This is a genomic window from Streptomyces sp. NPDC033966 (assembly GCF_055575955.1).
In genome coordinates this window covers 1-57,671 of sequence record NZ_JBVIRQ010000016.1, presented here as the reverse complement: position 1 = coordinate 57,671, position 57,671 = coordinate 1, and the positions used below count along the sequence as shown (strand labels likewise).

The following is a 57,671-nucleotide window of genomic DNA, read 5'->3' as shown; positions in this document are numbered from 1 at the left end:
CAGAACGAGCCCTTCTGGCCCGATCCGCTGCCGCCCTTCTCCGGCGACGCCACCGGCTTCGGGCTCTCGGACGCCGGGCACCCGCTGCTCGGTGCGGCCGTGAGCCTCGCGGGCGGCGAAGGCCTGCTGTTCACCGGCCGGATCGCCCCCGACACCCAGTCCTGGCTCGCCGACCACGCGGTGTCCGGCACGCCCATCCTCCCCGGCACCGCCTTCGTCGAACTGGCCGTCCGCGCCGCCGACGAAGCCGGGTTCACGCTGCTGGACGAGCTCACCCTCGAAGCACCGCTGGTCCTCCCGGCCCGCGGCGGTGTCCACCTCCAGGTGCTGGTGGGCCCCGACGGCGCCGCCGGCACCCGTCCGGTCACCATCCACTCCCGCGCCGAGGACGCCCCCGCCGACCTGCCCTGGACCCGCCACGCCAGCGGTGTCCTCGCCCGGGACGTCCGCACCCCCGGCCGCGACCTGACCGCCTGGCCGCCCGCCGCCGCCGAACCCGTCGACCTCGACGGCTTCTACGCCGCCGCGGCCGAGACCGGCTACCAGTTCGGCCCCGCCTTCCAGGGCCTGCGCGCCGCGTGGCGCCAGGAGTCCACCGGGGACGTCTTCGCCGAGGTCGCGCTGCCCGACAGCCACCAGGGCGAAGCGGCCCGCTACCTCCTGCACCCCGCCCTGCTCGACGCCGCGCTGCACGCCATGCGGCTCGGCGAGTTCATCGAGCTGACCGGTCAGGCCCGGCTGCCCTTCGCCTGGAGCGGCGTCGCCCTCCACGCGGCCGGCGCCGGCACCCTGCGGGTCCGCGTCAGCGCGGCGGGCACCGACACCGTCGCGGTGGACGTCTGCGACGCGGCCGGCGCACCGGTCGCCACCGTCGAGGCGCTCGTCCTGCGTCCCGTCGACACGGCCACCCTCCGCCAGGGCGGCGACGGCGGCACCGACGGGCTGTTCCGCCTCGACTGGACGGAACTGCCCACCTCCGCCGACGCCTCCGCCGCCGGGAACTGGGCCGTCATCGGCTCCGCCGCACCCGGCATCGCCGCCGCCCTGGAGGGCGCGGGCGCCGCCGTCGACCGGTACGAGGACCTCGCGGCCCTCGCCGCCGCCGACGGCACGGCCCTGCCGCAGACCGTGGTCCTGCCGTACGGAGACCCGGCCGCCGGCCCGGCCCCGGACGGTGCGCTCGACGCGGTCCACGCCGACGCGGCCGCCCTGCTCGCCACCGTGCAGGAGTGGGTGGCCGGGGAACGCTTCGCCGGATCCCGGCTGGTCGTCCTCACCCACGGCGCGGTCGCCACCCGTACCGGAGAGGACGCCACCGGCCTCGCGCACTCGCCCGCCTGGGGGCTGATCCGCTCCGCCCAGGCCGAGAACCCCGGCCGGCTCCTGATCGCCGACCTCGACACCACCGAGGAGTCGGCCGCCGCCCTGCGGGGCGCGGTCGCCGCGGCCCTCGTCCACGACGAGCCGCAGACCGCACTGCGCGCCGGCACCGCCCTGGCGCCGCGCCTGGTCCGGGCCGGCTCGGGCACGGCCCTGCCGGTACCGGACGGCGCCGCCGCCTGGGCCCTGGACACCACCGCCGCCGGAACCCTCGACCACCTGGCCCTGCTGCCCCGTCCGGAGGCGGCGGGACCGCTGCCCGAGGGGGCGGTGCGCATCGCCGTGCACGCCGCCGGGCTCAACTTCCGCGACGTCCTGGTCTCCCTCGGGATGTACCCGGGCGGCGGGTTCATGGGCTGCGAGGCGGCCGGTGTGGTCGTCGAGACCGGCCCGGGCGTCACCCACCTCGCCCCCGGCGACCGGGTGATGGGCATGGTGCCGTACGCCTTCGGCCCCCTCGCGGTCGCCGACGCCCAGATGGTGGCCCGCGTCCCCGGGGGCTGGTCCTTCGAGAAGGCCGCCTCGGTGCCCGCCGCGTTCCTCACCGCGTACTACGCGCTGGTGGACCTGGCGGGCCTGAAGGCGGGGGAGCGGGTGCTCGTGCACGCCGCCGCCGGCGGTGTGGGTTCGGCGGCGGTGCAGATCGCCCGCCACCTGGGTGCCGAGGTGTTCGGCACGGCCAGCGAGGGCAAGTGGGACGCGCTGCGCGCGGCCGGTCTCGACGACGCCCACATCGCCTCCTCCCGCGACGCCTCCTTCGAGGAGCGCTTCTCCGCCGCCACCGGCGGCGAGGGCATGGACGTGGTCCTGGACTGCCTGGCCGGGGAACTGGTCGACGCCTCGCTGCGGCTGCTGCCGCGCGGCGGCCGCTTCGTCGAGCTCGGCGCCACCGACGTCCGCGACGCCGGACGGGTCGCCCTGGACCACCCGGGCGTCCACTACCGCCGCTTCGACCTGGCCGAGGCCGGACCGCAGCGCACCGCCGCGATGCTCACCGAACTGGCGGGCCTGTTCGAGACGGACGGGCTGCGGCCGCTGCCCACCCGCACCTGGGACATCCGGCGTGCGCCGGAGGCCTTCCGCTTCATGAGCCAGGCCAAGCACACCGGCAAGATCGTCCTGACGGTCCCGCAGGGCTGGGACCCGGCCGGCACCGTCCTGATCACCGGCGGTACCGGCACCCTGGGCGCGCTCGTCGCCAAGCACCTGGTCACCACGCACGGCGTACGGCACCTGCTGCTGGCGGGCCGGCGCGGCCCGGAGGCTCCCGGTGCGGCCGAACTCATCGCGGAGATAGCCGAGTTGGGCGGCACGGCCGAGGCCGTGGCCTGCGACGCCGCCGACCGCGACGCGCTGGCCGCCCTCCTCGCCGCCATCCCCGCCGACCGGCCGCTGACCGGCGTGGTGCACGCGGCCGGGGTCGTCGACGACGGCGTCTTCGCCTCGCTCACCCCGGCGCGCATGGAGCGCGCCATGCGGCCCAAGGCGGACGCCGCGTGGAACCTCCACGAGCTCACCCGCGACCTGGACCTGCGCCGGTTCGTGCTCTACTCCTCGGCCGCGGGCGTGACCGGGAACTCCGGCCAGGCCAACTACGCCGCCGCCAACACCTACCTGGACGCGCTCGCCCACCACCGCCGGGCCCAGGGCCTGCCCGCCACCTCCCTCGCCTGGGGCATGTGGCACCAGACCAGCGAGCTCACGGCCGGCCTCGACGAGACCGACCTGGCCCGGTTCAGCCGCGGCGGCGTCACCCCGCTCACCGCGGAGCAGGGCCTCGCCCTGTTCGACGCGGCCGTGGACCAGGACGAGGCACTGAGCGTGCCCGTCCGGCTCGACCCGGCTGCGCTGCGCGACTCCGCCGGCGGGGCCGCACTGCCCGCGCTGTACCGCTCCCTCGTCCGCACCCCGGTGCGGCGGGCCGCGGGAACCGCGGCCACGGCGGAACCGGACGGCTCCGCGCTCACCCGCAAGCTCGCCGGGCTCACCGCCGAGCGCCGCCGCAACGTACTGCTGGACCTCGTACGGACCAACGTGGCGGCCGTCCTCGGCCACGCCAGCCCCGGATCCATCGAGGCCGACCGGGCCTTCAAGGAGCTCGGCTTCGACTCGCTGACCGCCGTCGAGCTGCGCAACCGGCTCGGCGCGGCCACCGGACTGAGGCTGCCCGCGACCATCGTCTTCGACCACCCCACCCCGGTCGAACTCGCGGACCACCTCCGGGACGAACTCGCCCCGGAGACCGCGGCGACGGACACCGCGGCGGGCGCGACGGGTACCGACGCACCGGTCGACGAGGCACACCTGCGGCGGGCCCTGGCCACCCTCCCGCTGGCCCGGCTGAGCGAAGCGGGCGTCCTCGACACGCTGCTGCGGCTGGCGGGCAGCCCGGCGGCCGAACCGCCCACGTCCGATCAGACCGGGGCACGGGAGGACTCGATCGCCACGATGGACCTCGACGATCTCGTGTCCCTGGCCCTGGACGGCGACAACCACTGATACGCGAAGACGAGATCCGGAGATCACACCCATGAGCACCCCCTCGGAAAAGGTCGTCGAAGCGCTGCGGGCGTCGCTGACGGAGACGGAACGGCTGCGCCGCCAGAACCAGCACCTGGTGGACGCCGCGCACGAGCCCATCGCCGTCGTCGCCATGAGCTGCCGCTTCCCCGGCGGCATCGAATCCCCCGAAGACCTCTGGGAGTTCGTCGCCAAGGAGGGGGACGCCGTCTCCGGCTTCCCCGACAACCGCGGCTGGGACCTCGGCGACACGGGAACGGTGCGCGAAGCCGCGTTCGTCCCCGACGTCGACGAGTTCGACGCCGCGTTCTTCGGGATCTCGCCGCGCGAGGCCCTCGCCATGGACCCGCAGCAGCGGCTGCTGCTGGAGGCCTCGTGGGAGGCGCTGGAGCGGGCCGGGATCGACCCGGTCCGGCTCAAGGGCACCCAGACCGGCGTCTACATCGGCGCCTCCCAGCCCTCGTACGCCCAGAGCCTCGGCGACGAGGCCGAGGGCGCCGAGGGGCACCTCGTCACCGGCTCCGTGGCCAGTGTGATCTCCGGCCGGCTCTCCTACACGTACGGCTTCGAGGGCCCCGCGGTCACCATCGACACCGCGTGCTCCTCCTCCCTGGTCGCCGTGCACCTCGCGGCCCAGGCGCTGCGCCAGGGCGAGTGCTCGCTCGCCCTGGCCGGCGGGGTCACCGTGATGGCGTCCCCCGGCCTGTTCGTGGGCTTCAGCGCCCAGGGCGTCATGGCGTTCAGCGGCCGCTGCAAGGCGTTCGCGGCCGGCGCCGACGGGACCTCCTTCTCCGAGGGCGTCGGCCTGGTCCTGCTGGAGAAGCTCTCCGACGCGCGCCGCAACGGCCACGAGGTACTCGCCGTCATCCGGGGCTCCGCCATCAACCAGGACGGCGCCTCCAACGGCCTCACCGCCCCCAGCGGCAAGGCCCAGCAGCGCGTCATCCGGGCCGCGCTCGCCAACGCCCGGCTCACCCCCGACCAGGTCGACGCGGTCGAGGCGCACGGTACGGGCACCACCCTCGGAGACCCCATCGAGGCCAACGCCCTGCTCGCCACCTACGGGCGCGGCCGCCCGGAGGGCCGGCCGCTGTGGCTGGGCTCGATCAAGTCCAACATCGGGCACACCCAGGCGGCGGCCGGCGTCGGCGGCATCATCAAGACCGTCATGTCGCTGCGCCACGGGGTGCTCCCCAAGACCCTGCACGTGGACGCGCCCTCCCCGCACATCGACTGGGCCGCCGGCGACGTCGAACTCCTGCTGGAGTCCCGGTCCTGGCCCGAGACCGACCACCCGCGCCGGGCCGCCGTGTCCTCCTTCGGCCTCAGCGGCACCAACGCGCACGCCATCCTGGAAGCCGCCCCCGAGGCCCCCGCCGCCCCCGCCGCTCCCGAGCCGCAGGGGGAACCGGCCGCCGCCCCGGGCGTGGGCACCGGCGGACCGCTCCCGTGGGTGCTGTCCGGCAAGGGGGCGGCGGCGCTGACCGCGCAGACCGCCCGCCTGCGCCAGTTCGTCCGGTCCGACCCCGCGCTGCGGCCCGAGGACGTGGCCCTCTCCCTGGCCGCGACCCGGTCGGCGTTCGACCACCGGGCCGTGGCCTTCGGCTCCTCCCGCGAGGAACTGCTCGCCGGCCTCGACTCGCCCGTCGCGGCGGGTGTGGCGGACGCGGGCGGCAAGACGGTGTTCGTCTTCCCCGGTCAGGGCTCCCAGTGGGCCGGGATGGGTGTCGAGCTGCTGGATTCCTCGCCGGTGTTCGCGGCGCGGTTCGCGGAGGTCGCGGCGGCGGTGGAGGCGCATGTCGGCTGGTCGGTGGAGGGGGTGCTGCGCGGGGACGGGGATCTGACCCGGATCGAGGTGCTGCAGCCGGTCCTGTTCGCCGTGATGGTCTCGCTGGCGGAGTTGTGGCGTGCGGCGGGTGTGGTGCCCGACGCTGTGGTGGGTCACTCGCAGGGTGAGATCGCCGCCGCGGTCGTGTCGGGTGCGCTGTCGCTGGAGGACGGCGCGAAGGTCGTCGTGCTCCGTTCGCAGCTGTTCGCCGACGAGCTCGTCGGCAACGGCGCCGTCGCCTCCGTCTCCCTGTCGCGCGCCGAGGCCGAGTCGCGGATCGCCCCGTACGGGGACGCGCTGTCGATCGCCGGGATCAACGGCCCGAGCTCGGTGACCGTGGCCGGTGAGGTCGCCCCGCTGGAGGAGCTCGTCGCGGCCCTGGAGGCCGAGGGCGTGCGCGCGAAGATCGTGCCGTCGACGGTGGCCTCCCACTGCGCCCAGGTGGAGCCGCTGAAGGAGCGGATCCTGGACCTGCTGGGCTTCGTGGAGCCCCGGACGGGTTCGGTTCCGCTGTACTCCACCGTCACCGGGGAGGTCCTGGAGGGTCCCGAGCTGACGGCCGCGTACTGGTACGAGAACTGCCGGCGGCCCGTCTCCTTCGAACCCGTCGTCCGCTCCCTGCTGGCGGACGGTTTCCGGGCGTTCGTTGAGTCGAGCGCGCACCCGGTGCTCACGTACGGGCTGGTGGAGACGGCCGAAGCCGCGGGCGCCGAGATCCTCGCGACGGGCACCCTGCGCCGTGGCGAGGGCGGCCTGGCCCGGTTCACCACCTCGCTCGCCACCGCCTGGACCCGCGGCGTCGACGTCGACTGGACCTCCGTCCTCGGCGGCCGGGACGCCGTCCCCGTCGCCCTGCCGACGTACGCCTTCCAGCGCCAGAGCTACTGGCTCAAGCCCGCCCCCGTCCGGCCCGAGACGCCCACCACCGGCCCCGCCACCGCCGACGAGACCGAGGCCCGGTTCTGGGCGGCCGTCGAGGCCGAGGACCTGGAGGCCCTGGCCGGCACCCTCGCCCTCGAAGAGCGCCGGGCCCTCGGTGAGCTGCTGCCCGCCCTCGCCACCTGGCGGCGCGGACAGCAGGCCCGCTCCACCCTCGACTCCTGGCGCTACAAGGCCGCCTGGACCCCGCTGACCGCGGACCCCGCCACGTCCGCCCCGGCCGGCACCTGGCTGCTCGTCACCCCGCCCGCCGCCGACGGCGTGGCCGGCACGGTCGCCGCCGGCCTCGCGGCCCACGGCGTCGAGACCGTCGTCCTGGAGACCGACCCCGCCACCGCCGACCGCTCCGCCCTCACCGCCCGGCTCGGCGAGGCCACCGCCGCCCTGCCCGGCCTCGGCGGCGTCCTCTCCCTCCTCGGCCTCGACGAGGCGGCCGGCGCCACGGGCACCCACGTCCTCGTCCAGGCCCTGGCCGACGCCGGGATCACCGCCCGGCACTGGGCCGCCACGCAGGGAGCCGTGGCCGCAGGCCGCGCCGACACCCCCGCCGTACCGGCACAGGCCCGCGTCTGGGGCCTCGGCCGGGTCGTCGCCCTCGAACAGCCCGGCAGCTGGGGCGGCCTCGTCGACCTGCCGGCGACCCTGGACCAGCGCGCCCTCGGCCGGCTCGCCAAGGTCCTGGCCGGCGGCTACGGCGACGAGGACCAGGTCGCCGTCCGCACCAGCGGCGTCCTCGGCCGCCGCCTGGTGCGCGCCCCGCTCGGCGACCGCGAGCCGGTCCGCCGCTGGCAGCCGTCCGGGACCGTCCTGGTCACCGGCGGCACCGGAGGCGTCGGCGCACAGGTCGCCCGCCGTCTCGCCGCCACCGGCGCCGCCCACCTCGTCCTCACCAGCCGGCGCGGCGCCGACGCCCCCGGGGCGGCGGAACTCGCCGCCGAACTCCGGGCCCTGGGCGCCGACGTCACCATCCCGGCCTGCGACGTGTCCGACCGCGACCGGCTCAAGGCGGTCCTCGACGCGATCCCGGCCGACCAGCCCCTGACCGCCGTCGTCCACGCCGTCGGCGTACCGCAGTACACCCTCGGCGCCGAGACCACCGCCGCGGAGTTCGAACAGCTGTCGGCCGCCAAGGTGGCCGGGGCCGACCACCTAGAAGCCCTCCTCGACGGCACCGCCCTCGACGCCTTCGTCCTCTTCTCCTCCAACTCCGGCGTGTGGGGCGCCGCCCGGCACACCGCCTACGCCTCCGCCAACGCCTACCTCGACGCGCTCGCCGAACGGCGCAGGGCCCGCGGCCTGACCGCGACCTCCGTCGCCTGGGGCGCCTGGGGCGGCGGCGGCATGATGGAACTGGAGGGGGCGCAGGAGTACATGCAGCGCCGCGGCGTCCTCGAGATGGATCCGCAGGCCGCCCTGAACGCCATGGTCCAGGCCGTCGAACACGACGAGGCCTTCGTCGCCGTCGCCGACGTCGACTGGTCCCGCTTCGCGCCCGGCTTCACCTCCGAACGCCCCAGCGCCCTGCTCACCGACCTCGTGCCGCAGGCCGCGCCCACCGCGCCCCAGCCCGTGGACGAGTCCTCCTCCGACCTGGTCCGGGGTCTGCGCGCGGCTTCCCCGGGCGAGCGCGCCACGCTGCTGACCGACCTCGTCCGGGCCCAGGCGGCCGCCGTGCTCGGCCACGCCTCGGGCGAGGCCGTCGAGGCGGGCCGGGCCTTCAAGGAGCTCGGCTTCGACTCGCTCACCGTCGTCGAACTGCGCAACCGGCTCACCGCCGCGACCGGACTGACCCTGCCTGCGACCCTGGTCTACGACCACCCGAACCCGGTCGCCCTCGCCCGTTTCCTCGGCGCCGAACTCCTGGGCACCGGCGAGCAGGAGACCGCCGCGCCCGCCACCGGCCACGGCGCCGCCGAGGACGACGACCCGGTCGTCATCGTCGGCATGAGCTGCCGCCTCCCCGGCGGCATAGAGACCCCCGAACAGCTGTGGCAGGCCGTCTCCGAGGGCGAGGACCTCGTCGGGGACCTGCCGCGCGACCGCGGCTGGCGGATCGCCGACCTCTCCGAGGGCGCAGGCGCAGGCGCGGCCGACGGCGGCGGCGAGGACGGCTTCCAGGCCGTCAAGACCCTCAGCCAGGCCGGACTGCTGCGCGGCATCGGCGAGTTCGACGCCTCCTTCTTCGGCATCTCCGAGGCCGAGGCCCTCGTCATGGACCCCCAGCAGCGGATCCTGCTCGAAACCGCCTGGGAGGCGTTCGAGCGCGCCGGGGTCGACCCCCGCGGCCTCACCGACGAGCAGATCGGCCTCTACATCGGCGTCGGATACCAGGGCTTCCTGCCGACGGAGCGGATCCCCGAGGAGAGCGAACCGCACTTCGGCAGCGGCATCGCCCCGGCCATCGCCTCCGGGCGGGTCGCCTACGCCCTCGACATCCACGGCCCGACCCTCACCGTCGACACCGGCTGCTCCTCGTCCGGCGTCGCCCTGCACCTCGCCGTGCAGTCGGTCCGGCGCGGCGAGTGCGCGATGTCCCTCGCGGGCGGCGTCACCGTCCTGTCCGCCCCGGTCGCCTGGCACCACATGGGCGGCGCCGCCGCCGACGGCCGCTGCAAGCCGTTCTCCGAGGACGCCGACGGCACCGGCTGGGGCGAGGGCGCCGGCATGGTGCTCGTCGAACGCCTCTCCCGGGCGAGGCGCCTGGGCCACCCGGTCCTGGCCGTCGTACGGGGCTCCGCCGTCAACCACCACGGCGCCGGCAACGGCCTCACCGCCCCCAGCGGCATCTCCCAGCAGCGCCTCATCCGGCAGGCCCTGGCCGACGCCGGCCTGAGCGCCCGGGACGTGGACGCGGTCGAGGGCCACGGCACCGGAACCCCGCTCGGCGACGCCATCGAGGCGGAAGCCCTGCTGGCGACGTACGGCCAGGACCGCCCGGCCGGCCGGCCGCTGCTGCTGTCGACCGTCAAGTCCAACATCGGCCACCCGCAGTCCGCCTCCGGGGTCACCGGCGTCATCAAGACGGTGCTGTCCCTGAGGCACGGGCTGCTCCCGCAGACCCTGAACGTCAAGGAGCCCACGAGCCGCGTCGACTGGTCGGCGGGCGCCGTCCGCCTGGTCACCGAGCCCACCCCGTGGCCGGAGACCGGCCGCCCGCGCCGGGCCGGCGTCTCCTCGCTCGGCGCCAGCGGCACCCAGGCCCACCTGATCCTCGAAGCGCCGCCCGCCCCGGAGCCGGCCCCCGCCGCCCCGGCCCGTACCGCCCCGGGCACCGTCGCGGTCCCGCTGTCCGGCCGCACCCCGCAGGCGCTCCGGGCCCAGGCGGCGCGCATCGGCGCCGCACTCGCCGAGGACCCCGCCCTCGACCCCGCCGACGTCGGCTTCACCCTGGCCACCGGCCGGGCCGCCTTCGAACACCGCGCGGTGCTGCTCGCCGCGGGCCGCGAGGAGCTCCTGGCCGCGCTGGCCGCCGTCGAGCGGGGCGAGGAGCACCCCCGGGCCGTCACGGAAGGCACCGCGCGGATCGCGTTCACCGGGGCCGTACGCGGCCTCGCGGACGCCCTGTACGCGGCCCGGCCCGTCTTCGCCGACGCCTGGGACGCCGTACGCGCACACCTCGACGTCCGGCTCGCGGCGCCCTTCCCGGCCGTGGCCGAGGCCTTCGCCGAGGAGGTGGCCCTGTTCCGGCTGTACGAGAGCTGGGGCCTGGCCCCGCAGGCGCTGCTGGTGTCCGGCCCCGGCCGGCTCGCCGCCGCGCACGTGGCGGGCGCGCTCACCCTGGAGCAGGCCGTGGAGGCGCTGGCCGTCCTCGCGGACGGCGGACGGCCCCGGGTGACGGGGGCCGCACGGCCGGAAATCGCCCTCCTGGACGCCGATTCCGGCGAGCCGCTCGGCGAGGACTGGACCGAGGGCCTCGCCGAGGCCCTGGCCGCCGCCCCGGCCCCCGCCCCCTCCCCGGACGCGGTGGCCGGTGAGCCGCTGGCCCTGGCCGCGGCCTTCCACAGCGCCGGCGAGCCCGTCGACTGGGCCGCGGTGTTCGAGGGCGGCGGAGCCCGCGGCGTGGACCTGCCGACCTACCCCTTCCAGCGCGAACGGTTCTGGATCTTCGGCTGAGGAGCCCGCGCGCACCCCTGAAACGGTCCACCCCCGGCCCTGACGACCGGGGGTGGACGCGTGTCCGGACCCGCCCGCCCGGTGTCTTAAGCGCGGCTTTAAGCCACGCGCCTACCGTCACGCCCGCGTACGTACATCGATCACGACCGTGGAGGACCCCCTCATGCTGGACGAGCAGAAGCGCAAGGAAATCGTCGCGGAGTACTTCCGCAAGGTGAACGAGGGCGACATCGACGCCATCCTCACCCACTTCACCGAGGACGCCCGGATCGAGGACCCGGTCGGCCGTGAGCCCCGTGTCGGCCGCGCCGCCCAGCGCGAGTACTTCCACAGCAACATCGCCGCCGAGGTCACCGTCGCCCCCGGCCACGCCTCCGTCGGCCAGGACGGCAAGCAGGTCGCCGTTCCGGTCGCCGCGACGATGACCAACATCCTCGACCCGAACCGCACCCGCACCAACATCAACGCGGTGGACGTCTTCACCATCAACGCCGACGGCCTGATCGAGGACATGCGCGTCTTCTGGGGCATGAGCGACATCGGCGTCTGAGCCCCCCCACCGTGCCGCCGGAGCCCCGGCGCACCCGACAGGCGATCACGACCGAGGAGAGGTACGGAGATGAGCACCCCCGACGAGCACGGCGACCTGTGGATCCGGCGCTTCCACCCCGCGCCGGAGGCGCACCACCGGCTGGTGCTGCTGCCGCACGCCGGTGGCAGCGCGTCCTTCTTCTTCCCCTTCTCCAAGGAGCTGGCCGGGCACGCCGAGGTACTGGCCGTGCAGTACCCCGGCCGCCAGGACCGCCGGGCCGAACCGCCCCTGGACGACGTGGCCGCGCTGGTGGAGGAGATCCACCGGGCGCTGCTGCCCTGGACGGACAAGCCGCTGGTGCTGTTCGGGCACAGCATGGGCGCGGTGCTCTCCTTCGAGCTCGCGCGCAGGTTCGAGCGCGAGGGCGTTCCGCTGGCCGGCCTGATCGCGTCCGGCCGGCGCTCGCCGACCGTCCGGCGCGAGGAGAACGTCCACACCCGCGGCGACGACGCGCTGATCGCCGAGATCCGGGCCCTCAGCGGCACCGACGCGGGCCTGCTGGCCGACGAGGAACTGCTGCGGATGGTCCTGCCGGCGATCCGCAGCGACTACAAGGCCATCGAGACCTACCGCTACCGCCCCGACGGGCCGGGACCGGCCCTGAAGTGCCCGGTCAGCGTCCTCACGGGCGAGTCGGACCCGCGCGTGAGCGTCCCCGAGGCGATGGAGTGGCGGGAGCTGACCAGCGGCGGGTTCGGCCTGCGCACCTTCCCCGGCGGCCACTTCTACCTGACCCCGCAGCAGGCCGGTGTGACCCGGGCGGTCATCGAGGACCTCGCGGCCTTCACCGCGGTGCCGGCGGGGCGCTGACGCCCGCGCGCCGTCCGCGGCGTACCCGATCGACCGAACGAACCGAGATGGGTGTCCCCATGCAGACCAAGGTGCAGTTCAGCGCGGCGACGAGAAACCTCCTCGTCGCCCTCTACTCACGGGCCCATGACGCCAAGTCGGGGCGCCCGATCCTGGGCGACCGCCTCGCGGTCCAGGCGGTCGAGTCCATCGAGGACTACGACGAGCTGAAGGTCCAGCTCAAGATGCGCGACGACGACGCGATCTCCCTCGCCATCCGCGGCAAGGAGGTGGACCGCTGGGTGCAGGACTTCCTGAGCCGCAACCCGCGCTCCGTCGTGCTCCACCTCGGCGCCGGCCTCGACGGCCGCGTCTTCCGCATCGACCCCTCCGACGAGGTCGAGTGGTACGACCTGGACCTGCCGGAGGTCGCGCAGATGTACCGCGACCTGTTCCCGGAGCGGGACCACCACCACGTCATCGGCGCCTCGGCCCTCGACCCGGACTGGCTGGACTCGATCCCCGCCGACCGGCCGGTGCTCGTCGTCGCCGAGGGCGTCCTCGTCTACTTCACCGAGGAGCAGGTCCGCGACCTCGTCACCCGGATCACCGGCCGGTTCCCCTCGGGCGAGCTGCTGTTCGACGCCTACACGCCGTTCTCGGTGAAGGCGATGAACAAGCACTGGACGGTCAAGGCGACCGGCCAGCGGTTCATCTGGGGCCTGGAGGACCCGAAGGCCCTGGAGCGGTGGGACCCGCGGATCGAGCACAAGATGGAGTGGACCTTCACCGACTCGCCGTACGTGTCGCACATGCCGTGGATCTCGCGGGTCATGTGCCGGATCATGAACGTGATACCGGTGCTGCGGAAGTACAACCGCGTGATGCGCTACACCTTCTGACGGCCCGTGGGGCGTCCAAGGGGCCCGGGAGCCGATCGGCTCCCGGGCCCCTTCCGCGTGCCCGCCCGCAGGTCCGCGGGGCACAACCGGAACGCGGGCAACCCCTATCCGACACCCGTACGCACCCCTGAATCCGGCCATAGAACGGCCCTTGCATTGCTCCGGAAAGGCGATCGGCGGAATGCTGATCCGGGCCGCAACCTGGCCACGGTGCCGTCGTCTTGGGGGGTCGGACCGACGACGACTCCGATGAACACGACATCGTGAAAGGTGGTGTGCGGTGGCGCTGAGCGAGAACGCAATCGCCGCAACAGGACTGACCAAGAACTTCGGGAAGTTCCGGGCACTCGACGGACTCGACCTGACTGTCCGCGAGGGCGAGGTGCACGGCTTCCTCGGCCCCAACGGGGCCGGCAAGTCCACCACCATCCGGGCCCTGCTGGGCCTGCTGAGGCTGGACGGCGGACAGGCCACCCTGCTCGGGAAGGACCCCTGGGCCGACGCGGTGGAGATCCACCGCAGGCTCGCCTACGTCCCCGGCGACGTGAGCCTGTGGCGCAACCTCTCCGGCGGGGAGGCCATCGACACCCTCGGCGCCCTGCGCGGCGGCATCGACCAGGCCCGCCGGACCGAGCTGATCGAACGCTTCCAGCTCGACCCGACCAAGAAGTGCCGTACCTACTCCAAGGGCAACCGGCAGAAGGTCGCCCTCGTGGCCGCCTTCGCCTCGGACGCCGAACTCCTCATCCTCGACGAGCCCACGAGCGGTCTCGACCCGCTGATGGAGGCCGTCTTCCAGGACAGCGTCATGGAGGTCAAGCGGCAGGGCCGCACCGTCCTGCTCTCCAGCCACATCCTCGGCGAGGTCGAGGCCCTGTGCGACCGCGTCAGCATCATCCGCAAGGGCCACACGGTCGAGACGGGCACCCTCACCGAGCTGCGCCACCTCACCCGTACCGCCCTCTCCGTCGAGTCGGAGCGCGTCGTCACCGGCGTCGAGGCCCTCGCGGGCGTCCACAACGTGCGGGCGGAGGGCAACCACGTCCGCCTCGACGTGGACAACGGCAACCTCGACACCGTCCTCTCGCACGTGGCCTCCTTCGGCGTGCGCGCGCTCACCAGCACCCCGCCCACCCTCGAGGAGCTCTTCCTGCGCCACTACGGCGACCACGTGGAAGAGATCGGCGAGCAGAAGGGCGGGCGGCGCGCCAAGGCGGGAGCGGGCGCGCGATGAGCGAGTACGCGAACACCCAGCCACTGCTCAAGCTCGCGCTGCGCAGGGACCGCATCCAGCTGTCCGTATGGCTCTACGGCACCGCCGCGCTCGCCTACAGCGCGGCGGGCAGCGTCGGCAAGACCTACGCCGACGAGGCCGCCCGGACCGACGCGGTCAAGCTGCTCACCGACAACCCGGCCCTGCTGCTCACCCGCGGCGCGCCCGTCGGCACCAGCGAGGGCGCGCTCGCCATGGTGCAGGTCCTGACGTTCCTGTGCGTCCTGGCCGGCCTGATGAGCACCTTCGCCGTCGTCCGGCACACCCGCCAGAACGAGGAGAGCGGCCGCGCCGAACTCGTCGGGGCGGCCCCCGTGGGACGGCAGGCGGGCCTCGCCGCGGCCCTGCTGCTGGCCCTCCAGGCCAACGTGGGCCTGTTCATCTTCCTCGGCATCGTGCTGCCGCTGGCCGGGCTGCCCATCGGCAGCTCGCTCGTGGCCGCCGCGGCCGTCGCCGCGACCGGACTCGCCTTCGCGGGCGTGGCCGCCGTCACGGCCCAGCTGTCCGGCACCTCACGGGGCGCCAACTCGCTGGCCGGCGCGGTGATCGCCGTCGCCTTCCTGATCCGCGGCATCGCCGACGCCGGCGGAGAGGTACGGGCGTCGGGCACCGTCGTGGAGAGCACCTGGCTGTCCTGGCTGTCGCCCATCGGCTGGGCCCAGCGGACCAGCCCGTTCGGCGAGGACGCCTGGTGGGTCCTCGTGGTCCCGCTGCTGTTCGCGGCCGCCACGACGGCCGTCGCGCTGCGCCTCTCCGCGCGCCGCGACCTCGGCGCCGGCGTGTTCGAGGACCGGCCGGGCCCCGCCTCCGCCGCACCCGGCCTGCTCGGCCCGTACGGGCTGGCCAGGCGCCTGCACCGCGGCTCGCTGATCGGCTGGGCCGTGGGCGTCGCCGTGCTCGGCGCGGTGATCGGCGGCATGGGCAAGTCGGCCGGGGACGCGCTGAAGGACAACGCCGACCTCACCGAGACCCTCGGCAAGATCGGCGGCGGGGGCGGCGCCCCCGTGGACACCTTCTTCGCCTCGATGATGGTCATGGTCGGCGCGATCACGGCGGGCTTCGTCGTGCAGGCCCTGCTGCGGCTGCGGGCCGAGGAGACCTCCGGCCGGCTGGAGTCCCTGCTGGCCACCGCCATCGGGCGGGGCCGCTGGGTGGCCGGCCACGTGGCCGTCGCGGTCGCGGGCTCGCTGATCCTGCTGCTCGTCGCCGGACTGGCCGCGGGCCTCACCTACGGGGCCGCCGCGGGCGACGTCGGCGCGGGCGTGGCCGACCTGACCGGGGCGGCGCTGGTCCAGGCCCCCGCGGTCCTGGTGCTCGCCGGCGTCGTCGTGCTGGTGTTCGGCCTCGCGCCGGCGGCCTCCTCCGGCGCCGCGTGGGGGGCGCTCGCCCTCTGCCTGGTCGTCGGGCAGCTCGGCGCCCTGCTGAAACTGCCCCAGGCCGTGCGCGACATCTCGCCGTTCAGCCACCTGCCGGCACTGCCCGCGGTGGATGCCGAGGCGCTGCCGCTGGTGCTGCTGACCGCCGTGGCGGTGCTGCTCCTGTGGGCGGGCACCGCCCTGTTCGGGCGGCGCGACCTGGCCGCCTGAGACCGGGCCGCGACCCGGAACACACAGAGGCCGTCCGCACCGGTATCCCCGGTGCGGACGGCCTCCGTGTACGGGCGGACCGCTCCGTGTCACTCCTGGCCGGGGTCGAGCAGCGACAGGTCCGACTTCCCCCAGTACACCCACACCGCTTCGATCAGACCGTGCGAGCCGGTCCGGAAGATACTGGTGAGCGCGAATTTGATGCGCTTGCGGAACGGGTCCGCGGGCTTGTCCAGATATCCGTGCTTCGTCAGCGCGGGGCCCAGCGGCAGATAATTCATGTACACCGAGACCGGAATGGCCACGTGCAGGCCGTCCTGCGCGGCCACCGGAACGCCGGCGACATCCACCGTTTTCGCTTCCGCGGCCCGCTGGAAATGCACGCGCAATTCGTCGTGCCCGATCATCGGAACCGAACCGACCGGATCCTCGAAACGCACGTCCTTCGTGTACAGCTCCAGCATGTGGTCCACGTTGCCGCTGCTCATGCGACGGCAGTGCTCCAGCGCCAGCTCCTTGCGAGCCGCCTCGTCCAGCATCTCTTCCTCCCCTAAGCCGCGTCGGCGAGGGAGACGTCGCTCGCCCCCCAGTAGGCCTTCATGTCCTCGATCAGCCCGTCGTCCCCGGCCCGGATCACCATCAGGAAGCGGAACACCATCCGCTGCCGCGCGGGTGCGGCCGGGGCCGGCAGTACGCCGTGCCGCGTCAGGATCGGCCCGAGCGGCAGGTAGTCCATCGTGGCGACCACCGGAACGGCGGCGTGCCGCCCGTCCTGGGCCGCCACCGGCGGTCCCGGCACCTCCACCGTGTTACTGGTCACCGCACCGGTCGCGTGCGCGCGCAGCGCCGCGTGGCCCTGCTGCACCCCGGCGCCCACCGGGTCCTCGAAGCGGACGTCCGGCGAGTACAGCTTCAGCAGCCCCTCGACGTCCCCCGCGTTGACCCGGCGCGTGTGTTCCAGGATCAGGTCTTTCAGCGCCGCCTCTTCCAGCATGGATTCTTCTCCTTTCGGCAGGCCGGACCATCGTCGCGGCGGCCGCGCCGATCCCGCCATAGGCGCCTTGTTTGATAGGGGTTCGTAGGGGGTTCAGGGCATTGTGGGCGAGTGCTAGCGTCGCGGGGATCGGGAATGCCTGCACCGGCTCCCGGGAATTCGAATTCGACGGTGCGCAAGGCGTCTGACGGATGGAAGGGTCACGCACTCATGACCGCAGAAACACGCGCCGTGGTAATCGGTGGCGGCCTGGCCGGAATGCTGGCGTCCACGGTGCTCGCGCGGCACGTGGACCACGTCACCGTGGTGGAACGGGACGTGTACCCCGAGGGGCCGGAACCGCGCAAGGGCGTACCCCAGGCCCGGCACGCCCACCTCCTGTGGTCGGGCGGCGCCCGCGCCATCGAGTCCCTGCTGCCCGGCACCCTCAAGGCCCTGGCCGACGAGGGCGCCCACCGCCTCTACCTGCCGCGCGACATCGTCTGGTTCACCCCGTACGGCTGGCAGACCCGGTTCCCCGGCAGCCAGTTCATGATCACCGCCAGCCGGGCCCTGCTCGACTGGGTGGTCCGCGAGCAGGCGCTGAAGAACCCCCGGATCGAGGTGCGCCGGCAGACCGGCGTCACCGGCCTCACCGGGTCCGCCGCCCGCGTCACCGGCGTCCGCCTGCGCGACGCCGAGGGACACGAGAGCGAGCTCGCCGCGGACTTCGTCGTCGACACCGGCGGACGCCCCTCCCAGACCCTCAAGTGGCTGCCCGAGCTGGGCCTGCCGGAGGTCGAGGAGGACGTCGTCGACACGGGCATCGCATACGCCACCCGCGTCTACCGGGCCCCCGCCGGCGCCGAGACCTTCCCCATGGTGAACGTCGCCGCCGCCCCCGGCACCGGCGAGCCCGGCCGCAACGGCGCCCTCGTCCCCATCGAGGGCGGCCGCTGGCTGGTCACCCTCGCCGGTACCCGCGGTGCCGAACCCCCCACCGGGGACGACGAGTTCATCCCCTTCGCGCGCAGCCTGCGCCACCCGGTCATCGCCGACCTGCTGGAGCACGCCGAACCGCTCGGCCCCGTCCAGGGATCCCGCTCCACCGTCAACCGCCGCCGCTACTACGAACGCCTCGCCACCTGGCCCGACGGCCTGCTCGTACTCGGCGACGCCCTCGCCGCCTTCAACCCCGTCTACGGGCACGGCATGAGCTGCGCGGCCCTCAGCGCCCGCGCCCTGGACACCGCCCTGACCCGCGGCGGCCTCGGCGCCGGCACGGCCGACGCCGCCCGGCACGCCGTCGCCAAGGTCGTCGACGACCCGTGGCTGCTCGCCACCACCCAGGACATCTGCTACCCCGGAACCCGCAACCACGCCAAGGACCCGCGGATCGCCCCGCGCCCGCAGGACGCCCAGCAGTTCGCCGACCTGCTCGGCACCGCCGCCCTGTACGACCCGGTCGTCAACGCGGCCGCCATGCAGGTCACCTCGCTCGCCGCGCCCGTCGCCAGCCTGGAGTCCCCGCACCTGGTCGCCGCCCTGCGCAAGGCGGGAGCCGCCGGCGCGTTCAACGAACTGGACGGCCCTCCCTTCACCCCCGCCGAGCGGGCCGTCCTCAGCACCGAGGACACGGAAGCACCCGCCCTCACCGGCGCGTAGGGGACACCCCTTAGCAGACCGCGCCCGGTCCGCGGCCCGCCGGCCGGGAAAAGGGCGTGATCATTCCCTCCGCACTTCCTGCCGGGCAACTAGTGACGGGCACGAAGCCGGTCGGCTCCAGCGGTTCACAAGGCATCGTTTGCTGCGGTTCGAGGCAAGGCGACGCGGAGGGGGCGGACCATGAGGCTCATGTGCAGGGAAGACGTGTGCGCACAGCTCGAAGACGCGCTGACGGCATGCGCGTCCCGGACGGCGGGCGTCGTGCTCCTGGAAGGGGCGGTGGGCTGCGGAAAGACGGAAATGCTGCTGCACGTGGCCGAAAGGGCCGAGAGGCTCGGCGCCCTGGTGCTCCGGGCCGCCGGCTCCGCCCAGGAGCGCGACGTCCCCTACGGAGTCCTGCGCCAGCTGACCGCCGGACTGCCCGACGGCACCCTCCCGGCCGGAACCCCCGGCCGGGAGCAGCCCGGCGGACGCGAGCTCATCCAGGCGCTGCGCACCGCCGCGGACCGGACTCCGGTCGTCGTGTGCGTGGACGACCTCCACCACACCGACCCCGACTCCCTGGACCGGCTGCTGGACGTCGGCCGCGCCGTACGCGGCGAGCGGCTCCTGCTGGTGCTGGCCGACGCGCCCCACGAGCACGCCGAGAGCCCGCTCGCACGCACCGAGTTCCTGCGCCACCCGGGCTTCACCCGGATCATGCTCGGGCGGCTCGACGAGCCGGGGACCGCGGCCCTGCTGGAAGACCACACCGGCCGCCCCGCGACCGACGCCGACACCGCCTGGCTGCACGGCGCCACCGGCGGCAACCCGCTGCTCCTGCGGGCCCTGCTCAGCGAGCGGCCCCGCCCCGTACGGGGCCCCGCCGACCGGTGGCCGGAACCCGCGCCCGGCGGCCCCTTCACCCAGGCCGCGCTGACCTGCCTGCACCGCGACGGCGCGGACTCCCGCACGCTGGCCGTGGCCCTCGCCGTCCTCGGCGACGACGCCACCCCCGAACTGACCGCCCGGCTCGCCGGAACCGGCCCCACCGCCGCCGCCCGCGCGGCCGCCGCCCTGGAGGCCTCCGGGCTCACCGAGGACGGCCGCCTGCGCCATCCCGCCGTGGCGGCCGCCGTCCTCGACGGAGTCTCCCGGCACGAGCTCGCCCTGCTGCGCACACGCGCCGCCCACGTGCTCCACGAGTCGGGCGCCCGCGCCGGCACCGTCGCCCCGCACCTGCTCGCCGCCGCCGAGGCCGGCGCCGGCCCGGAGGAGGCCCCGCGCGGCGACTGGCCCGTCCAGGTCCTGCGCGAGGCCGCCCTCCAGGTCCTCGTGGACGACGAGCAGTGCGACCACGCCGCCGCCTGCCTGGAACTCGCCCGCACCCTGTGCGCCGACGAGCAGACCGGCTGGGAGATCGGCCTCCAGCTGGCCGCGGTGACCTGGCGCAAGCACCCCGCCGCCGCCGAACGCCACCTGGACGGCCCGCTCGCCGCACTGCGCCGCGGCCTCCTCGGCCCCGCCGCGGCCGGCCGGCTCGCCCGGCTGCTCGTGGCCCAGGGCCGCATCGAGGACGCCGCCGAGGCCCTCGAACGCATGGCGGACCCGCGCGCGGCCGCCCGCACCACCCGCGAGGACCCGCTGCGCGAACTGTTCGCACTGCCCCCCACCACGTCCCCCGCGTCCCCCGCGGCCCCCGCAGGCCCCGCGAGCCCCTCCGCCCCGGCCGCCGGACCCGGCGCACCCGGCGCACCCGGCGACCATCCGGGGGCCCCCGCCCGGACCGGCACCGCCGAACTGCGCTCCTCCGCCGCCCTGTGGACCCACCCCGACAGCGCCGGCGACGAACAGGCCGCCGAACGCCTCCTCAAGGGCACCCCGCTGGCCCACGCCACCTTCGACCCCATCGTCCAGGCCGTCCGCACCCTGGTGCACGCCGACCGCCCCGACCGGGCCGTCGTCTGGTGCCGGCGCCTGCAGACCGAGACCCAGCCCGCCGGATCCCCCGGCTGGCAGTCCGTGTTCGGACTCGTGCACTCCGAGGCGCTGCTGCGCCTGGGCGACCTCACCGGCGCCGAACGCGAGGCCTCCGCCGCCGTGGACGCCGTCGCCGACCGGGGCGGACTCTTCCTCTTCGGCCCCGTCGCCACCCTCGTCACCGCCCTGACCGCGATGGGCCGGTACGACGCCGTGGCCCGCCGCCTCCAGACGCCCGTCCCCGAGGAGCTCTTCTCCAGCGTCTACGCCCTCAACTACCTCAGGGCGCGCGGCCACTACTACCTGGCCACCCACCGCCACCGCGCGGCGCTCGGCGAGTTCCTCGACGCCGGCCGGCTCGCCCAGCGCTGGGGCCTGGACCGGCCGCGCCAGCTCCCCTGGCGCACCGACGCCGCCGAGGCCCTGCTGCGGCTCGGCGAACACCGCCAGGCCGAGCGCTTCGTCGTGGAACAGCTCGCCACCTCGGGCGTCCGCAGCCCCCGCGTCCTCGGGGTCTCCCTGCGGCTGCGCGCGGCCACCTCCGAACTGCGCCAGCGCCCCAAACTGCTCACCCGGGCCGTCGACGAACTCAGCCGCTCCGGCGACCGGCTGGAACTGGCCAAGGCCCTCGCCGACCTCGGCCGCGCCCTGCTGCTGCTCGGCGAGGGCACCCGGGCCGGCATGGTCACCCGCCGGGCCTGGCACCTGGCCGCCGACTGCGGGGCCGCGCCGCTGTGCGCGCAGATCATGCCGGGCCAGACCGGCACCGAGCAGCGCACCGCGCCCGAGCAGCGCACCGAGGAGGCCCCGGAGACCGAGCAGCTCAGCGAGTCCGAGCGGCGGGTCGCCGCGCTCGCCGCGTACGGCTACACCAACCGGGAGATCTCCGCGAAGCTCTACGTCACCGTGAGCACCGTCGAGCAGCACCTCACCCGCGCCTACCGCAAGCTCGGCATCTCACGCCGTCAGGACCTGCCCATGAGCCTGCAGTTCGACAGCCTCGAAAGCGCCTTCCCGGGCGTAGGGGTCGCGTAGGGGCGGGAAGGGGAGGGGGCCGGACCCGGCCCCTGCCTAGCATCGGGCCGCGTGTCCACCATTACTGACCTGACCAAGCGGGTCCTGCTGGGGCGTGCGCTGCGCAGCGAGCAACAGCACGGCCAACTGCTGCCCAAGAGGATCGCCCTGCCGATCTTCGCCAGCGACGCCCTCTCCTCCGTGGCCTACGCGCCGCAGGAGATCATGCTCACCCTGGGCGTGGCGGGCATCGCGGCGTACCAGTACACCCCGTGGATCGCCGGCGTCGTGGTGGTCGTGCTGCTGACCGTCGTCGCCTCCTACCGGCAGAACGTCCGCGCCTACACCAGCGGCGGCGGCGACTTCGAGGTGGCCAACACCAACCTCGGCGAACGCTCCGGCCTGATGGTGGCCGCCGCGCTGCTGTGCGACTACGTGCTGACCGTCGCCGTATCGGTGTCGGCGGCCGTGGAGAACCTCGGCGCGAGCATCCCCTTACTGGCGGACCACCGCGTCGAGGCCGCGATCGCGGTCGTCGTCCTGATCTCCCTGATGAACCTGCGCGGCGTCCGCGAGTCGGGCGCCGCGTTCGCCATACCCACGTACGCCTTCATGCTCGCCGTCCTCGGCATGATCGTCTGGGGTGCGGTACGGCTGCTCGGCGGCGACGAGCTCCGGGCGGAGACCGCGGACCTGACCATCCGGGGAGAGAGTGCCGGCCTCGCCGGATTCGCCCTCGCCTTCCTCGTCCTGCGGGCCTTCTCCTCCGGCTGCACCGCGCTCACCGGCGTGGAGGCCATCAGCAACGGCGTCCCTGCCTTCCGCCGGCCCAAGGGCGAGAACGCCGCGACCACCCTGGTCCTCCTCGGCGTCCTCGGCGTCACCATGTTCGTCGGGGTGACCGCCCTCGCCTACCGGACGGGCGCCAAGTTCGCCGACCCGGCGCACGGCAGCCACCTCGTCGACCCGGTCACCGGCCAGGACGCCGGCATCCCCCACCCGGTGATCGCCCAGGTCGCCAAGACCGTCTTCGAGGGCTTCTCACCGGCGTTCTACTTCGTCACGGTGATGACCGGCATCATCCTCGTCCTCGCCGCGAACACCGCCTTCAACGGCTTCCCGGTGCTCGGCTCCATCCTCGCCCGCAGCCGCTTCATGCCGCGCCAGCTGCACACCCGCGGCGACCGCCTCGCCTTCAGCAACGGCATCGTCATCCTCGCCGCCGCGGCCGGCCTCCTCATCTACGCCTTCGACGCGGCCGTCACCCAGCTCATCCCGCTCTACACGGTCGGCGTGTTCGTGTCCTTCACCATCAGCCAGATCGGCATGGTCCGGCACTGGAACCGGCTGCTGCCCGGTGCCGCCGACGCCCGCGGCCGCTCCGCGATGCGCCGGGCCCGCGCCATCAACGCCGTCGGCGCCTGCATCACCGCCCTGGTGCTGGCCGTCGTCCTCGCGACCAAGTTCGTCAGCGGCGCCTGGCTGGTGTGCCTGGCCATGGCCTGCCTCTACGCGCTGATGCGGGTCATCCGACGCCACTACGACCGGGTCGCGGAGGAACTGGAACCCGACGACCACAGGCCGGTGGCCGCCCTCCCGGGCCGGACGCACGTCCTCGTCCTCGTCTCGCAGCTGCACAAGCCCACCCTCCGGGCCGTGGAGTACGCCCACGCCCTGCGCCCCGACACCCTCCAGGCCGTCTCGGTCTCGGTCGACCCGGACGCGGCCGCCCAGCTGCGCGGGGAATGGGACCGCTCGGGCATGCCCGTACCGCTCGAGCTGCTCGACTCCCCGTACCGGGAGATCACCCGCCCGGTCCTGGAGTACGTCCACCGCTTCCGCACCGACCACCCGCGCGACGTGGTCGCGGTGTTCATCCCCGAGTACGTGGTGGGCCGGTGGTGGGAGAACCTGCTGCACAACCAGAGCGCCCTGCGCCTCAAGGCCCGGCTGCTGTTCCAGCCCGGCGTCATGGTCACCAGCGTCCCCTGGCAGCTGGCCTCCTCCGAACGGGCCGGAGGGCGCCCGGAGCGCGCCGCGCCGGGATCCGTCCGCAAGTCCTCGCCCCGCCACCCCGCCCCCGGACCGGGCACCGGCACCGGCACCGGCCCCGCGGGGCCGCAGGACTGACACCGGGCCGCGGCACCGCCCCGCCCCTCCCGCCGGACGGCCGCCGCTCGCCCCTCCCGCCCCCGGACAGGGGTGGGCAGGGGCCCCGGCAGGGGTGGGGGCCGCGCGTACGCCGCCGTAACGTCGGGCGCGACGACACGTGTGAGCGAGCGATCTTGGGGGAACCGTGGTCCGTCGGCCTTGGGACGTGGAGTGCCCGGACGCACCCGTGAGGCTGTTCTGCCTGCCGTGGGCGGGCGGCAGCGCCGTGACCTACCGCCGCGGCTGGCCCCGCGCGCTGGCACCCGACGTCGACGTGCACGCCGTGGAACTGCCCGGCCGGGGCGCCGAGTTCGGCGAGCCGCTGCTGCGCCGGGCGGAGCCGCTGCTCGACGCCCTGATGACGCGGATCGTCCCGCTCGTCGACCGGCCGTACGCGGTGTTCGGCCACAGCATGGGCTCCATGCTCGGCCTGGAACTCACCCGCCGCCTGGTCGGCGCCGGCCTGCCCGAACCCATCCGCATGTTCATGTCCGGCAGCGGCATGCCGGGCCGCCGCCCCCGCACCGAGGGCAGCCCGCTGCACGAACTGCCCGAGAACGAGTTCCGCGAGTGGCTGCGCAAGACCGGCGGGACCCCCGCCGAGGTCTTCCGCAACCCCGAACTCCTGGACCTCGTCTCGCCGCTGCTGCGCGCCGACTTCGAGCTCTGCGACGCCTACCGCTACCGGCCCGCACCGCCCTTCGGCTGCCCCGTCACCGCGATCGGCGGCGACAGCGACCCCTACGTCCCGGTCGACGCGCTCGCCGAGTGGGCCGAGATCACCACCGGGCCCTTCGACCGCCTGGTGCTGACCGGCGGCCACTTCGCCTTCCAGGAGCACCTGGACAGGGTCCACGCCTTCGTCGCCGCCGCCCTGCGCAGCGCCGTACGCGGCCTCACCCACACCCCGGCCGGGCCGGCCGCATAGGGGTCGCCGGGCCGGGCGCAGGGGTGGCCGGGCCCGGATCAGGGGTGAGGGGAGGGGCCGTGGTGATCCAGTCTTGGAGGGGACCGTACGCGTCGGGAAAGATGATCATCTCCTGATCGCTCGTGCGCATCAGGATTCGATACCAACGGGAAACTGGTGATCATCAGTTGATGCGGGAGTTCGAACGCGCCGCCCAGCAGGCCGGATTCGTCATGGACGACGCCCAGCGGCAGGCCGCCCTCAGGCTCGGCGAGCTCGGCGCCGACATGACGCGCCGACGGGGACTGTTCAGCCGCAACGCCGCACCGGCGCGCGGGGTGTACCTGTGGGGGTCGGTCGGCCGCGGCAAGAGCTGGCTGACCACCACCTTCTACGAGGCCGTGCCGCTGCGGAACAAGCGCCGGCTGCACTTCCACGACTTCTTCCGCGAGTTCCACGCCGCGTACCACCGCCACCGGGGCGACCGCCGGGTCACCGACCGCGCCGTCGCCGAACTCCTCGGCGACTGCCGCTTCCTCGTCTTCGACGAGTTCCACGTCCACGACGCCGGTGACGCGATGCTGATCGGCCGGGTGCTCAGGTCCATCCTCGACCAGAAGATCACCCTGCTCACCACCTCGAACTACCCTCCGTCCGGACTGCTCCCCAACCCGGTCTTCCACGAGATGTTCGAGCCCACGATCAAGATGCTCGAAGAGACCATGGACGTGGTCGAGCTCGGCGGCGGACGCGACTACCGGGCCGAGTACGGATCCGGCGCGGCCCGCTCCGAGTTCGAGCGCGGGGCGTACGTCTGGCCCGGCACCGGCGAACAGCTCGCCGAGCAGGGCCTGGGCCCCGGCCTGCCCGAGGCGGCCGAGCGGCAGCCGGTGGAGGTGGGCGGCGGACGCGCGGTCTCCGCGCTGGCGGTCCGCGGCGACCTGGTCTGGTTCGACTTCCACGACCTGTGCGACCGGCCGTACTCGACCGGCGACTACCTGGCGGTGGCGGACCGCTTCCCCGTCTGGGTGCTCTCCGGCCTGCCCCGCCTGGCCGGGGAGGACCGGGACGCGGCCCAGCGGTTCGCCAACCTCATCGACGTGCTCTGCGACCGGGACGTACGCCTCGTCCTCGTCGGAGAGGCACCGATCGACGACGTACTGCGGGGCGAGAACCTGCCGCTCGACGTCAACCGGACCGCGAGCCGCCTGTCGCTGCTGTCCGCCACGGCCGACTCCGACGCGCACTGAGCGGGGCCCGGTCGGTGCGGAACGCGCGGCTCCCTCCGCAGCTGTTTCCGACATCAGACAACAAAGGGCAATGCCGATGGCGACCGAACAAGAACTCCGCGACTACCTGAAGCGCGCGACCGTCGAACTGCGCTCCGTCAAGCAGCAGCTCCACGACGCCGAGGAAGCGGGCCACGAGCCCATCGCCATCGTGGGGATGGGCTGCCGCTTCCCCGGCGGCGTGACGTCCCCGGAGGACCTGTGGAGGCTGCTCGACGGGGGAGTCGACGCGATCTCCCCCTTCCCGGCCGACCGCGGCTGGGACCTCGGGGCGCTGTACGACCCGGACCCCGAGCGGCCCGGTACGACGTACACCCGCGAGGGCGGGTTCATCGACCGCGTCGCCGAGTTCGACGCCGGGTTCTTCGGCATCAACCAGCGCGAGGCCCTCGCGATGGACCCCCAGCAGCGCCTGCTGATGGAGACCGCCTGGGAGGTCGTCGAACGCGCCGGGATCGACGCCGCGTCGCTGCGCGGCAGCCGCACCGGAGTGTTCCTCTCGGTGATGTACCACGACTACGCCAACCTCCTGGAGGGCCGGGAGGACCTGGCCGGCTACGTCATCAACGGCAGCGCCGGCAGCATCGCCTCCGGCCGCATCGCCTACAGCTTCGGCTTCGAGGGCCCCGCCCTCACCGTGGACACGGCCTGCTCGTCCTCGCTGGTGACCCTGCACCTGGCCGCCGAGTCGCTGCGCCGCGGCGAGTGCTCCCTCGCGATGGCCGGCGGTGCGACGGTGATGTCCACGCCGGCCTCCTTCGTGGAGTTCAGCCGCCAGCGCTCCCTCGCCCCCGACGGCCGCTGCAAGCCCTTCTCCGCGCACGCGGACGGCACGGGCTGGTCCGAGGGCGTCGGCATGCTCCTCCTGGAGCGGCTCTCGGACGCCCGGCGCAACGGCCACCCCGTCCTCGCCGTCGTCCGCGGCACCGCCGTCAACCAGGACGGCGCCAGCAACGGCCTCACCGCCCCCAACGGCCCCTCGCAGCAACGGGTCATCGGGCAGGCCCTGGCCAACGCCCGGCTGGCCGCCGACCAGATCGACGCGGTCGAGGCCCACGGCACGGGCACTTCGCTCGGCGACCCCATCGAGGCGCAGTCGCTGCTGGCCGCCTACGGCCAGGACAGGCCCGCGGACCAGCCCCTGTGGCTGGGCTCCCTCAAGTCCAACATCGGCCACACCCAGGCCGCCGCCGGAGCCGGCGGGGTCATCAAGATGGTCATGGCCATGCGCCACGGCGTACTCCCCAAGTCCCTGCACGCCGAAGAGCCGACCCCGCACGTCGACTGGGCCTCCGGCGCGGTGGAGCTGCTCACCGAGGCCCGGCCGTGGCCCGAGACCGGGCGGCCCCGGCGCGCCGCCGTGTCCTCCTTCGGCATCAGCGGCACCAACGCCCACGCCATCCTGGAACAGGCCCCCGACCCGCTCCCGGCGCAGGCCGCCCCGGCGGCCGGAGCCCCGGCCGCCGACGAGGACACCGCCGCACCCCCCGCCCGCCCCGCGGCCTTCTCCCGCGACGCGGACGCCACCGCCCCGCCGCTCGCCTGGACGCTCTCCGGCCGCACCGGCCAGGCCCTGCGCGCGCAGGCCGGGCGGCTGCGGGACCGGATCGGGACGGACCCCGCCGCCGACCCGCACGCCGTGGCCGCCGCCCTCCTGCACACCCGCTCGGACTTCGAGCACCGCGCCGTCCTCCTCGCCGGGGACCGGCCCGGCTTCCTGCGGCAGCTGGACGCGCTGGCCGCCGGCCCGGACACGGGCGGGGACGACGCACGCCCCGACGGGCCGATCACCGGTACGGCCCGGGCGTCCGGCGTCCGGCCGGTCTTCGTCTTCCCCGGCCAGGGCTCGCAGTGGACCGGCATGGCCCTCGGACTCCTCGACGCCTCCCCGGCCTTCGCCGAACGCATCGAAGCGTGCGAGGCAGCGTTCGCCCCGTACGTGGACTGGTCGCTGACCGACGTCCTGCGGGCGGCGGACGGCGCACCCTCCCTGGACCGGGTGGACGTCCTGCAGCCCGCCCTGTTCGCGGTGATGCTCTCCCTCGCCGAACTCTGGCGGGCCTGCGGCGTCGAACCGGCCGCCGTGGTCGGCCACAGTCAGGGCGAGGTCGCCGCGGCCGTCGTCGCCGGCGCGCTGTCCCTGGCCGACGGGGCCCGGATCGTCGCACTGCGCAGCCAGGCCCTGCTGGAGCTGTCGGGGACCAGCGCGATGGCCTCGGTCGCCCTGCCGGCCGAGCGGGTCGCCGCCCTGCTGCCCGCCTGGGACGGACGGCTCTCCCTCGCCGCCGTCAACGGACCGACCTCCGTGGTCGTCGCGGGCGACCGCACGGCCCTGGACGAACTGCTGGAGAAGCTGACGGCCGACGGCGTCTGGGCCCGGCGGGTCCCCGGCGTGGACACCCCGGGGCACTCGGCGCGCATCGAGGAGGTGCGCGAACGGATGCTCGACGCCCTCGCCACCACCGCCCCGGCCGACTCCGCCGTCCCCTACTACTCCACCGTGACCGGCACCCTCCAGGACACCGGGGGACTCGACGCCGGCTACTGGTACCGCAACATGCGCCAGACCGTCCAGCTGGAGCAGGCCGTCCGCGCCCTCGCCGCCGACGGCTACGCCCACTTCCTGGAGATCAGCCCCCACCCGGTGCTGGGCGTGGGTCTCGCCGAGACCCTCGAACAGACCGGCACCGACGCCTTCCTCGGCGAGACGCTGCGCCGGGACGCCGGCGGCACCGGACGCTTCCTCACCTCCCTCGCCACCGCCCACGTCCACGGCATCGGGGTGGACTGGGACGCGGCGTACGCCGGGCGGCTGCCGCACCCCGCCGACCTGCCCACGTACGCCTTCCAGCGCAGCCGGTACTGGCCGCAGGCGCTCGCCCCCGCCGGCGACGCGACCGCGCTGGGCCTCGGCTCCGCCGGACACCCGCTGCTCGGCGCCGCCGTCCCGCTGCCCGACACCGACGGGTTCCTCTTCACCACCCGCCTCTCGACGGCCACCCACCCCTGGCTCGCCGACCACGCGCTGCTGGGCCACGCCCTGCTGCCGGGCACCGCGTTCCTGGAGCTGGCCCTGCACGCCGGCCGGCAGCTCGGCTGCGCACGCGTGGAGGAATTGGTCCTGGAGGCACCGCTGCCGCTGCCCGAGCAGGGCGGCGTCCAGGTACAGCTCACGGTCGGCGCGGCCGACGGGACGGGCCGCCGGCCGGTTGCCGTGTACGCCCGCACCGACGGCGCGGACGCCGACCCGGCCGGGACCGGGCAGCCGTGGACCCGCCACGCCGGCGGGCACCTCGCCCCGGACACCGCCCCCGCGGCCACCGCCTTCGGAGTGTGGCCGCCCGAGGGCGCGACCCCGGTCGACGTGAGCGGCCTCTACGCCGAGTTCGCGGCGGCGGGCTTCGGGTACGGGCCCGCCTTCCAGGGCCTGCGCGCCGCGTGGCGCCGGGGCGACGAGGTCTTCGCCGAGGTCCGCCTGCCCGAGGACCAGCAGGGCGGCGCGGCCGGCTTCGGACTGCACCCCGCCCTGTCGGACTCCGCCCTGCACGCGATCCCGCTCGGCGCGCTGGACGGCGGGGACGGCGGGGACGGCGGGACGGGCGGGATCGGCCAGGGCCGGATGCCGTTCGCCTGGCACGACGTGACCCTGCACGCCACCGGCGCCCGGTCGCTGCGGGTCGCCCTCGCACCCGCCGGGAACGAGGCCGTCTCCCTGGAACTCACCGACCAGACGGGCCTTCCGGTGGCCGGTGTCGGGTCGCTGGTGCTGCGGCCCCTGAACCGGGAGCAGCTCGCCGGGGCCCGCCCCGGGCACGGCGACTCCCTGTTCCGCCTCGACTGGGCCCCGGTCCCCGCGCTCCCGGCGGCCCCCGACGGGTCCTGGGCGGTGCTGGGGCCGGCCACGCCCGGCCCGGCCTCCGGCGCGCCGCGGATCACGGACCTCGCGGAGCTCACCACCCTCCCGGCGCTCGTGCTGGCCTCGCCCGCCGCGGGCGCCGCCGAGGTGCGGCCCGCCACCGCCGCCACCCTCGAACTGCTCCGGTCGTGGCTGGCCGACGCCCGCCTCGGGGACTCCCGGCTGGCCGTGGTCACCCGGGGCGCGGTGGCGACGGGGGAGGGCGACGGGGCCCCGGACCCGGTCCAGGCGGCCGTGTGGGGCCTGGTGCGCTCGGCGCAGTCGGAGCACCCGGAGCGGTTCCTGCTGATCGACCTGGAGCGGCGGGGCACCGGCACCGACGGGGCCGCCGACCAGGAGGACCTGGCCCGGGCCGTGGCGTCCGGCGAGCCCCAGAGCGCGGTCCGCGGCGGCACCGTGCACGCCCTGCGCCTGGCCCGGGCGGACGCGGCCGCGGCCGCGGACGCGTCCGGCGAGCCGCTCTTCGCCCCCGACGGAACCGTCCTGGTCACCGGCGGCACCGGAACCCTGGGCCGCGCCGTGGCCCGCCACCTGGTGACGGAACACGGCGTCCGCCACCTCCTCCTGGTCAGCCGCTCCGGCGGCGCCGGAGACCTGGTGGCGGAACTGGACGCGCTGGGCGCCGCCACGACCGTCGCCGCCTGCGACGTCGCCGACCGCGACGCACTGGCCGCACTGCTGGCCGCGATCCCGGCCGGGCACCCGCTGACCGCCGTCGTCCACACCGCCGGCGTCCTGGACGACGGCGTGGTCGAATCCCTCACCCCGGAACGCTTCGAAGCGGTCCTGCGCCCCAAGGCCGACGCCGCCCGGAACCTCCACGAACTCACCGCGGACCTCGGCCTGTCGGCGTTCGTCCTCTTCTCCTCCGCCGCCAGCCTGTTCGGCGCCCCCGGCCAGGGCAACTACGCGGCCGCCAACGCCTACGTCGACGCCCTCGCCCAGTACCGGCGCTCCCTCGGCCTGCCCGCGCAGTCCCTCGCCTGGGGCCTGTGGGCCGAACGCAGCGGCATGACCGGACACCTCGACGGGGCCGGACTCGCCCGCATCGAACGCGCCGGAGCCCAGGCCCTGACGACCGCCGAGGGCCTCGCCCTCTTCGACGCGGCGCTCACCTCCCCCGAGGCGGTGCTCGTCCCGATGCGGGTGGACCTCGCGGCGGTACGCGCCCAGGCGGCGGCCGGCGAGAGCGTGCCCCCGCTGCTGCGCGCCCTGGTCCCGGCACCGGTGCGCCGGGCCGCCGCGGAGGCGGCGCCCGTGACCTCGCCCGCGCACCGGCTGGCCGGGCTCCCGGAGCACGAGCGCACCCGCTTCCTGTCCGACCTGGTACGCGGCCACGCCGCCACCGTCCTCGGCCACGCGGGGCCGCAGGACGTCGAGGCGGACCGCGGGTTCCTGGAGCTGGGGCTCGACTCGCTGACGGCGGTCCAGCTCCGCAACCGCCTCGGCACCGCCACCGGACTGCGCCTGCCCACCACGCTCGTCTTCGACTACCCGACGCCGGCCGCGCTCGCCGCGTACCTGCGCGGCCTGCTGGTGGTCGAGGAGCCGCGGCCGGCGGTGTTCGGCGAACTGGACCGGCTGGAGGACACCCTCCGGGCGACCGCCTCCCAGGACTCCGAAGAGGTCCGGGCCGAGGTGTCCGCGCGCCTGGCGGACCTGCTGGCGCTCCTCGGGACCGGGGCGCCCGGCGGGAGCGCCGGAGAAGCCGGCGCGGGGACCGCCGCCGCGGCCCTGGGCACCGCCTCCGCCGACGAGATATTCGACTTCATCCAGGCGGAATTCGGCAGGTAGCAGCCGGACGGAACGCAGGAGGGCCTGCGGCAGGCGGATCGATCCGCCTGCCGCAGGCCCGTTCCTTTTCCCTTCCCCCGTTACGGGCGAAGGCGCACCGGAAGCGTCTCCAGGCCCTGCATCATAAAGCTCTTGCGCCAGCGCAATTCGGAATCCGGAACGGCGAGGGAAAGGTTCGGGAAGCGGTCCAGGATATCGCGCAGCGCGATTTCCATTTCCGCCCGGGCGAGCGGCGCGCCGACGCAGTAGTGGATTCCGTGCCCGAATCCCAGGTGGCCGTTGGTGGACCGGGCCACGTCGAGCCGGTGCGGGCAGGCGAACTTCGCCTCGTCCCGGTTGGCCGACCCGAGCAGCACCGACACGTACTCGCCGGCCCCGACGGTCACCCCGCCCAGCTCCAGCGGCTCCGTGGCGTAGCGCAGGGTCGCCCGGTTGCCCGGCCCCTCGTAGCGCAGGAACTCCTCGTTGGCGGCCGGGATGAGGCCGGGGTCCGCGCGGACCGCCGCGAGCTGCTCCGGGTGGCCGAGCAGGGCCCGTACGCCGTGCCCGATCATGTTCACGGTGGTTTCGTAGCCGGCCACCACCAGCAGGAAGACCGTCGAGACGAGTTCGACGTCGGAGAGCTGGTCCTGGTCGTCGCGGGCGGTCACCAGCGCGCTGATGAGGTCGTCGCCCGGGTCGGCGCGCTTGTGCTGGATCATCTGCCCGATGTGCTGCCCGAACTTCGCCATGTTCGCGCCGGCGTTCTCGTTGTCGTTCGACATGATGGCGCCCGTCAGTCCCACCAGGACCGGCAGGTGTTCGGCCGTGATGCCCAGCAGCTCGCCGAGCACCTTGACCGGGAAGACCGCCGTGTAGTGCTCCACCAGGTCGACCACGCCGTCCCCGGATTCGGCGGCCGCCTTCTCAGCCGAGTCGAGCAGCTCCGCGCTGATCCGCTCGATCGTGGGCCGCAGCCGCTCCACGCTGCGCGCCGTCAGGGCCTTGTTGACCAGCTTGCGCAGCCGGGTGTGGCCCGGCGGGTCCATGTTGAGCATGTGCCGGCCCACCGAGCTGTGCTCCAGCCGGGGCGTGCCGCCCTCGCTCATCTCGCGGTCGAAGTAGCCCAGCTCGACCGAGGTGTCGATGTCCTTGGACAGCGCCGGGTGCGTCATGGCGATCCGGGCCTCCTCGTGGCTGACGACCGCCCACACCCGCAGGCCGCTGGGCAGCAGCATCCGGTGCACCGGCCCCTTCGCCCTGAGGTCCGCGAAGGCCGGATAGGGGTTGCTCAGAAACTCTTCGTCCATTACGGGAAGGGACACGAATGCTCCTCGGATTACTGAATAGGGGTTGCCCAACAGGCTGCTTAAGGGGTTGTTTCAGGGGTTCGCAGGGGCCGATAGGGGTCGCCCTGGGTAACACCACTATTGAAGTTGATCTCACTTGTCGGTTCGCATAGTATCGGCCGCCGAGCGGGGGATACAAAGAAATTCATAAAGCTTTCTCCCGCACAGTAAGAGCATTGGTCTGGATCAATGTGGTCGATCGGATGCGGGGGACATGCAATGGGGGAGCACGGTGTGCGGGACGGCCTTCTCAGGCCCATCTCGGAACTCCTCCGGGAGCACGCACGCGAGCGCGCCGCCCGGATCGCCTATTCCGACGGGACGCGCACCGTCACGTACGGGGAGCTCGCGACGACGACCGGCAGGCTCGCCGGTCACCTCGCCGCCCTCGGAGCCGGCCGCGGCCGGCGCGTCCTCGTCCACCTGGGAAACCGGGTCGAGACGGTCGAGAGCTGCCTCGCCGTCACCCGCGCCGCCCTCGTCGCCGTACCGGTCGGCCCCCGCACGGGCGACGCCGAACTGAAGCACGTCCTCGACGACTCGCAGGCCGCCCTCGTCATCACCGACGCGCACCACCTCGCCCAGTACCGCCGCCTGGACGCCGTGGGACACGACGTCCGCTTCGTCGTCGTCACCGCACCGGGCGAGACCCCCGACGCCGGCACCGACGCCACCGCCGTCCACGACTTCGCCCGGCTGTGCGCCACCGAACCGCCCGCGCCCGCCCCCGACGACCTCGGCCTCGACGAGACCGCCTGGATGCTCTACACCTCGGGCACCACCGGCACCCCCAAGGGAGTCCTGTCCACCCAGCGCGCCGGCCTGTGGTCCGTCGCGGCCGGATACCCGTCCGTCCTCGGCATGACCGAGGACGACCGGCTGCTGTGGCCGCTGCCGCTGCACCACAGCTTCGCGTTCAACCTCTGCGTCCTCGGCGTCACCGCCACCGGAGCCTCGGCGCGGATCATGGCCGACTTCACGCCGGCCGAGGTGCTCGCCGAACTGCGCGCGGCACCGTACACCCTGATGGCGGCCGTCCCGACGCTCTGCCACCACCTCCTGGACACCGCCGGCGAGGGCGAACCGGCCCTGACCGGACTGCGGGCGTTCCTGGTGGCCGGCGCGGTCACCGGCGCGGAACTCGGCGCACGCTTCGCCCAGGCCTTCGGGGTCCCCCTGATCGACAGCTACGGCAGCACCGAGACCACCGGCGTCATCACCTGCAACCCGCTCACCGGACCGCGCGTCCCCGGCTCCTGCGGCCGGCCCGTCCCGGGCCTGCGCCTGCGCATCGCCGACCCGGCCACCGGACTCGACGTACCCGCCGGCGACGAGGGCGAGATCCGGGTCGACAGCCCCAGCCTGATGCTCGGCTACCACCGCGCGCCCGAGGCGACCGAAGCGGCCTTCCACGAAGGCTGGTACCGCACCGGAGACCTCGGACGCCTCGACGCCGACGGCTTCCTGACCATCACCGGACGGCTGAAGGAACTCATCATCCGGGGCGGCGAGAACATCCACCCCGCCGAGATCGAGGACGTCATCCGCGCGGGCGAGGACATCGCCGACGCCGCCGTCGTGGCCCGCCCGCACAGCGGCCTCGGCGAGGTCCCGGTCGCCTACGTGGTGCCCAAGGAAGGCCGGGGCCTGTCGCCCGAGGACATCCTGACGCGCTGCCGGGAGCGGCTCGCCTACTACAAGGTGCCCGTCGCGCTCCACCGCACCGGGCACATCCCCCGGACCACCTCCGGCAAGATCGTCCGCCGGCTCGTCGGCAACGGCCCCGAACCCTCCCGGCTGCTCGCCGCCGGCACCACCCACCACGACCGGATCAGCCGCACCCTGCCCGAACCCGCGCCCCTGCCCGCCTCGCTCCCCGCCGACGACACCAGCGCACTGGCCGCCACCCCCGTACTGCTGCTCACCGGACCCGGCGAGGGGGACCGCGCCGAAACCCTGGCCGGCCACCTGACCGGCGCCCACCACTGCACCGACGTCACCCGCGCGACCTGCGACCCGGCCGACGCCGACGCGGTCGACCGGGCCCTCGCGGACTCCGGCGCCCACGCCGTGGTCCTGCTCGCCGACGAGACCCCCGGAGCGGTCTTCGACGCCGTCGCACAGCGCCTGCGCGCGCAGGGCCGTACCGCGGTCTCCCTGAGCGCCGCACCGGAGGTCACCGGGCGCGAGCTCGGGGAAGGCCTCGACGCCGCACTGATCGAGGGCGAACCCGCCGTCCGCGTCCACGCGTTCGGCCACGAGCCGGCCGCCCGCACCGGCGCCACGGCCACCGAGGACCCCGAGCTGACCCGCCGCCTGACCGCGGAACTGCGGGCACTGGGCGAGGCGGGCCGCGAACGGCGGCTGCTGCGCCTCGTCACCGACGCGATCGCCGAAGTCCGCGGCGAAGCCCCCGCCCCCACCGCGCCCGACCCCCGTGAGCAGTCCCGGCCGCTCGGCTTCGACTCCATGGCCTCGGTGCGCCTGTCGGCCCGGCTGGGCGCGGCCACCGGGCTGCGGATGCCGGCCTCGCTGGCCTTCGACCACCCGAGTCCCGTACTGCTGGCCCGGTTCCTGCACGGCGAACTGCTCGGCCCGGCGCCCGAGACCGGCGAGCGGGGCCCGGTGGCGGACGCCGCCGATCCGGTGGTCGTGGTGGGCGCGGCCTGCCGGTTCCCCGGCGGCGTGGGCTCGCCCGAAGAACTCTGGCGCCTGGTTGCCTCGGGCTCCGACGCGGTCGGCCCCTTCCCGCAGGACCGCGGCTGGGACCTGGACGGCCTCTTCGACGCCGACCCCGACGCACCCGGGACCACGTACACCCGCGAGGGCGGCTTCCTCGACGGGGCCGCCGACTTCGACGCCGGCTTCTTCGGGATCTCCCCGCGCGAGGCCCTCGCCATGGACCCCCAGCAGCGGCTGATGCTGGAGACCTCCTGGGAGCTGTTCGAACAGGCGGGCGTCGATCCGGACTCCCTGCGCGGCAGCCGCACCGGCGTCTTCGCCGGGCAGATGTACCACGACTACGCACCGAGGCTCGCCGGGGAGAGCGGCCTGGAGGGCTACCTGAGCACCGGCGGCGCGGGCAGCGTCCTGTCGGGGCGGCTGTCCTACTTCTACGGGTTCCAGGGCCCCGCGCTGACCGTGGACACGGCGTGCTCGTCCTCCCTCGTCGCCCTGCACCTCGCGGCGGAGTCCCTGCGCCGGGGCGAATGCGAACTGGCCCTGGCCGGCGGCGTCGCCCTCATGTCCACCCCGGCCTCCTTCGTCGACTTCAGCCGCCAGCGCGGACTGGCCGCCGACGGCCGCTGCAAGCCGTTCGCGGCCGCCGCGGACGGCACGGCCTGGTCCGAGGGCGTCGGCATGCTCCTCGTGGAGCGGCTCTCCGACGCCCGCCGCAACGGCCACCAGGTCCTCGCGGTCCTCAAGGGCTCCGCGGTCAACCAGGACGGGGCCTCCAACGGCCTCTCCGCCCCCAACGGGCCCTCCCAGCAGCGCGTCATCCGCCAGGCCCTGGCCAACGCCGGCCTGACCGCCGACCAGGTCGACGCGGTCGAGGCGCACGGCACGGGCACGACCCTCGGCGACCCCATCGAGGCCCAGGCCCTCCTGGCCACCTACGGTCAGGACCGGCCGGAGGACCGGCCGCTGTGGCTGGGCTCCGTCAAGTCGAACCTGGGCCACACCCAGGCCGCGGCGGGCATGGCGGGCGTCATCAAGATGATGATGGCGATGCGCCACGGCGTCCTGCCCCGCACCCTGCACGTGGACGCCCCCACCCCGCACGTGGACTGGACGGCCGGCCGCGTCGAGCTGCTCGGCGAGAACGTCGACTGGCCCCCGACCGGCCGCCCGCGCCGGGCCGCGGTGTCCTCGTTCGGCATCAGCGGCACCAACGCCCACGTCATCCTGGAGGAAGCACCGGCCGCCCCCGCCACGGAGGAACCGGCGCGGACGGCCCCGTTGCCCGTGTGGGTGGTGTCGGGGCGTGACGCGGAGGCGGTGCGGGCCCAGGCGGGCCGGCTGCTGGAGCGGGTGTCGGCTGATCCGGAGCTGGACCCGGTGGACGTGGCGTTCTCGCTGGTGACCTCGCGGGCCGCGCTGGGCAGCCGGGCGGCCGTGGTGGCGGGGGACCGTGGGGGCCTGCTGGCCGGGCTGGAGGCCCTGGCCGAGGGCCGCTCGGCGTCCGGCGCGATCGAGGGTGCGGTCTCCGGCGGGAAGTTCGCCTTCCTGTTCTCGGGTCAGGGTGCGCAGCGTGCGGGTATGGGCCGTGAGCTGTACTCGGCTCAGCCGGTGTTCGCGGCGGCCTTCGACGAGGTGTGCGCCCACTTCGACTTCCCGCTGAAGGAGATCGTCTTCGGCGAGGGGGAGCGGGTTCACCGTACGGAGTTCACCCAGCCGGCGCTGTTCGCGGTCGAGGTGGCTCTGTACCGGCTGGCGGAGTCGTTCGGTCTGCGTCCGGACTTCGTGGCGGGGCATTCGATCGGTGAGATCGCGGCCGCGCACGTCGCCGGTGTCTTCTCGCTGGCGGACGCGGCCCGTCTGGTGGCGGCCCGTGGCGCCCTGATGGGTGCCCTGCCGGAGGGCGGGGCGATGGTCTCCGTCCAGGCCGCCGAGCAGGAGGTCCGTGCACTGCTGACCGCCGGTGTCGACATCGCGGCGGTCAACGGCCCCTCGTCCGTGGTCATTTCGGGTGCCGAGGCAGCCGTCCTGGACGTGGCCGCGCAGCTGGCCGGGCAGGGTCGCAAGACCAAGCGCCTGACCGTCTCGCACGCTTTCCACTCGCCGCTGATGGAGCCGATGCTGGAGGCGTTCCGCGAGGTCGCGGAAGCCCTGGCCTACTCCGCACCCGCGATCCCGGTGGTCTCGACCCTCACCGGAACGCTCGCCACGGCGGAGGAACTGGCCTCGCCCGCCTACTGGGTGCGTCACGTCCGCGAGGCCGTCCGCTTCCACGACGCCATGCGCCACCTGGAAGCCGCCGGGGTGGACACGTACCTCGAACTCGGTCCCGACGCCGTCCTGACCGCCATGGGACAGGCCTGCCTCGACGAACCCGCCGCCCTCCTGCCCCTCCTGCGCCGCGACCGCTCCGAGACGTTCACGCTGATGTCCGCCCTCGCGGGAGCGTTCGTCCGCGGCGTCGAGCCCGAGTGGACGCGCGTCCTGTCCGGCCGCCGCGTCGACCTGCCGACCTACCCCTTCCAGCGGCAGCGCTACTGGCCCGCCACCCCCATGGCGACCGCCTCCGGTCACCGCGCCGACGCGGACGACCTGCTCTACCGGGTGACCTGGGAGCGGCTCGAAGACCCCTCCGACCCCTCCGCGACCGCCGCCCCCCTGGGCTCCTGGCTGGTCGTCACCGACGCCGACCGGCCGGCGGGGCACGCCGACGCCGTCCTCGCCGCGCTGGCCGACCGGGGCGCCGACGTCGTACCCCTGCCCCTGACCGCTGCCGAGCACGACCGGACCGTACTCGCCCGGCGGCTGGCCCTCGAAACCCCGGCGGACGGCCTCTCCGGCGTGCTGTCCCTCCTCGACCCCGACGGCGCCGGCGCGACGGCCGCCACCCTCGCCCTGCTCCAGGCCCTCGGTGACACCGGCCAGCCGGCGCCCCTGTGGGTCGCCACGCGCGGCGCGGTCTGCGTGGACGAGCAGGACGCCCCCGTGCGGCCCCGCCAGGCCCAGCTCTGGGGCCTGGGCCGGGTGGCCGCACTGGAGGCCCCCGCGGGCTGGGGCGGCCTGGTCGACCTGCCCGAACAGCTGGACGCCGACGCCCTGCGACGGCTCTGCGCCCTCCTCTCCGCAGGCGCGGACGAGGACGAGACCGCCCTGCGGCCCTCCGGCGCCTACGCCCGGCGGCTGGTGCGGACCGGCTGGTCGGCGCCCGCCCGGGACTGGTCGCCGCGCGGCACCGTCCTGGTCACCGGCGGCACCGGAGCCCTCGGCGGCCACGTCGCCCGCTGGCTCGCCGAGGCGGGCGCCGACCACCTCCTGCTGGTCAGCCGACGCGGCGCGGACGCCCCCGGCGCCGCGGAGCTCGTCGACGGGCTGTCCGCGCTGGGCGCCGAGGTCACCCTGGCGGCCTGCGACGTCTCCGACGAGGACGCCCTCGCCGCGCTGCTCGCGGCCGTTCCGGCCGAGCACCCGCTGACGGCCGTCGTGCACACCGCCGGCGTCCTCGACGACGGCGTGCTCAGCGCCCTCACCCCCGAGCAGCTCACCGGCGTACTGGCGGGGAAGACGGACGCCGCCCTCACCCTGCACCGGCTGACGCGCGACCTCGGCCTCGACGCGTTCGTCCTCTTCTCCTCGCTCGCCGGCGTCATCGGAGCGGCCGGCCAGGCGAACTACGCCGCGGCGAACGCCGCCCTGGACGCCCTCGCACAGCAGCGCCGCCGCGAAGGCCTGCCGGCCACCGCCGTCGCCTGGGGAGCCTGGGAAGGCGACGGCATGGCGGCGGCCGACGCCGTCGTCCGCGAGCGCATGCGCCGCACCGGCTTCCGCCCGATGAGCCCGCGGCGGGCCCTGCGGCTGCTGGACGGCGCGATCCGCCACGGCGAGACCGCCGTACTGGCCGCCGACATCGACTGGGACCGCTACGCGCAGGCCCACGGCCCGGCGGCCCGCCGTCCCGTACTGCGGGCGATCACCGGCGCGGCGGTGCCCGCGCAGCCGACCACCGGGTTCGCCGCCACGCTGGCCGGCCGGAGCCCGGACGAACAGCGCGCGGCCCTCGTCGGGCTGATCCGCGGACACGCCGCCGAACTGCTGATGCACCCGACGCCGGACGCCATCGCCCCCGAGCGGTCCTTCCGGCAGCTGGGCTTCGACTCGCTGGCCTCGGTGGAGCTGGGCAGCCGGCTCGGCACGGTCACCGGACTGCGCCTGCCCGCCTCCCTCGCGTTCGACTACCCCAGCCCGGTGGCACTGGCGGAGTTCCTGCGGGGCGAGCTGGTCGGCACGGAGGCCCGGGACGTCGTGGCGGGCCCGGTGGCGGACGCCGCCGACCCCGTGGTGGTCGTCGGGGTGGCCTGCCGCTTCCCCGGCGGGGTGTCCTCGGCCGACGAGCTGTGGACCCTGCTGGCGGACGGCGTCGACGCGGTGGGCCCGTTCCCGCAGGACCGCGGCTGGGACCTGGCGAGCCTGTTCGACGCGGACCCCGACGCGCCGGGGACCACGTACGCGACGGCGGGCGGCTTCCTGGAGGACGTGGGCGCCTTCGACGCCGGCTTCTTCGGGATCTCCCCGCGCGAGGCCCTCGCCATGGACCCCCAGCAGCGGCTGATGCTGGAGACCTCCTGGGAGCTGTTCGAGCAGGCGGGCGTCGACCCGGACTCCCTGCGCGGCAGCCGCACCGGCGTCTACATCGGATCCAACGGCCAGGACTACACCGCCCTCGTGGCGCGGTCCGCCGAGGACCTGGAGGGCTACCTCGGCACGGGTGGCGCCGGCAGCGTCGTCTCGGGCCGGATCGCGTACAGCTTCGGCTTCGAGGGACCCGCGCTGACGGTGGACACGGCGTGCTCGTCCTCCCTCGTCGCCCTGCACCTCGCGGCGGAGGCGCTGCGGCGCGGGGAGTGCGAGCTGGCGTTGGTCGGCGGTGTGACCGTCATGTCGACCCCCAACGCGTTCGTCGACTTCAGCCGCCAGCGCGGCCTGTCGCCGGACGGGCGCTGCCGGGCCTTCGCGGCGGCCGCGGACGGCACGGGCTGGTCCGAGGGCGCGGGCATGCTCCTCGTGGAGCGGCTGTCGGACGCCCGCCGCAAGGGCCACGAGGTCCTCGCGGTCCTCAAGGGCTCCGCGGTCAACCAGGACGGGGCCTCCAACGGCCTGTCCGCCCCCAACGGGCCCTCCCAGCAGCGCGTCATCCGTCAGGCCCTGGCCAACGCGGGCCTGACGGCCGGCCAGGTCGACGTGGTGGAGGCGCACGGCACGGGCACCCCGCTCGGGGACCCGATCGAGGCGCAGGCGCTGCTGGCCACGTACGGGCAGGACCGCCCGGCGGACCGCCCCCTGTGGCTGGGCTCCCTGAAGTCCAACCTGGGCCACACCCAGGCCGCGGCCGGCGTGGCCGGCGTGATCAAGATGGTGCTCGCGATGCGGCACGGCCTCGTGCCGAAGACGCTGCACGTGGACGCCCCGACCCCGCACGTGGACTGGACGGCGGGCGAGGTCCGGCTGCTGACCGAACCGCTGGCCTGGACCCCGGCGCGGGAACCGCGCCGCGCGGCCGTGTCCTCCTTCGGCATCAGCGGCACCAACGCCCACGTCATCCTGGAAGAAGCCCCGGCCGACCCCGCCCCCGCCCCCGCCGCCGGCCCTTCGGCGGACCGTTCTCCCGCCGCCGTGCCCTGGCTGCTGTCGGGCCGCGACGCGGACGCGGTCCGCGCGCAGGCCCGACAGCTGCTGGCCCGCGTGTCGGCCGACCCCGAGGCCGACCTCACGGCCGTGGGCCGGTCGCTGGCGGTGAGCCGCAAGGCCTTCGAGCACCGTGCCGCCGTGGTCGCACAGGACCGGACCGAGGCCCTGGCCGCCTTGGCCGCCGTGGCGGAGGAGGACACGGACGCGGCCACCCCGGGCCGGTCCGCGTTCCTCTTCACCGGTCAGGGTGCGCAGCGTGCGGGCATGGGGCGTGAGCTGTACGAGGCCCAGCCGGTGTTCGCGGCGGCCTTCGACGAGGTGTGCGCCCACTTCGACTTCCCGCTGAAGGAGATCGTCTTCGGCGAGGGGGAGCGGGTCCACCGCACCGAGTACACCCAGCCGGCCCTGTTCGCGGTCGAGGTGGCCCTGTACCGGCTGCTGGAGTCCTACGGCGTCCGCCCGGACTTCGTGGCCGGCCACTCGATCGGCGAGATCGCGGCGGTCCATGCGGCCGGGGTGCTGTCCCTGGCCGACGCGGCCCGTCTGGTGGCGGCCCGTGGCGCCCTGATGGGTGCCCTGCCGGAGGGCGGGGCGATGGTCTCCGTCCAGGCCGCCGAGCAGGAGGTCCGTGCACTGCTGACCGCCGGTGTCGACATCGCGGCGGTCAACGGCCCGCAGTCCGTGGTGGTCTCGGGCGCCGAGCAGGCCGTCCTGGACGTGGCCGCGCAGCTGGCCGGGCAGGGCCGCAAGACCAAGCGGCTGACCGTCTCGCACGCCTTCCACTCGCCGCTGATGGAGCCGATGCTGGAGGCGTTCCGCGAGGTCGCGGAAGCCCTGGCCTACTCCGCACCCGCGATCCCGGTGGTCTCGACCCTCACCGGGACGCTCGCCACGGCGGAGGAACTGACCTCGCCCGCCTACTGGGTGCGCCACGTCCGCGAGGCCGTCCGCTTCCACGACGCCGTCCGCCACCTCGAATCCGCCGGGGTGCGTACGTACCTCGAACTCGGCCCCGACGCCGTCCTGACCGCGATGGCCCAGCAGTGCGTCACCGAGGACGCCGCCGAAGCGTCGGGCTTCGTCCCCCTGATGCGCCGCCGCACGGACGCGCAGTACACCCTCGCCGCCGCCCTGGGCGCACTGTTCGCCCGGGGCACCGACCTGGACTGGGCGGCGTACTTCGGCCCCGGAACGCGGGCTCCCGGCGTGCCCGGCTACGCCTTCCGGCGGACGCGGTACTGGCCGCGCCCGCGCCCGGCCGGAGCGCACGGCGCCGACGCGCACCCGCTGCTCACGACCGTGCTCTCCCGCGCCGAGTCCGACGAGGTGGTGCTCTCCGGCCGCCTGTCGGCCCGTACGCACCCCTGGCTGGCCGACCACGTGGTCAACGGCACGGTCATCGTGCCCGGGACCGCCTTCGTGGAGATGGCCCTGCGCGCCGGCCACGAGGCCGGCTGCGACACCCTCGACGAGCTGACCGTCCTCTCCCCGCTGCGCCTGCCCGACGCCGCCGTGGTCGAGGTACAGACGCTCCTGGCCCCCGCCGACCCCGACGGGGACCCCGGGCACTGGACCGTGACCGTCCACGCGCGGCCGGCCGACGCCCCCGACGGGGCCTGGACCCGGCACGCGAGCGGGCTCCTCAGCGGCTCCACGCCGTCCTCCGGCCCGTCGGCCGGGCCGCTCGTGTGGCCGCCGGCCGACGCCGAACCGGTGGAGGCGGGCGACACGTACGTCCGCGCCGCCGACATGGGCTTCGACTACGGCCCGGCGTTCCAGGGGCTGAAGGCCGCCTGGCGCCGGGGCGACGAGATATTCGCCGAGGTCGCCCTGCCCGCGGCGGACTCCGACGACGCCGCACGGTTCGCCTTCCACCCCGCGCTCTTCGACGCCGCCCTGCACACCGGCTTCATCGAGTCGCCCGGCGGGTCCGACGACGCCGGACGGCTGCCGTTCACCTGGCAGGGACTGACCCTCCACCGGGCCGGCGCCGCCACCGTCCGGGTGCACCTCACCCGGACCGACGCCGACACCCTGTCGCTGGAGATCACCGACGGGCTCGGCGAACCCGTGGCCTCGGTCGCCTCGCTGACCCTGCGCCGGATGCGCCCGGAGGACCTCGCGGGCGACACCGCCGCCCTCCTGGAGACGCACTGGCAGCCGCTGGACCCCGGCCCGGCCCCCGCCGGACCCTGCGCGCTCCTCGCAGACGGCCGGGCCGCCGTCCCGGCCGTGCCGGCGTCCCTCGGCGGCGTACCGGTCACCGCGTACCCGGATCTGGAAGCGCTGGAGCGGGCGGCCGAGGCCCCCGCGACGGTCCTGCACCTGCTGGAGCCGTCCGAGCCGTCCGACCCGGACGACCCGGCCCGCCACGCCCGCGAGGCGTCCTGGCGGACCGCCCGCCTGCTGCGGCGGTGGACCGGTTCCCCGCTCGCGGAGACGGCCCGGCTCGTCCTGCTGGTCCCGCCGGGCGACCCGGCCGGCACCACGCAGGGAGCCGTCCGCGCGCTGCTGCGCACCGCGCAGGCGGAGCACCCCGGGAAGTTCCTGGTCGTCGAACTCGACGGGCAGCCGCAGTCCTGGAACGCGCTGCCGGGCGTCCTCGGCGCCGACGAGCGGGAGGCCGCCGTCCGCGACGGGCGGCTGTTCGCCCCCCGCCAGGTCCACAGGCCCGAAACCGCACCCGGCGCACCGGCACCCGGCGCACCGGCTCCCGCGTTCGCCGGGACCGTCCTGATCACCGGCGGCACCGGCGGCCTCGGCGCGGTGGTCGCCGAGCACCTCGTACGCCGGCACGGCGCCGACGACCTGCTGCTCCTCAGCCGCAGCGGCGCCGGTGACCCGCGCAACGAGGAACTCGCCTCGGCGCTGCGCGGACTCGGCGCCCGGGTGACGCTCGCCGCGTGCGACGTGGCCGACCGCGAGGCCCTGGCGGCCGTCCTGGCCGGCATCTCCCCGGACCGCCCCCTGAAGGCGGTCGTCCACGCGGCGGGCGTGGTCGACGACGGACTGCTCGGCACGCTGACGGAGGACCAGTTCGAACGGGTCATCCGGGTCAAGGCGGCCGGCGCCGTCGCGCTGCACGAACTGACCAAGGACTCCGCGCTCGACGCGTTCGTCCTGTTCTCCTCCGCGGCAGCCGTCATGGGCAGCCCCGGCCAGGCCAACTACGCCGCCGCCAACGGCTTCCTGGACGCCTTCGCCCACCACCGCCACTCCCTCGGACTGCCCGCGCAGTCCCTCCAGTGGGGCCCCTGGGCCGAGGAACGCGGCATGGCCGGCCGGCTCGGCCCCGAGGCCGTCGCCCGGATGGCGCGCCACGGCACCGTACCGCTGGCCAACGAGGAGGCGCTCGCCCTGTTCGACGCGGCGCTGGCGCTGCCCGGCGTACCCAACCTGGTCGCCGCCCGCCCCGCGGCCGCCCCGGCCCGGGCCGGGACCGCCCGGCCGGCGGCCAGGCCGGCCGGCGCCGAGCGCGGCGCGTTCGCCCGCCGGCTCGCCGGAGCCGACACTGACACCCGCCGCAGGCTCCTCGTCGACCTGGTGCGCGCCCAGACCGGTTCGGTCCTCGGCCACGGCACGTCCGCCCACGTACCGGCGGAACGCTCCTTCCGGGAACTGGGACTGGATTCGCTGGCCGCCATCGAACTGCGCAACCGGCTCGGCGCGGAGACCGGCCTGCGGCTCTCCCCGACGCTGGTCTTCGACCACCCCAGCCCGCTGGCGCTGGCCGAGTTCCTGGACCGGGAGCTGGCCCCCGCCCCCGCCCGGGACCAGCCGGACCCGGCCGTGGTCCGCCGGCTCGACGACCTCGCGGCCGGCCTGCGCACCGCCGCACCCGGCCCGGCCACCGCCCGCTACCTGGAAGACCGGCTGCGCGCCCTGCTCGCCGAGGTCGGGGGGCCGGTGCGGCCGCCGGCCGCGACCGACGTGGACGACGTCACCGACGAGGAGCTGTTCGACATCTTGAACGGAGAGATCGGCATCTGAGCCGGTCCCCGGCAGCGTCACGGCCGGCCCGGCAGCGCGCACCGCGCACCCCCGCCCCCTTCGTCCCCCACCGCACACCCTGAGGAACAGATGGCACACATCGCATTTTTCAGCGTGGCCGCCCACGGGCACGTGTCGCCCACCCTGGGCATCGTCGCCGAGCTGGTCTCGCGCGGTCACCGGGTCACCTACTTCACCACCCGGGCCTTCGAGGAGCAGCTCACCCGGCTCGGCGCGCAGGTGTGCCGCTACGACGTCGCCACCTCGCCCGGACAGTCGCCGCGCGCCTTCGCCGAGAACGACCTGAGCGCCCTGCCCCTGTTCTTCCTGCACGGCAGCGCGGACCGGATCGCCCTGGCGGAGTCCTTCGTCGGCACCGACCGTCCCGACGTCGTCGTGTACGACAACACGGTGCCGTTCGCCGGGCGCGCCCTGGCCCGCAGGTGGGGGGCGCGCGCCGTGCAGTTCTTCCCCTCCCTCGCCTCCAGCCGCTCCTACGCGCTGATGGACGCCATGCTGGCCCGCACCGGCCGCTCCGCCTCCCACGAGGCCAACGGCGCGGAGTTCGACGCCCGCCTCGCCGAGTTCCTCCGTGAGGCCGGCCTGGACGGGGTCCGGGCCGAGGAGTTCATGGACTTCGAGGAGGAACTCAACCTGGCCTTCCTGCCCAGGGAGTTCCAGCCCGAGGCGCACACGTTCGGGGAGCACTACCGCTTCGTCGGGCCCAGCCTGGGCGGCCGCGAGGCCGAGGGCACCTGGCGCCGCGAGGACCCGGACCGCCCGATGGTCTTCGTCTCGCTCGGCACGGTCTTCAACCGGGCCACCTCCTTCTACCGCACCTGTGTGGAGGCGTTCGCCGGCAGCGGCCTGCACCTGGTGCTGTCCATCGGGCAGCAGGCCGACCCGGCGGACCTCGGCACCCTGCCGCCGCACTGCGAGGTGCACCGCAGCGTGCCCCAGCTGTCCGTCCTCGGCCAGGCCGCCGCGTTCGTCACGCACGGCGGCATGGGCAGCACGATGGAGGCCCTGTCCTTCGGCACGCCGATGGTCGTCGTCCCGCAGATGGTCGAGCAGGAGATCATCGCCGACCGCGTCGTCGAGCTGGGCCTGGGCCTGCGCCTCGACCCGGCCGAGGCCACCGCGGAACGCCTGCGGGCGGCCGTGGAAACCGTGAGCGCCGATACCGGCACCGCCGACGCCGCGGCCCGCTTCCGGAAGCTGAGCCGCGACGCGGGCGGCGCCGCCGCCGCGGCCGGGGCGATCGAAGCACACCTGGCGGGCACGGGCACCGCCGCGCAGACGAAGGCGGCCGCGATATGACCGGGCAGAGCGTCCTCATCGTGGGAGCGGGAGCCGTCGGCACCCTGCTGGCCTGCGACCTCCTCCAGCAGTCGGTGCCGGTGCGGATCGTCGACGCCAAGCCCCCGCAGGAGGAGTACGACCCGCACTCCCGCGCCGTGATGATCTGGCCCCGCGTGCTGGAACTCCTGGAGAAGACCGGCATCGCCGACGAGCTCGTCTCCCGCGGGTTCCGGGCCGACGACGTCAGCTTCTTCTCCCGCGGACGCCGGCTGGGCACCGTACCGATGACGAAGCTGGGCGCCGCCCGCCCCTACGGCCTGGGCATCATCCAGAGCGAGCTGGAGGTGCTGCTGCGCCGCCGCCTCGCCGAACTCGGCGGCACCATCGAGTACGGGACCGAACTGACCGCGATCGACACCTCCGGCCCGCTCCCCACCGCCACGCTCCGGCACGCCGACGGCCGGACCGAACAGGCCGTGGCCGACTGGCTGATCGGCGCGGACGGCGCGGGCAGCGTCACCCGCCGGCTCCTCGGCATCCCCTACCCCGGCGTGCCCTTCCCGCTGGGCATCGCGCTCGGGGACTTCCCCGTCACCGGGCCGCGCGTGTCCACCGTCGAGTACCACTACGCCGACAGCGGGCTGCTGCCGCTGGTCCACCTGCCCGACGGCGTCTGCCGGCTCGCCACCATCGTCGCCCCGGGTGAAACCGACTGGTCGGACCGCCCGCTGGCGGACTGGCAGCGGATGGTCGACGAGCGCACCAGCCTGCCGTACCGGCTCGGCGAACCCCTGTGGACCCGCACCTACCACCCGCGTCCGGGTGTCGCCGAACGGTTCCGCGAGGGCCGGGTCGTGCTGGTCGGCGACGCCGCCCACTCGGTGGTCCCGCTCGGCGGACAGGGCCTCAACCTCGGCCTCCAGGACGCCTTCAACCTCGGCTGGAAGCTCGCCGGCGTCGTCCGCGGCGTCTGGGACGAGCGGATCGTCGACACGTACGACACCGAACGCCGCCAGGCCGTCGAGCAGGTCCGTACGGTCATCCGCACCGAGATGGAACTGTCCGGCGCCCCCACCCCACGCGAGCGCCGCCTGCGGGACCTGAAGGTGGCCGCGGCGCACCGCACCGGCCTCCTGCGGCACGTGGCGGCGCCCCTGATGAGCCAGGTCGGCCTCGGCTACGCGGCCACGGACGAACCGCTGTGGCGCTCGACCCTGCACCGCAGGGCCCGCCCCGGAGACCGGCTGCCGTTCTTCCACCGGACCCGGCAGCACGCCGGGGCCCCCGTACTCGACCAGCGGGACCACATCGCGCTGCTCTGGCCCGGCCGCCGGCCGGCCGCCGACTGGCAGACCGTGGCGGAGGGCGCCCGCCGCGTCCTCGCGGACCGCGTCCCCGTCCACGACCTCGCACGGCTGTCGCCGTCCGGGCGCACCGCGATCGGCCCGCTGTTCGGCAGGCAGCCGCTGATCGCCCTGGTCCGTCCCGACGGCCACCTGGCCCACCTCGCCGCCGCACACCGGCCGGCCGAGTCCCTGGGCCACCTGGACCGGCTGGTGTCCCGGCCGCTGACCCCCTCGCGAAGCAGGTGAGCCCCATGCGGACCCTCCTCATCGACAACCACGACTCGTACACCTACAACCTCTTCCAGCTGCTGGCCGAAGTGAACGGTCAGGAGCCCGTCGTCATCGCCAACGACGCGGTCGCCGTCGCCGACCTGGACCTCGACGGCTTCGACAACATCGTGATCTCGCCCGGGCCCGGCCACCCGGCCCGCTCCCGTGACTTCGGCGTCTCCCGCGACGTCCTGGTCAAGGCGAGCGTCCCGGTGCTCGGCGTCTGCCTCGGGCACCAGGGACTCGCCGTGTGGGCGGGCGGCGAGGTCGTGCCCGCCCCCGTGCCGGTGCACGGCGAGGTCGCCCGGGTGCGGCACGACGGGGACGAGCTCTTCGCGGGCATCCCCGAGGAGTTCGGCGCCGTGCGCTACCACTCCCTGTGCGTGGCGCAGCCGCTGCCCTCCGACCTGGAGGCCACCGCCTGGTCCGAGGACGGCGTCGTCATGGCGCTGCGCCACCGGCTGATGCCGCGCTGGGGCGTGCAGTTCCACCCGGAGTCCATCGAGACCGAGTACGGCCGCCGGATGCTGGCCAACTTCCGGGACCTGACGCTGGCCGACCGCGCCGAGCGCACGGGCGTCCGGCCCACCGCCCCCGCCCCCACCGCCCCCACCGCCCCCGCCGACGCCGCCCCCGCCCGTACCGGTGCCGCGCCCGTGCCGCGGGTCCGGCCCGCCGCCGGCGCCGGGGACCGCACGCACTACGCGCTGCACGTGGCCGAGCTGGACACCGCGGTGGACACCGAGAGCGCGTTCGCCTCGCTCTTCGCCGGATCCCGGCACGCCTTCTGGCTCGACAGCGCCCGCGTGGAGCCCGGCCTGTCCCGGTTCTCCTTCCTGGGCGACGCCCGCGGCCCGCTCGCCGAGACCGTCCGCTACCGGGTCGACGAGGGCGTCGTCGAGGTCGACTCCGCCACGCCGGCCGGCCACCGGGAGTCCGTCTTCGACTACCTCCAGCGGGAACTCGCCCGCCGGGTCATCGACGCCCCGCCGCTGCCCTTCGACTTCACCGGAGGCTACGTCGGCTACTTCGGCTACGAACTGAAGGGCGACTGCGGATCCCCGAACCGGTACTCCGCCCCGACCCCCGACGCCGTCTGGATCTTCGCGGACCGGTTCCTCGCCGTCGACCACCAGGAGGGCCGCACCTACCTCCTCGCCCTCAGCACCGACCCGGCCACCGCCGACGGCGCCACCCGCTGGCTCGCCGACACCGCCGCGGCCCTTGCCCGGCAGGAGCCCGCGGCGGCCCCGGCCGCCGCGCCCGCCGACGGCCCCGGCACGTCCGTGGAGCCCAGCCTCGCCCGGGACCGCGACGCCTACGTCCAGGACGTCCTGCGCAGCCAGGAGTACCTGACCGCGGGCGAGAGCTACGAGATCTGCCTGACCAACGTCGCCGAGCTCCCCGCGGCCGACGACGGCTTCACCGCCTACCGCCGGCTGCGCCGGGCCAACCCCGCACCGTACGCCGCCTACCTGCGGCTCGACGGCACCGAGGTGGCCTGCTCCTCCCCGGAACGCTTCCTCAAGATCACCGCCGACCGGGTCGCCGAGGCCAAGCCGATCAAGGGCACGGCCCCGCGCGGCGCCACCCCCGCCGAGGACGAGCGCTCCCGCCGCGAGCTGGTCGCCAGCGCCAAGACCCGCGCCGAGAACCTGATGATCGTCGACCTGATGCGCAACGACCTCGGACGCGTCTGCGAGGTCGGCTCGGTCCACGTCCCCGTCCTCATGGCCGCCGAGAGCTACGCCACCGTCCACCAGCTCGTCTCCACCATCCGCGGCACCCTCAAGGACGGCAACGACGCACTCGACTGCGTCCGCGCCTGCTTCCCCGGCGGCTCGATGACCGGCGCGCCCAAGCAGCGCACCCTGGAGATCATCGAGTCCCTGGAGGGCCGGGCCCGCGGCATCTACTCCGGCGCCATCGGCTACCTCTCCTGCAACGGAACCACCGACCTCAACATCGTCATCCGGACCATGGTCCTCACCGACGGGCGCTGGCGGATCGGTGCCGGCGGCGCCATCGTGCTCGGCTCCGACCCCCACGACGAGTACGACGAAATGCTCCTCAAGGCCAACGCCCCCGCCCGCGCGCTGCTCCCGGCCCGTCCGGACACCATCCAGCCCGCCCCCGAACGAACCGGAAGTGACCAGCGATGACCCCGCAGACCCCCGTCGACGTGACCGCGCTCGTCCAGGCCATGACCCTCGACGAGAAGCTCTCGTTCGTCCACGGCTCCGACGACCCCGAGTCCCTCGGCCAGTCCGGCTACATCCCCGGCGTCCCCCGCCTCGGCATCCCGGAACTGCGCATGACCGACGGCCCGGCCGGCGTCCGCATGAAGCGCAAGACCACCACCGCGCTGCCCGCCCCCATCGCGCTGTCCTGCACCTTCGACGACGAACTGGCCGCCCGCTACGGCGAGTACCTCGGCCACGAGGCCCGCGCCAAGCGCCAGGACGTCCTGATCGGCCCGATGATCAACGTGCTGCGCCAGCCCTTCGGCGGACGCAACTTCGAGCTGTACGGCGAGGACCCGCTGCTGGTCACCGCCATCGGCACCGCGGTGATCAACGGCATCCAGTCCCAGGGCGTCATCGCCATGCCGAAGCACTTCGCGGCGAACAACCAGGAAGAGAACCGGATGGCCGTCGACACCCGCGTCGACGAACGGACCCTCCGCGAGATCGAGTTCCCCGCCTTCGAGGCCGCCGTCCAGGCCGGCGCCGGCGCGCTCATGGGCGCCACCAACGGCGTCAACGGCCACCCCAGCTGCCAGAACGAGACCCTGCTGAACACCGTCCTGCGCGAGGAATGGGGCTTCGAGGGCTGGGTGATGTCCGACTGGGACGCCGTCCACGACACCGTCGCCATCGAGCGCGGCCTCGACCAGGAGATGCCCGACGGCGCCCACCTCGGCGAGCCGCTGCGCGAGGCCATCGCCGACGGCCGCATCGACGAGGCCGTCCTGGACCGCGCCGTCGCCCGCATCGTCGGCCAGATGGCCCGCTTCGGCCTCCTCGACACCGGCACCCCCCGCCCCGAGACCGCCCGCGACCCCGAGCGCGGCCGGGCCCTGGCCCTGGAAGTGGCCACCGCCGGCTCGGTGCTCCTGCACAACCCCCGCAACGTCCTGCCGCTCTCCGCCGACAAGCTCACCGAGCCGGGCCCCGCCGCGCACGGCCTCGCCGTCATCGGACGGTCCGCCACCGTCCCCAAGACCGCCGGCGTCGGCAGCGCCCTCGTCGTCCCGGAGCACGCCGCCACCCCGCTGGAGGTCCTGCGCACCCGTCTCGGCGACGACGCCGTCGAGTTCCGCATCGGCGAGGACCCGGCCGGCCGCCCCATCCCCGAGTCGGCGCTCGTCCCCGCCTTCCGCGAGGGCGAGGTCCCGGCCGGCCCCTCCACCGAGCCCGACTACTTCTACGAAGGCGAACTGACCATCGAGACGGAGGGCCGCTACCGCATCGCCGTCACCGCGCTCGGCGGCTACGCGGCCATCGACCTCGAAGGCCACCCCCGCGTCTTCGCCGGCAGCTCCTTCGGCGACACCGCCGGCCTCACCGTCGACCTCCTCCCCGGCACCTACAAGCTGGTCCTCTCCGCCCTGCCGATGCCCAACAACCCCGTCCACCTCACCCTCGGCTGGGTCACCCCGCAGCAGGCACAGGCCGACATCGAGGAGGCCGTCGAGGCCGCCCGCGGCGCACGGGCCGCGATCGTCTTCGCCTACGACGAGCTCGCCGAGCTCATCGACCGCCCCGCGCTCGCCCTGCCCGGCCTCCAGGACACCCTGATCTCCGCCGTCGCCAAGGCCAACCCCAACACCGTGGTCGTCCTCAACACCGGCTCCTCCCCGACGATGCCCTGGCTGGACGACGTCGCCGGCGTCCTGGACATCTGGTACCCCGGCGAGATGGGCGCCGAGGCCACCGACGCCCTCCTGTTCGGCGACGCCAACCCCAGCGGCAAGCTCACCCAGAGCTTCCCCGTGGACGCCGACCACACCTCGGTCGCCGGAGACCCCCTGCGCTACCCCGGCGTCGACGGCCGCGTCGAGTACCAGGAAGGCATCTTCGTCGGCTACCGCTGGCACGACGAGCACGCGGTCGCCCCCCTGTTCCCCTTCGGCCACGGCCTCAGCTACACCACCTTCGGCTACGAGGACCTCCGCCTCACCGCCCGGGGCCGCGAACTGAAGGTCTCCTGCACCCTGCGCAACACCGGCGAGCGGGCCGGCCGCGAAACCGTCCAGGTCTACCTCGGCAGCAGCCCCGACGTCACCGCCCCCCAGGCCCCCAAGGCCCTCGCCGGCTACGCCACCGCCCACCTGGAGCCCGGAGCGTCCACCGTCGTGGAGATCGTCCTCGACGCCCGCCGCTTCGAGTACTGGAACGCCGGCACCGGCGCCTGGACCGTCGCCGCCGGCCCGCGCACCGTCTCCGTGGGCCGCTCCTCCGCGGACCTCCCCCTCACCGCCACCGTCCACGTCGACCCGGCCGGAACGGTGAGCCCGTGACCCCGGCCCCCCTGCGGATCCACACCCCGGTCTGCGTCATCGGCGCCGGCCCCGCCGGCCTGCTGCTGGCGCGGCTCCTCGAACTGAACGGCATCGACTGCGTCGTCCTCGAACGCCGCGGCCGCGACCACGTGGAACGCCGCGTCCGGGCCGGCCTCCTGGAACAGGGCACCGTCGAAGCCCTGCGCCGGGCCGGCGCCGCCGGACGCCTCGACCGGGAGGGCCTGGTCCACGAAGGCTTCGAACTGCGCCTCGAAGGGGACGTCTACCGCCTGCCCTTCACCAAGCTCACCGGCCAGTCCGTGTGGATGTACGGACAGCAGGAGGTCGTCAAGGACCTCATCGCCGCCCGCACCGCCACCGGCGGAGCACTCCACTTCGACGTCGACGACGTCCGGGTCGACCGGCTCGCCGGCGACGGCGCGACCGTCACCTGCACCCTCGACGGCCGCCCCGCCGAGATCACCTGCGACTTCGTCGCGGGCTGCGACGGCTTCCACGGAGTCAGCCGCACCGCCGTGCCCGCCGCCTCCCTCACCACCAGCACCCACACCTACCCCTACGCCTGGCTCGGCGTCCTCGCCGCCGCCCCGCCCATGTCCCCCGAACTCGTCTACGCCACCGGCGAGCGCGGCTTCGCCCTCCAGAGCATGCGGTCGAGCACCGTCAGCCGCCTCTACCTCCAGGTCCCGCCCGGCGAGAGCGCCGGCACCCGCTCCGACGAGGAGATCTGGGCCGAGCTCGACCTGCGCCTCGCGGGCGGCAGCGGAGCCCTGCCCACCGGCCCCGTGCTGGAACGCACCCTCGTCCCGCTGCGCAGCTTCATCTGCGAACCCATGCAGCACGGACGGCTCTTCCTCCTTGGCGACGCGGCCCACATCGTCCCGCCCAGCGCCGCGAAGGGACTGAACCTGGCCGTCGCCGACGCCGAACTCCTCGCCGGAGCCCTCGCCGTCTGGTACGGCACCGGACGGCGCGACGCCCTCGACGCGTACTCGGCCACCGCCCTGCGCCGGGCCTGGCTCGGCCAGGAGTTCTCCCGGTGGATGACCGACCTGCTGCACACCGGCCCGGGCGGCACACCCTTCGACCGGGGCCTGCGCCGGGCGCGCTTCGAACACCTGACCGGCTCCACTGCCGCGGCGACCGACTTCGCCGAGCAGTACGTGGGGCAGTCGCGACGCTGACGGCCACCCCGCCCGGTCCGCCGCCGGGGGCAGCCTCTTCGACCTGATCAACGGGAGTTTCGGTACGTCATGACAAACGAAGAAAAGATGCTCGACCACCTCCGGTGGATGACGGCCGAACTCCACCAGACCCGGGAGCGGCTGCGGTCCGCCGAAGAGCCCGAACCGATCGCGATCGTGTCGATGAGCTGCCGCTACCCCGGCGGCGTCAGCTCCCCCGAGGAACTGTGGCAGCTCGTCGCCGAGGGCCGCGACGCCGTGGCCGGCTTCCCGGCCGACCGCGGCTGGGACCTCGACGCCGTCTACCACCCCGACCCCGACCACCAGGGCACCAGCTACGTCCGCGACGGCGGCTTCCTCACCGGCGCCGCCGACTTCGACGCCGGCTTCTTCGGGATCTCCCCGCGCGAGGCCCTCGCCATGGACCCCCAGCAGCGGCTCCTCCTGGAAACCGCCTGGGAGGCCTTCGAACGCGCCGGCCTCGACCCCACCTCCCTGCGCGGCAGCCGCACCGGCGTCTTCGCCGGCGTCATGCACCACGACTACGCCACCGGCCCCCGCGACCTGCCCGAAGGCGTCGAGGTGTACCTCGGCAGCGGCAACGCCGCCAGCGTCGCCTCCGGCCGGCTCTCCTACGTCCTCGGCCTGGAAGGCCCCGCCGTCACCATCGACACGGCCTGCTCCTCCTCCCTCGTCGCCCTCCACCTGGCCGCCCAGGCACTGCGCCAGGGCGAATGCACGATGGCCCTCGCCGGCGGGGTCACCGTCATGGCCAACCCCGACCTCTTCGTCGACTTCAGCCAGCAGCGCGGCCTGGCCCCCGACGGCCGCTGCAAGCCCTTCGCCGCCGCCGCCGACGGCACCGGCTGGGGCGAGGGCGCCGGCCTCCTCCTGCTGGAACGGCTCTCCGACGCCCGCCGCCACGGCCACCCCGTCCTCGCCGTCATCCGCGGCTCCGCCGTCAACCAGGACGGCGCCAGCAGCGGCCTCACCGTCCCCAACGGCCCCTCCCAGCAGCGCGTCATCCGCCAGGCCCTGGAACAGGCCCGCCTCACCGCGCGCGACGTCGACGCTGTGGAAGCCCACGGCACCGGCACCACCCTCGGCGACCCCATCGAGGCCCAGGCCCTGCTCGCCACCTACGGCCAGGACCGCACCCCCGACGACCGGCCGCTGCTGCTCGGCTCCGTCAAGTCCAACCTCGGCCACACCCAGGCCGCCGCCGGCGTCGCAGGCGTCATCAAGATGGTCGAGGCGATGCGCCACGGCGTCCTCCCCAAGACCCTCCACGTCGACGAGCCCACCCCGCACGTCGACTGGAGCGCCGGAGCGGTCTCCCTGCTCACCGAGAACACCGACTGGCCGCGGACCGGAGCACCCCGCCGCGCCGCGGTGTCCTCCTTCGGCATCAGCGGCACCAACGCCCACCTGATCCTCGAACAGCCCGAGCCGACCACCCCCGACGCGGAGCCGGAGGCCACCCCGGCCCCGCTCCCCCCGGTCGTCGCCTGGCCCCTCTCGGCGCGCAGCCCCGAAGCGCTGCGCGCCCAGGCCCGCCGCCTGCTGGACCACACCACCACCGGCCCCACCGCCGACACCCCCCCGACCCACACCGGCCACACCCTCGCCACCGCCCGCGCCGCCCTCGGCCACCGCGCCGTGGTCCTCGGCGCCACCGCCGACGAGCTCCGCGCCGGCCTGCGGGCCCTGTCCGACGGCGCGCCCGCCGAGAACCTGGTCCACGGCACCGCCCGCCCCGACCCCCGCACCGCGTTCCTGTTCACCGGCCAGGGCTCACAACGCCCCGGCATGGGACGGGAGCTGCACGCCGCGTACCCCGTCTTCGCCGAAGCCTTCGACCAGGCCTGCGCCCACCTCGACCGCTACTTCGACACCCCCGTACGCGACGTCGTCTTCGACGGCTCCCCGCTGCTCGACCGCACCGAGTACACCCAGGCCGGCCTCTTCGCCCTCGAAGTGGCCCTCTTCCGCCTCGCCGAGAGCCACGGCCTGCGCCCCGACTTCCTCCTCGGCCACTCGGTGGGCGAACTCGTCGCCGCACACGTGTCGGGCATGCTCCCGCTCTCCGACGCGGCCGCCCTCGTCGCCGCCCGCGGCCGGCTCATGCAGTCGCTGCCCGAGGGCGGCGCCATGGTCGCCGTGGAAGCGGCCGAGGAAGAGGTCCGCGCGCTCCTCACCCCCGGCGCCGACATCGCCGCCGTCAACGGACCGGAGTCCGTGGTCATCTCCGGCACCGAGACCGCCGTACTGGACGCCGCCGCGCACCTCGCCGCCGCCGGCCACCGCACCAAGCGGCTCAAGGTCAGCCACGCCTTCCACTCCCTGCTGATGGAACCGATGCTCGACCGGTTCCGCGGCGTCGTCGCCCGACTGGCCTTCCGCCCGCCCGCCATCCCCGTCGTCTCCAACGTGACCGGCCGCGTCGCCACCGCCGAGGAGCTCGGCTCCCCCGAGTACTGGGTGCGCCACGTCCGCCAGACGGTGCGCTTCCACGACGGCGTCCGCACCCTCGCGGACCACGGCGTCACCACCTTCGTGGAACTCGGCCCCGACGGAGTCCTCACCGCCATGGGGCAGAACTGCCTCGACGAGGACGCCGGCATCCGCTGGAGCACCGCCCTGCGCCGCGACCAGCCCGAGCCGGCCGCCTTCACCAGGGCCGTCGCCGAGGCCCACACCCAGGGCGTCGCCGTGGACTGGGACGCCCTGTTCCCCGGCGCCCGGCGGGTCGACCTGCCCACCTACGCCTTCCAGCGCGAGCGGTACTGGCTGCAGGGCGGGAGCGGGGCCGGCGACGTCACCTCCGCGGGCCTGGACGCGGCCGGGCACCCCCTGCTCGGCGCGATGGTGACGGTCGCCGCCTCCGACGACCTCCTGTTCACCGGCCGCCTGTCACTGTCCGCGCAGCCCTGGCTGGCCGACCACGCGGTGGCCGGCACGGTCCTGCTGCCCGGCACCGCCTTCGTGGAGCTCGCCGTCCGGGCCGGCGACCAGGTCGGCTGCGGCCTGCTGGAGGAACTGACGCTGGAGGCCCCGCTGGTGCTGCCCGAGCGGGGCGGCGTCCAGGTCCAGCTCGCCGTGGGCCCCGCCGACCCGGACGGCCGGCGCACGGTCACCGCGTACGCCCGCCACGACGAGGGCACCTGGACCCGGCACGCCGAGGGCGTCCTCGCCCCGGCCGCCCCCACCGCCACCGACCCCCGCCCCGGCGAGACCTGGCCCCCCGCCGGAGCCGAAGCCGTCGACCTGGACCCCTTCTACACCCGCCTGGCCGACTCCGGATTCGCCTACGGGCCCGCGTTCCAGGGGCTGCGGGCGGCCTGGCGGCTCGGCGACGAGGTGTACGCCGAGGTCGGCCTCGACCGCGACCAGCAGGAGGCCGCCGGCCGCTTCGGCCTCCACCCCGCCCTCCTCGACGCCGCCCTCCAGGCGGCCGGCGTGGGCAGCCTGCTCCCCGACAGCGGCGAGGCCCGGCTGCCCTTCGCCTGGCGTGACGTCGCCCTGCACGCCACCGGCGCCCGCACCCTGCGCGTCCGGCTGACCCCGGCCGGCGAGGACGCGGTCGCACTGACCGCCACCGACGAAGCCAGCCTCCCGGTGGTCACCATCGCCTCCCTCACCCTGCGGCCGATGACCCCGGGCGGGCTCACCCGGACCGCCGACAGCCTGTTCGCGCTGGAGTGGGTGGCGGCTCCGGTGGCCGGGTCCCTGTCCGCGGGCGTGGTGTGCGAGGTGGACACCTCCGCCGGTGTGC

23 protein-coding genes (1 of these 23 running past the window's edge) are annotated in these 57,671 nt (G+C 74.8%); 20 read left to right on the top strand and 3 right to left on the bottom strand.

Annotation, left to right across the window (positions count from 1 at the left end; translation table 11 throughout):
• From ACZ518_RS33190 to ACZ518_RS33160, 7 genes are all read left to right on the top strand, one after another.
• Window positions 1-3,879, top strand: the end of a protein-coding gene (locus ACZ518_RS33190) for a type I polyketide synthase (protein ID WP_469116744.1). 7,377 nt of this gene lie to the left of the window's left edge; 3,879 of the gene's 11,256 nt are visible here — the last part of the coding sequence; its start codon lies off the left edge, out of view; its stop codon occupies window positions 3,877-3,879.
• 31 nt (window positions 3,880-3,910) lie between these two features.
• Window positions 3,911-10,780, top strand: a complete 6,870-nt coding sequence (locus tag ACZ518_RS33185; protein ID WP_469116743.1) for a type I polyketide synthase — start codon at window positions 3,911-3,913, stop codon at window positions 10,778-10,780.
• 163 nt (window positions 10,781-10,943) lie between these two features.
• Complete coding sequence (locus ACZ518_RS33180; RefSeq protein ID WP_042804885.1) at window positions 10,944-11,330, top strand: nuclear transport factor 2 family protein; 387 nt, start codon at window positions 10,944-10,946, stop codon at window positions 11,328-11,330.
• Between the two features lie 69 nt (window positions 11,331-11,399).
• Window positions 11,400-12,182 (top strand): thioesterase II family protein, encoded by a 783-nt coding sequence (locus ACZ518_RS33175; protein WP_469116742.1) that lies wholly within the window; start codon window positions 11,400-11,402, stop codon window positions 12,180-12,182.
• Window positions 12,183-12,241: 59 nt separating this feature from the next.
• The gene (locus tag ACZ518_RS33170) at window positions 12,242-13,063 is read left to right on the top strand and encodes a class I SAM-dependent methyltransferase (protein WP_469116741.1); all 822 of its coding nucleotides are present in this window, start codon (window positions 12,242-12,244) and stop codon (window positions 13,061-13,063) included.
• 280 nt (window positions 13,064-13,343) lie between these two features.
• On the top strand, window positions 13,344-14,297 hold the full coding sequence (locus ACZ518_RS33165; protein WP_469116740.1) for an ABC transporter ATP-binding protein: 954 nt from the start codon (window positions 13,344-13,346) through the stop codon (window positions 14,295-14,297).
• Window positions 14,294-15,922 carry an ABC transporter permease gene (locus ACZ518_RS33160; protein ID WP_469116739.1) on the top strand — a complete coding sequence of 543 codons (1,629 nt, stop codon included), beginning with the start codon at window positions 14,294-14,296 and terminating at the stop codon, window positions 15,920-15,922. The genes ACZ518_RS33165 and ACZ518_RS33160 overlap by 4 nt, the downstream gene beginning before the upstream one ends.
• An 89-nt stretch (window positions 15,923-16,011) precedes the next feature.
• Here ACZ518_RS33160 and ACZ518_RS33155 read toward each other — a convergent pair whose 3' ends face one another.
• Window positions 16,012-16,461 carry a nuclear transport factor 2 family protein gene (locus ACZ518_RS33155; protein ID WP_467895441.1) on the bottom strand — a complete coding sequence of 150 codons (450 nt, stop codon included), beginning with the start codon at window positions 16,459-16,461 and terminating at the stop codon, window positions 16,012-16,014.
• 11 nt (window positions 16,462-16,472) lie between these two features.
• Window positions 16,473-16,916, bottom strand: a complete 444-nt coding sequence (locus ACZ518_RS33150) for a nuclear transport factor 2 family protein (protein WP_469116738.1) — start codon at window positions 16,914-16,916, stop codon at window positions 16,473-16,475.
• 210 nt (window positions 16,917-17,126) lie between these two features.
• Here ACZ518_RS33150 and ACZ518_RS33145 point away from each other — a divergent pair, with 210 nt between their 5' ends.
• From ACZ518_RS33145 to ACZ518_RS33120, 6 genes are all read left to right on the top strand, one after another.
• Window positions 17,127-18,560 (top strand): NAD(P)/FAD-dependent oxidoreductase, encoded by a 1,434-nt coding sequence (locus ACZ518_RS33145; protein WP_469116737.1) that lies wholly within the window; start codon window positions 17,127-17,129, stop codon window positions 18,558-18,560.
• Window positions 18,561-18,749: 189 nt separating this feature from the next.
• Window positions 18,750-21,554, top strand: a complete 2,805-nt coding sequence (locus ACZ518_RS33140; protein ID WP_469116736.1) for a helix-turn-helix transcriptional regulator — start codon at window positions 18,750-18,752, stop codon at window positions 21,552-21,554.
• A gap of 51 nt (window positions 21,555-21,605) precedes the next feature.
• The gene (locus ACZ518_RS33135) at window positions 21,606-23,663 is read left to right on the top strand and encodes an APC family permease (RefSeq protein WP_469116735.1); all 2,058 of its coding nucleotides are present in this window, start codon (window positions 21,606-21,608) and stop codon (window positions 23,661-23,663) included.
• 208 nt (window positions 23,664-23,871) lie between these two features.
• Window positions 23,872-24,612: a thioesterase II family protein gene (locus ACZ518_RS33130; protein WP_469116734.1), complete on the top strand. Its 741-nt coding sequence runs from the start codon at window positions 23,872-23,874 to the stop codon at window positions 24,610-24,612.
• Between the two features lie 170 nt (window positions 24,613-24,782).
• Window positions 24,783-25,841: a cell division protein ZapE gene (gene zapE / locus ACZ518_RS33125; protein WP_469116733.1), complete on the top strand. Its 1,059-nt coding sequence runs from the start codon at window positions 24,783-24,785 to the stop codon at window positions 25,839-25,841.
• 52 nt (window positions 25,842-25,893) lie between these two features.
• Window positions 25,894-31,590 carry a type I polyketide synthase gene (locus ACZ518_RS33120; RefSeq protein ID WP_469116773.1) on the top strand — a complete coding sequence of 1,899 codons (5,697 nt, stop codon included), beginning with the start codon at window positions 25,894-25,896 and terminating at the stop codon, window positions 31,588-31,590.
• 80 nt (window positions 31,591-31,670) lie between these two features.
• On the opposite strand, the gene ACZ518_RS33115 is transcribed toward ACZ518_RS33120, so the two are convergent.
• Window positions 31,671-32,879, bottom strand: coding sequence for a cytochrome P450 family protein (locus tag ACZ518_RS33115; protein ID WP_469116732.1), 1,209 nt, complete (start codon window positions 32,877-32,879; stop codon window positions 31,671-31,673).
• Between the two features lie 273 nt (window positions 32,880-33,152).
• Here ACZ518_RS33115 and ACZ518_RS33110 point away from each other — a divergent pair, with 273 nt between their 5' ends.
• The 7 genes from ACZ518_RS33110 to ACZ518_RS33080 form a co-directional block, all read left to right on the top strand.
• Complete coding sequence (locus tag ACZ518_RS33110; RefSeq protein ID WP_469116731.1) at window positions 33,153-45,269, top strand: SDR family NAD(P)-dependent oxidoreductase; 12,117 nt, start codon at window positions 33,153-33,155, stop codon at window positions 45,267-45,269.
• A 90-nt stretch (window positions 45,270-45,359) separates the two neighbouring features.
• The gene (locus ACZ518_RS33105; RefSeq protein ID WP_469116730.1) at window positions 45,360-46,589 is read left to right on the top strand and encodes a macrolide family glycosyltransferase; all 1,230 of its coding nucleotides are present in this window, start codon (window positions 45,360-45,362) and stop codon (window positions 46,587-46,589) included.
• Window positions 46,586-48,163, top strand: a complete 1,578-nt coding sequence (locus ACZ518_RS33100; RefSeq protein WP_469116729.1) for an FAD-dependent monooxygenase — start codon at window positions 46,586-46,588, stop codon at window positions 48,161-48,163. The genes ACZ518_RS33105 and ACZ518_RS33100 overlap by 4 nt, the downstream gene beginning before the upstream one ends.
• Before the next feature lie 5 nt (window positions 48,164-48,168).
• Window positions 48,169-50,349, top strand: a complete 2,181-nt coding sequence (gene pabB / locus ACZ518_RS33095) for an aminodeoxychorismate synthase component I (RefSeq protein ID WP_469116728.1) — start codon at window positions 48,169-48,171, stop codon at window positions 50,347-50,349.
• Window positions 50,346-52,709: a glycoside hydrolase family 3 protein gene (locus ACZ518_RS33090; RefSeq protein WP_469116727.1), complete on the top strand. Its 2,364-nt coding sequence runs from the start codon at window positions 50,346-50,348 to the stop codon at window positions 52,707-52,709. Before pabB ends, ACZ518_RS33090 begins: the two co-directional genes overlap by 4 nt.
• Window positions 52,706-53,896, top strand: coding sequence for a 4-hydroxybenzoate 3-monooxygenase (locus tag ACZ518_RS33085; protein WP_469116726.1), 1,191 nt, complete (start codon window positions 52,706-52,708; stop codon window positions 53,894-53,896). Before ACZ518_RS33090 ends, ACZ518_RS33085 begins: the two co-directional genes overlap by 4 nt.
• A 69-nt stretch (window positions 53,897-53,965) precedes the next feature.
• Window positions 53,966-57,671, top strand: a 3,706-nt coding sequence (locus ACZ518_RS33080; RefSeq protein WP_469116725.1) for a type I polyketide synthase, incomplete at its 3' end; no start/stop codon positions are given.

What these genes read in the sequence shown, in the direction of transcription:
- ACZ518_RS33185 (WP_469116743.1), top strand. Translation starts at nt 3,911, where the DNA reads ATGAGCACCCCCTCGGAAAAGGTCGTCGAAGCGCTGCGGGCGTCGCTG.
- ACZ518_RS33180 (WP_042804885.1), top strand. Translation starts at nt 10,944, where the DNA reads ATGCTGGACGAGCAGAAGCGCAAGGAAATCGTCGCGGAGTACTTCCGC.
- ACZ518_RS33175 (WP_469116742.1), top strand. Translation starts at nt 11,400, where the DNA reads ATGAGCACCCCCGACGAGCACGGCGACCTGTGGATCCGGCGCTTCCAC.
- ACZ518_RS33170 (WP_469116741.1), top strand. Translation starts at nt 12,242, where the DNA reads ATGCAGACCAAGGTGCAGTTCAGCGCGGCGACGAGAAACCTCCTCGTC.
- ACZ518_RS33160 (WP_469116739.1), top strand. Translation starts at nt 14,294, where the DNA reads ATGAGCGAGTACGCGAACACCCAGCCACTGCTCAAGCTCGCGCTGCGC.
- ACZ518_RS33155 (WP_467895441.1), bottom strand. Translation starts at nt 16,461, where the DNA reads ATGCTGGACGAGGCGGCTCGCAAGGAGCTGGCGCTGGAGCACTGCCGT.
- ACZ518_RS33150 (WP_469116738.1), bottom strand. Translation starts at nt 16,916, where the DNA reads ATGCTGGAAGAGGCGGCGCTGAAAGACCTGATCCTGGAACACACGCGC.
- ACZ518_RS33145 (WP_469116737.1), top strand. Translation starts at nt 17,127, where the DNA reads ATGACCGCAGAAACACGCGCCGTGGTAATCGGTGGCGGCCTGGCCGGA.
- ACZ518_RS33140 (WP_469116736.1), top strand. Translation starts at nt 18,750, where the DNA reads ATGTGCAGGGAAGACGTGTGCGCACAGCTCGAAGACGCGCTGACGGCA.
- zapE (WP_469116733.1), top strand. Translation starts at nt 24,783, where the DNA reads ATGCGGGAGTTCGAACGCGCCGCCCAGCAGGCCGGATTCGTCATGGAC.
- ACZ518_RS33115 (WP_469116732.1), bottom strand. Translation starts at nt 32,879, where the DNA reads ATGGACGAAGAGTTTCTGAGCAACCCCTATCCGGCCTTCGCGGACCTC.
- ACZ518_RS33105 (WP_469116730.1), top strand. Translation starts at nt 45,360, where the DNA reads ATGGCACACATCGCATTTTTCAGCGTGGCCGCCCACGGGCACGTGTCG.
- ACZ518_RS33100 (WP_469116729.1), top strand. Translation starts at nt 46,586, where the DNA reads ATGACCGGGCAGAGCGTCCTCATCGTGGGAGCGGGAGCCGTCGGCACC.
- pabB (WP_469116728.1), top strand. Translation starts at nt 48,169, where the DNA reads ATGCGGACCCTCCTCATCGACAACCACGACTCGTACACCTACAACCTC.
- ACZ518_RS33090 (WP_469116727.1), top strand. Translation starts at nt 50,346, where the DNA reads ATGACCCCGCAGACCCCCGTCGACGTGACCGCGCTCGTCCAGGCCATG.